Here is a 57,671-nt window from a genome sequence, read left to right as displayed (position 1 = left end):
GACGGCGCAAAGCCGTGAAGTGAGCCACTTTGCGCCGGGGTTCGAGACCGCACAGATCACCGAGGCTATTCTGGTGAATGTCCTGCCGGTGGCCGATGAGGCACAATTGAAAGTCAGCCGAATTAATTCACTGGAAGATCAGCCTATCGCTTTGGCCCCTTTGATCACGCTGACGGAGCTGGATGACACCGCGGATGATTTTGGGGTGGAAACCTTGTTCGTTCGTATTTCAGCCCTGCCCACAGGGGCGCAGCTGGAACAGAACGGCACAGTGTTGGTGCCCAATGCTGACGGGGTGGTTGAAATTTTGTATAGCGCGCTGGATCAGGTGCAGTTGATCCCGGTGCCAGAGAGCAATGTTGATTTTCAGATCACGGTCGTTGGTGTGGTTAAAGATGTGGTGACCATTACCGAAGCAGATGGAACGACTAAGCAAGTCGAAGACGTGTCGGTGACACCCGCACAGTTTATTGATATTGGATTGACCGGGGTGGCTGATGTACCGGGTTTTGATCTGGATGGCACCAACTGGACCGACATTGTTGGCGGTACCGTGCCGGGTATTGAAACCACTATTGATGAAGATACTTCTGCGGTGCTTGATTTTAATCTGGTGTCCGGTGAACGGGTGAATGCCCCGTTGGATGACTCGGAAACCTTGACCTTTGTTATTTCCAATATCCCTCAGGGGACGCGTATTTTTGATGCCCAAGGCAATGAGCAGACACTGGTGTTTGTGGGGTTTGACCCCACCACGGGATTGCCTCGCTATGAAGTCAAACTGACCGGGGAAGCCATCGGTGAGCCGGGCAAACCGGTGGAAATCAGCATCAAGCCCCCCGAGAATAGTACTCAGGACATTACATTAAACGCCAGTGTGGTGGTGACAGAGAATGATGGTGATCACCGCGTCTCTGAATTTGAGCTGGTCATTCATATTGTGCCCATTATCGACGGGGCTGATTACAGTCGGCAAAGCAATGGCCTTGAGGATGAATTTAATAGTCTCAATTGGCAGCCGGTACTGGCAGATACTAAAGAGGAGATTACCGGATTGGTGCTGGGAAATCTCCAGCCCGGGTATCAGTTGCAGATCAATAACGGTGGCACGATAACGCCACTGGTGATTGATGCCGCAGGTTCGGTCACCTTGGATACAGTACAGCTAGGGCAGTTGTTGGCGGGGGCACAGTTGCAGCTGCTCGCGCCTCCCAACTCTGATCTGAACTTAACGGGGGCAACGGCCATTAGCACCCAAGTGACCGTGACGGAAACCGATGTCGACTCGCCGGCAACGGATACCAAGGTGATTAACGGCACCCTGAACGTGGTGCTGCGTGCAGTGGTCGAGCCAAATGCTGAACTGGGTGTGCAGGTGACCAATGCACAAGGCCAGCCTGAATTTGTCGACAGTATTGTGTCTGGTGATGGTAGCTTGGATCTTTCTGGTGGCGCCGGATCGGATGGCCAAATTGTGTTTGAAGACCTTGACCCCAGCAGTGATGAAGTGATTCTGACTCTGGTGATCACCTTCCCTGATCCCAATATCCAGTTTGTGGTGGTCGGCGGGGTGAATAATGGCGATGGCAGCTGGACCATTCCCAGCAGTAGCTTGAATGCAGTTCAGATTTTAGCCCCGGAAGGATTTACCGGCACGGTGGCCGTGCAGCTGGCGGCGCAAGTGCAGGATCAAAGTGATGATGGCGATCCCAGCGCCATCGTCGAAGTGACCAGTACCCTGACCATTGATTTTCAGGGCAGTACCTTGAATCTCGAACTGGCGGCTGATATTGCGGTCGATCAGACCATTATCGTCACGGGTAATGAAGACAGTGCGGTGGATCTGGCCAGCTTTCTCAATCAAATCGTCACCATCGATACCTCGGCGGCTGATCAGCCCAATGATGAATTTTCGCTGGTGATCAGCGCGGCCAGTCTGCCCTCTGGCGCCTCTATTTCCGGCACTGAATTTAATTTTGTCACCAATGAATATGTCATTAAGTTGCCGGTTCCGGCAGACGGTAATCTGAATCTATCGGGCATCACCCTAAATTTGCCGCAAGACTTTGCCGGTGATTTCTTGCTTGATGTGAAATACGTCAATACTGATACCGCCAGCGGTAATGTGAAAGAAGTGACGGACAGTATTCCAGTGCGGATCAGCCCCATTGTTGATGTGCCAAGCCGAATGGGTGATAACTTGCGAGAGCCTGATATTGCGGTCTCGGTAGTCGAAACCCAAGGATTAGATGCTGATCGGCAGCCGATAGCCGCGGGCGATCCGGAGGTGATATATCCCGGTATCGCCTATGAAGATGGCACCATCGTGTTAGACATTACCGCGACAGTGGCGGATATCAGCACGACTACGCTGGAGGGATTGGAAACCATCCAGCAGGCGACGGTTACCACTGGGGCATTGGGCGGGTTTTTCCTTAATGCTGCCGGGGAACAAGTGACCAGCCTGACCATCACCGATGTCAGTCAGCTGAGCAGTGTGCGCTATATTCCGCCGAAAGATTTCAACGGTGAGATATCATTGACTGTCGATGTCACCATTGTCGATACCGCCAATTACGATCAAACGTCGGGTGCCGCCGTGCAGACAGATACTGCTGATTTCAGCGGCGCGATCACGTTTGAGGTGATTGCGGTCAACGATACCTTGGATTTCACGGGTACTGAAACCCCAGTGGTGGGCAACGAGGACAGTGGGCCGATCCGCTTTACTGGCATCGGTGGTGAAGTGGTGGATGTGGATGGTTCCGAGGCCATTTTATCGGTCAAGATTGTCAATGTGCCGGATGGTTTTATCATTGACGGTGCGGCTAATAATGGCGGCGGAGAATGGAGTATCTCTGTTCCTACCGGTAGTACGGCGTTTGATTTAGCGGCGATAGGGCTGACACCGCCGAAGAATTTCAGTGGCACGATTGAGCTGGGTATTGTGGTGTTCACCAAAGAGACCAGTCTGGAATTACCGGAAGAAAATACCGCCACGTTTATGGTCGATGTGAAACCCATTGCCGATAAGGTCGATACCGATATCACCACCACGGTGAGCGGCAGAGAAGATCAGGATGTCACTTTGACTCTGAACATTACAGTGCAAGATGACAGTGACAGTTTTACCGGAACCGCCTCGAATGTGACCGAAAATCCGCCGGAAACACTGCAAGTGCAAATCAGTAATGTGCCAGAGTCGAGCCAGATCGCTTTGCCCTCCGGTGTTACGGGGACAGCCAGCAATTTAGGTGGCGGGGTGTGGGTGGTGATAGTGCCTGCCACTGAGCTGGCGAGCCTGACATTCATTCCCGGCAATGCCAATAGTAATAATTGGAACGGTCAGTTGGATTTGGCGATTCGTGCGGTTGACCAAACCGATGTGGCGTTGGACAGTAATGCGACCTTTCAGACCATTACCCTTACCATCGAGGCGGTAGATGATGCGCCAGTGCTCCCCGACATTGCTAACCAAACGGTGGCAGAAGATACGGCGTTGGTGATCAATGACCTTAGCGTGACAGATGTTGATTTTAATGAAACCGGTACGACTGGCGTTATGACAGTGACCTTATCAGCGGCTAACGGCACGTTGACTGTTTCTGATCCTGGAGGGGGAACAGGGGCGGGTTCGGTAACGATTACGGGCAATGGTAGCGGAACAGTCACATTGGCGGGTGGCCTTGCTGACATTAATACCCTCTTTGCCGCAGGTGTCACCTATCAGGGAGACCCTAATTTCAGTGGTGAAGACACTATCACCGTGACCGCCGATGATAATGGCAATGTCGGTGCGGGCGGGCCGTTGCAAGCCACAACGACGATCAATATTACTGTGATACCCACAGCAGATTTGCCCACGCTTGAGCTGTCTATTCCGCAATTGACTAATACCCGCGCGGCACTGGGCGTTTTAGTACCCTTGATTGGGTTGGTGGCAGCGGTTGCCGATGCCAGTGAAACCTTGCTGGTGGAAGTGCGTAACTTAGGGCCGGGCCGGCTGGTGAATGCCGCGGGGACGGAAGTGGGCACGAATAATGGCGGCGGTAGCTGGCAAGTGCCTGTGGCACAGTTGGATGATCTGTTTATTGCCGATTTACCTCAGGGTTTAAATAACCTGACAATAGTGGCTATTTCGCAAGAAAGTGATGGCAGCCAAGCAGAGTCGACCGAGGTGTTGATCGGCATCCGGATGGATAACCTGACTGAAACGGGGAACCAGATTGGCGTTGGGGAGTCAGACGGTGAAAATTTTGTGCTCGGCAGCGCGGCGAATGAGCAACTCTTTGGGGGGCTGGCCGATGACATTTTAGTTGGCGGCGGTGGAGAAGATACCCTATTCGGTGGTGCGGGCAGTGATGAGCTATGGGGCGGGGAGCGCAACGGTACGGGTGATGGGGTACGTGATGTATTCACTTGGCAAACAGCCGATCTGGGTGCGGAAGGTACACCGTTTACCGATACGGTGAAAGACATGGAAATCGGGATTGATCAGCTTAATATTGCTGAAATTTTACCGGATGCGTTACCCGGTTCTTTACCAGATAACGGTGAGGATGAGTCAGATCTTGACCGCTTGCTAAATAATATTACCGCCACCGTTGAAGATAGCGACACCATTCAGTTGGATATCGCGGCCAGTGCAACGCAGCAGCAAAATATCGTATTGGATAATATCGATGTTGTCGGATTGGGACTGGATAGCGGATCATCGTCAGCAGAGATTATCAATCAGTTATTTACCAACAATACGTTTATTGTTGATTGAGTGTTGGGTCATGCGGCCTAGGTAGGAAGAAGTATTGAGAATGAGACTGTCTCATGAAATAGCCAGTTGTCATCATACGTGCAGATCTACACTAAGGTATGCGCGAATTAGTCCTTGCTTCTTTAATGTCTATCCCTCTGTATCTTGCGACAGTGAGAGTGCAGGGTTTACTCTCTCAGTTGTGCTTATTGATGGTATTGGTTGGCTTTCCTGCTGGTATTATTCGTGCCGCAGAAGGCGGGCGTGTACATCACCTTCCGCTTAGCGGCACAGCGGTATTAGCCCCGCAATTCTCACCGTCGCCAGGTGTGGATGTGACGCTCACCTATGCCCATACTGACGGGGTAATGCCTGAGTACCAGACTGTGTCTGTTGCTGGCCTATTAGTGGATGGATTGAAACTTGAAGAGAATCATTTTGCACTGAGTGTATTTTGGCAACCGGATTGGGAAACGGCACAGCAGTGGAGCTACACTATGGGACTCACTCTACCATTTGTCTCTGTCAATGCCGCTAGCACGGTTAACCATGATGGGCATACCGGACAGGAGCGTTATCACATGGATTCTGCCCGTGGGCTGGGTGATATAGTCCTGTTCCCGATGGTGCTGCAATATGCCTTGGATCGTCATTGGCATGGAGCGGTAAATCTTGCTGTATATGCCCCAACAGGGGATTTCCAGGTCGGGCGACTGGCCAACCCTGGCCTGAATTACTGGACATTCGAACCCGCTGTGTCTCTCTCTTATCTTGAGCCTGCACAAGGCCAAGCTTTTAGCATTAAAAGTGGTATTGGGATTAACACTGAAAACCCTGACACGGATTATCACAGTGGCGCACAATTCTACCTTGAATCATCGTTATCTCAATATGTCATGTTTTTCGGTGGATTTACCGGGCTGGGCGTGACGGGCTATTGGTCTGAACAGCTGACGGGTGACAGTGGGCGCGGGGCAGTATTGGGGGATTTTAATACCAGACGCCTCGCAGTGGGTCCGGTGCTGAGTTATAAAGCCGGCTGGGCCGATGTTGAGTTTTCGCTGAGCTGGCTACATGAGATTAATAGCCAGCATCAGCTTAAAGGGGACACTCTGTCGTTTCAAGTACAGGGGCGTTATTAGTTGTATTAGACGTGCGTGCTACAAATTATAACGAACGACGCTCTGACGTTGACGGGAATATCCGGCACCAGTCATTTTTCATATCAACAACTTGCCATTTATGTTGCTTGGCAGATTGCATCAATGCAGGGCTAAATTTACCTTCAAAGGAATCGGCACCATATTGCCACTCGCGGACACTATCCGTGTGATGAATTAGCATGCCTAAGCTCGGCCCTTGTTGTGATGTTGTCCAAGATAACATTGCCTCATCACCGTTAGAATTACCAATAGCTAAAATAGGGCGTTTACCGATAATAGTGGCAATATTAATTGCTTTTTGCGGGCCATCATTCACATATACGAGCTTACTATTCTTAATTAATGTGCCATCTTTATATGTATAACCAAATGCCGTGCCGATAACATTTTGGGCGGGTATATGATAAATAGCGTCACTCCAAGGTTTGACGAATGCACCACCCGCACCCGTTACAATAAACACATTAAAATTATGAGCATGTAAATAATCAATCAACTCGATCATTGGCTGATACACTAAATCAGTATACGGACGTTTAAAGCGTGGCGATTGTGCGGTTGATAACCAATTTAAGACATTTTCACTGTATTGCTCTGGCGTTAACCCTGCTTGTGCTGTTGCTAAAATAGGCAATAATGCAGACCAGCCTTTATCAAAAATAGCTTTAGTATTACCATTTAAAACCCACTTATACGGTGTTTCTGTCTGCCATTCAGGATGTTTATCGCTCTCTTTTTTGATCTGATTAAAAGCAAACAAAAACTGCGTATATGTCGGTTTTTCTGGCCACAAGGTGCCATCATTATCAATAACGGCAATGCGATCACTGGGTTTTACATAACCTGTATTGCCTTCAGTTGTCACGTTATCAACAAATTGAATAAGCGCACTTCTGCTCGCACTTTGATTCCACAATGGTAATGCTTTACCGCTATTAATACATGTTTCACTATAGGCAGGTGCCGATAGCACACTAATAAATATGCTAATAGCAATTAAAAATTGCTCTATTTTCTTTCTGTTCACAACCCGATCCTTAAGTAATTCATAAAAAACAGAGGTCCAAATGACCTGCTTTATTCATGACAATAATTCTAACAGTAATTAGTGTAAGGATTATCGCTATTTGGTATGGCATTGTTGTTATCACATCACCCATGTACCAGCATATTGGTTAGCCACGAACTCATAGGCTAAGTGCTTGTCATGTGAGTATGATGGATATTTCCGTTATATTTCAAGTTAGCTGGGGGATTGTAATTATGGCTGTCACGATAATGCTTTCATAAAAAATACCGGCAATCCTTGTCGTGGTTACCTGCTGTTCTATTAGCGTGTTGTAAAGCGCCAGATATCACCCGTAGTGACTTGATTATCTCGTACTACATCCACTCGCCAGAAGTACGGCGTGTTCGGTTGAAGATCCATCACGGTGTAGGCATCATTAGCCTCATTTACCATCTTTAATGCTGATGGAGAGGTGCCCAAGTATACATTGTAATGCCATTCACGGTTTTGCTTGAACATGAGGTCTAAGGTTAAGGCGACCTTAGTTGCGTTTTCAAATGGGACCGGATTCATGGTTTTTTGTCCATGGTGCCCCGGGATCCAAGGGACTGAATCCGTATTTTCATAGGCTCCAATATCTGGCGCACGGCCTAAATACTCAATGGCGCTCAGGCGACTATCTGCTGTTCCTGTATTAATGATACTCGCGTTGACTTTTGGCCTGAAGTCACCCCAATTTGCCCCTTGTAACTGGTTAAATATATCCCCATCACGATTGGTCATATTACCCATGGTACTCCCCGGAACCACAAGTTGGTCGGGTGTGCCTGATTTACGCCCTTGTAAACTGCCAACGAGGTTATTGAGCGTTTCAGAATTGATGTTTAGGCCACCCGCATCTTTCTTATTGAAAATAATCAGATCGGCCACCTCATTGTTAAACATAAGATTGTTGAAGGTCGCGTGGCGATCCCCTTTGATGATTGAGAAATTGCTATTCCACACGACATTATGATGCACAAGACCGTCATGCCCAATTTTCGATGCGCCTTCTACGCCATCAAACCTGATCCCTGCTTTTGGTGTATCGTGCACCCAGTTGTACGCAATTTCAGTTTGCGCCTGTTGTTCGATACCAACATTGATCGCCGCTCCATCGTGTTGCAGTAAGCTGGTGTTATAGACGTGATTACCTATTACTTTCGATGCGGCTCCCACACGAACACCTTCAGAATTACCAGCGGTATGGAAGGTGTTATTCGTGAAGCTGATATTACGGCTTTGTGATGCCATATTGAGCGAGCCTTCACCACCGGTACCCAGATTGGAATAATCGATATCATGAATAAGAGTGTTATCGATGGTATCTCCAACCTCTTTGACCATCTCAAAGGCGGGCCCATCCGTATATGCCAGATAACTGTCTTTAATTACATTATTTGTGGTTTTCAGTGCCTTGTTATTGTTGATGAACTTAATGGTTTGTGGGCGGGTTAAATCACCCAACATACGTTGCGAGTAAGCATAATAACGTGCATCAACATTCTCAAAGGTAATACCCTGTGAACTGATGACAGTAAATGCGGTGCCAAAAAAGTCGATATTTTTTAACACGATATCGTTCGCATTACGCACTGTTAACCCATAGGTTTGCGTCTTTGCTCGCACAGTGAGGTGATTGGGGTCTTCCCCCTTCGGAGCCCATAAATAGACAGTTTTCGTTTGTCTATCAAAGAACCACTCATTTTCACTGTCGAGTAATTCCAGCTTACCTTCAAGGTAATAATGCCCCTCTTCATATCGGGTGTTTTTGGTTTCCCAGAAATGCCCTTTGCCCAACATATTATCTGCGGCCGTTTTCATGGCTGTGCCAGAGCCCGAAAAATCCTTGCTATACGTAAAGGTGTTGGTGCCTGGTGTGTGCGATTCCACGATTTGTGCCCAGTTAAGCCATGAGCCAATATTCATGATAGCAATGGCTCCTGTGGCATCAATGCCTGAATCTGCTAACGATTGAGTATTTATTCCTTCTGGAAGCGGTTCATACTGATTGCCACTGTTGCTTACCATAATATTTTTATAAGGACGTTCATCAATCATGGTACCAAAGCGGCTTTCTGGTGCTTGGTGGCGCCATGTTTTTTTCATATTCCATAATGAACCATCATGCAGTTGAGCATTTGGCCAACGCGCAGACATCACCATTTCATTGTTGATGAACAGCTGCCATATCGGGCTACTCACCTTCGTTTTATAGATATTGCCACGGTGTACGGTCCATGGCGTATCGATCACAACGGTGCCATCAAAAATCGCATTATTACCTTGAATGACAATCGGATCATCGGCACTTCCGCTGGCTTTCTCTACTTCCTGTGCAGTACGATAACGCCCTGCACTTAATTCAACCACATCACCGGCTTTCGCCAGACTCAATGCTTTCTTTAGCGAAGCAAAGGGCGCAGCTTGTGTACCATTGTTGCTGTCTTTTCCGTCAGGGCTGATAAAAAAGCGCACCGAATTTGTACAAATATCTGATGAGGGGGCGGTTGAACCATCTGGACACATGACAGGTAGGACTGGGTATTCTTTCAGTGACGGCGCGGATGCCGCCAGCATCCCTGCACTCCATAATGATAAGGTAAGGACCATAATGGTTAGTTGTATTCTCATAAAATCCGTTCTCATGATCATCGTGTTGCAATTACATCTGCGGCTTTTTTCATTGCATCATGCTATTGCTGACCATTTTAGAAATGGCAGTAGCGATACTGGGCTTTTACGGTATTTCTTGTGCATCCTCAATAATATTTAACCTGAATTGTGGATGTTGATTCAAAAATTTCATGCACACATCGTGAATTGATGCCTTGGTTTTCGTCTTTTTCTCCTGCGGTTCGTCTTACTCACATTGAACTCAATAAATAAAAAGGCGATGGTGTATGCTCATCATCGTTTTTTATGCCCTATCATGCACTTGTGAGTAACACGCTTTATGGAATTTCTGTGGAAATTGCGCGGCTACATGAAAATGTTTGCCCGGCGATATCTTATTGCCTTTATCGGGCTTCAAACGGTTGCACTGTTAAATTTGGTCCCGCCTTGGTTAATTGGTCGGATTGTCGATGCCATCAGTGATGAGACATTGACCCGACACTTTTTAATCATGCAGTTAGTGGGGATCCTTGGTGCCGTTTTTGCCATGTATGGTCTGAGGTATGTATGGCATAGCCAGCTTTACGGAGCATCGGTTGCGCTGACTCGAGTGATCCGCAGTAAATTATTTGCTCATTTAAGTGATTTATCACCTGTGTTTTATGCGCAGCACAGCCCGGGTGATGTCATGGCGCATGCGACCAATGATCTCAATGCTGTTGAACAAGCGGCAGGCGGTGGCGTGATGACAATGGTTGATTCCTTCATTGCCGGATTTACCGTGATTTTTGGGATGATTTTCGTTGTCAGCGGCCATTTAACGGCGGTGGCATTATTGCCATTCCCGTTATTGGTCTTGGTGACGCGCATGTACGGTAAGAATATTCAGAAATACTTTGGTCGTGCCCAAGGGGCTTTCTCGAACCTAAATGAAGAGGCGCGTGATACCGTTACGGGAATTGTGACGGTACGCTCGCATGCGTTGGGTCAGCGGCAGAAACAACGCTTTTCTAAAACGCTGGATGAAACTTTAGATGCCAACCTTGCGGTGGCGAAAGTGGATGCGTTGTTCGGTCCGACGATTCAGCTGATTTATGGTTCATCATTTGTGATCACCTTGGTGTATGGCGCATGGTTGATCAGCAAAGGTGATATTACGGTTGGGTTGTTTACCAGCTTCACCCTTTATCTCGCCCAGTTACTGGGGCCTTTCATGCAATTTGGCTGGCAGTTCAGTATCTTTCAGCGCGGCAATACTTCATGGCAACGGTTAGAAACATTGTTTGCACAGAAGCCGCAGGTTGAAGAAGGTGATTTGGTACTTGCTGCCGGAAGCACGGTCGATGTATCGGTCAAGATCAAGCAGTTTGCTTACCCACAGGCCGCCTATAATGCGCTTGAGGACATTGATCTGCAGATTCCGGCTGGCGGGCTTATCGGGATTACTGGCCCGACAGGCAGTGGAAAAAGCACCTTGTTCAGTTTGCTGTTAAGGCAATATGGGCTATCCGATGAGGCATCAACGATAACCATGGCGGGTCTTTCTACCGATGCGCTGACTTTTTCATCGCTACGCAGCAAAATGGCTTGGATGCCTCAAAAACCAATTCTGTTCTCGGGGTCGATTGCCGACAATATTGCCATGGGTAAACCTGATGCAACGCGTGAGGAAATTCTGTTTGTTGCTGACATGGCGGGTATCAAAGAGGAGATCGAGGCCATGAGTGACGGGTTCGATACCCCATTGAGCGAAAATGGTGGGAACTTATCCGGTGGTCAAAAGCAGCGTATTACCCTTGCTAGGGCGCTGTTAGTGGATGCCGATATTTTGTTGTTGGATGACCCATTCAGCGCACTCGATATGAAAACAGAAGCGCGGGTACGGCATAACCTCACCACCCATTATGGCCATAAAACCATGCTGTTAATTACTCAGCGATTGCCGAATTTACGCTATGCCGATCACATCGTGGTATTGGAACAAGGCAAAATATCAGAGCAGGGTAGCCACCAAATGCTATTGGCCAATCAAGGGTGGTATGCCACGGTGTATCACCGACAAAATCAGTTAGGCGCAAATCGCCCCACGTTAGTAAGCACAGAGCATACAGCAACAGAGATGGCAGGAGAATGCCATGCATAATCATCAGCCGACACACCCACAACAGCGCTCACTGTTTTTGCGTTTGCTGACCTACTCGCTGCCGCATAAAGCGCGATTTAGTACTGCTTTCATTATGCTCGCCGTTGCTGTCGGGGCGGAAATGACAATTCCCTGGCTGGCGAAAGTGATCATTGATGAAGTCATTGTGCCACAGCATTTTGAATGGCGAACTTTAGGCTTACTCAGTGGCTCAGTGTTTGCGCTGTACGTTTTTTCTGCCGGATTTCAGTACCTTCAGGCCTTTGCGTTTCGACACGGGGCATTATTGGTGGTCAATGATGTCAGGCAACAGCTGTTTGATCATATTATTGCCTTACCAATCCGCAAATTTGATAACTTGCCGTCTGGTAAATTGGTGTCATACCTGACCAATGATACCGAAGCGTTGCGTGATATGTTTGTTTCGACGGTACCGACCATATTGCAAGGTAGTTTACGTTTAATTGGTATCTTTATTGCGATTGCGTTGCTGGACTGGCGCCTGATGATATTGAGTTTGGTGTTGATCCCGGTGTTGCTGCTCACCATGCATGGCTATCGTAAAGTTTCGATGCCGATATTTGATGGTATTCGCCAGCAGGTCAGCAATATCAACAACCAGATCAATGAGTCGCTACAAGGGATGGCATTGATCCAAGCATTTCGACAAGAAACAGCATTTAAAGACAAGTTTGAGCAAAGCAATCAGAGCTGGTTTATGTTTCGGACCCGTTCTATAGCCATTGATAGCTTGATGCTCGCACCGTTTACTCGATTGGTGGGTGGCCTTGCGACAATCGCTATTGTTGGCTGGTTTGGTCAGGCCTCGCTGACGGCGGTACTGGAGATCGGCACCTTGTATGCGTTTCTGAATTACATTGAACGTTTTTTCGAACCGTTCAGAATGCTTTCAATGGAGCTGCGTAAACTGCAAGTGGCGTCGGCATCTGCGAAACGTATATTTGAATTGTTGGATGAACACACTGAACAAAACACGCCGTCAACCGAGTTTGTTCCGCTGGCAAGTGATAAAGACATTGAGTTCCGTAACGTGAGTTTTGGTTACGAAGCAGGGCGGAATGCACTGTCGAATATCAGCTTTACTGCGCAAGGTGGAAAATTTACCGCGATTGTTGGTCACAGTGGCAGTGGGAAAAGTTCATTGATCAATGTGTTGATGCGCTTTTACCAACATCAAAGTGGCGAGATCCTGATCGGCGGTGAAAAAATAGAATCCTTGCCAGAAGCGCAGTTACGCCGCTTGATGGGTCTGGTTTCCCAAGACCCGTACCTGTTCAATGGATCGCTGTTGGATAATATTGATTTATCGCATCGTGAGCCGAATCTTGCGGTCGCGATGGAAGCGGCGAAGAAAGTGAAAGCCTCGACCTTTATTGAACGCTTACCAAATGGTTATACGCATCAACCTGGTTTCGGCGGAGCCTTGCTCTCGGTAGGTGAGCGCCAGTTGTTGGCGCTAGCCCGTGCGCTGGCGCATGATCCGCACATCTTCTTGTTGGATGAAGCGACTGCCAATATCGACAGCGAGTCTGAAGAAGCGGTTAAAGCGGCATTGGCGAATATCCAGCGTGGACGTACTGTGATTGCGGTTGCCCACCGTTTATCTACTATCAGAAATGCCGATCATATCTTGGTGATGAGCAAAGGACAGATAGTTCAGCAAGGCACACATGATGAGCTGGTGGGGGTACTGGGTGAATACCGCGAGTTATACCTGGCGCAGAAAGCCAAAGAAGAAACGGAGCATGAAAATAATCACCTTGGGTTGGTCACGGCCTCTGTCAGTGAGTAGATAACTAAATGCATGCCGCTAGTGATAGCGGCATTTTTTCTCTATTCAGAACCATATTATCGAGTTGTTAGGTCTATATACTACTACCCGTATTACACTCGAGATTTATTCTGTATTTATAACGCGAACATTTTAAAAATAATTATTTTTTGATTATAAAAAAGTCACCCGTTGGCATAATACTCTGGTGAATTTAAATATGAGTATTTTCGGAATGTTAATACTCATGCTGATATCAGCAGTTGAAATTATTTGAAAAAAATTAAAATCATAAGCAAGCCTTTAAAAACAACTACTTACATTGTTTGGTCGAGGTGAAGTTAGTTGTCGATCACTATTTTGTAATGTTGTCCTATTATGTAAATCGTTTTAAAAATATAATGATAATTATAAAAAAATAAAAGCATTTAGTTCTTATGTGTACACTCTCAATTAATTAAAAAATATTTAAAACTATATTGTCTCGACATTAAACCCAAAACAAATAGAGAGAATACATGAGTGAAATAAACAAGGCATTAGTTGATGAGTATCGTTCACGAGGATACAAAGACGATATGCTTCCAAAGTTAGCAGAAAAAAGAACATGGAGTGCTTTTAACTATTTTACCCTGTGGCAGGGCTCTGTTCATAACATTCCTAGCTATATCGCTGTCGGTGGCTTACTTACGCTAGGATTAAGTACGTTTAGTCTGATGACAGCTATTATCATTAGTAGCTTAGTGATTGCTGCAGCAATGGTATTCAATGGTCTTGCCGGGTCAAAATATGGGATCCCTTTTGCAATGTTATTGCGTGGTTCATATGGGGTGAAAGGTGCTTTATTACCGGGAACCCTGCGTGGTGGTGTGGCTTCCATTATGTGGTTCGGTATTATGAATACGGCTGGCACTGGGGCGATGCTAATTGTAATCGCGAAGTTCTGGCCAGGTTTCCTTGAAATTGGTGGCGATGCTAATATTCTTGGACTGAGTGTACCCTCTATGTTGGCTTTCTTGTTTTTTTGGGCCATAAACATGGTTATCGCCTTCTACGGTGGCGATGTGCTAAATAAGTTTACCGCTATACTCAATCCATTGATTTGGGTTGTATTTGGTGGCTTAGCTATTTGGGCTGTTTACCATGCAGGTTTAAGTAATATTTTCAGTTACGTGCCAGAGCAGGTTCAAAAAGAGGGCAGTGGCTTCTTTAAATTCTTCATTATTATTAATTCATTGGTTGCGGTATGGGCCTGCCCCGCGGTAGGGAACTGTGACTTTACTCAATACGCGAAAAGTACCGATGCACAAGCAAAAGGACAGACTCTGGGATTTTTTGTTGCCTATACACTGTTTGCGATTACCAGCGTCATGATTCTAGCTGGTGCGAGTATCCATTACGGTGTTGATACCTGGAATGTGCTTGATATCGTCAGCAAATTTGACGGTTGGTTTGTACCTGTTTTTGCTGGGATTGTGATATTGATGACCACAATTTCAACCAATGCGACAGCTAATATCATTCCTGCGGGCTATCAGGTGGTCGCACTGTTCCCTAAATTGACCTACCGTCAGGGGGTTATGATTGCGGGTGTGATCAGTGTGATTATTTGTCCATGGAAACTGATGGAAAGCCAAGACAGTCTATTTATGTTCCTGAACATTATTGGTGCAATGCTTGGGCCAGTATTGGGTGTGATGTTAGCCCATTATTTTGTGATCATGAAAGGCAATATTGATCTTGAAACATTGTATACCAAACCCGGGCAATATAATTACTTTAAAAATGGTTATAACTCATTAGCTTTTGCCGTCACACTTATTGCGGGTATTGCGGCTATCATTGGTGAATTTATTCCTGCTCTAAAGCCGTTGTCTCAAGTATCTTGGTTTACTGGTGTGCTGACCGCTTTCTTCCTGTACGCATTTTTAACTAAACGTCAGTTAGCGAAGCAGCATAACGATCTTGAAACAGCTGCAGCAGATTAATTTAGCTTGAATTATTTATATAAGAATAAGATACAAGGATATGATCATGAGACATATAGAACATCATTCATGGTTTGAAGATAAAAGTGCCATTGATGGCAACATAATTGACACTTTGACGACAGCGGTTGCCATCCATAATGGCCAGTTTAAGCAACGTTATCCTGCAGAGTATGAATATGGTAAAGCGATATGTACCAAGATTGGTGGGATCATCAATACGGCGGTAGTGACTGATAATTCAGCCAATAAACTTAATAACTGTTCGTTAAATGCGGTCGGGCTCGTAACCCGCCAGCCGACTCATTTAGTTGAAGCTGATGCGAGTGCAATATTGAGGAACCGCGACTATTTTTTTTGGAGTCGTTATGTTCAGCCTGTGGCTGATCAGATTACCTATATATCGCATTATCTTGATTTGAAATTAGAAGAGAGTGAATATTGTCTTGATTCATTAGAGGGCAGCTCTTGGTACCCGGTGGATCAAGGTAATATCTGCCAGAGTGAGGCATACAGTCAGATGAATGAGTATGCGGATGGAACTCGCTTTGTTGTCGGAGTCGGGTTGATGGAAGATTTGATCCGCGATAACAGTCATTATTTATATGCGGAAAAAATTAATGGTAATCTGATTTTTATCGATGGGCAGACAAATATGTTCAGTGATTTAGAGCCTACATTTTACTCTGATTCTTTTGATTTCAGCCATATAAACATTCCGCTCGTGACGGGGATGATGTTTTTGGCCGTGATCCTGCAGTAATAGATAAAGTCTATATTATAGTTCGCTTCTTATTAAATGTATTATCGTATTGTACGATGATATGCGTACTATTAACGTCACTTTGTTATCATACAAAGTGACGTTTTATTTTTGATTTTAATCATAGAAGCTAAGAATGCTTAGATTGTATAAATCATTTTAAAAATATAATTACAACTATCAAAATAATAATCGAATTTATTCTTGTGTGTATGTTCTCAACTATTTTAATAATGTTTGGTTTTATAGTGATTAAACATTAACACCAACATTATTATAGAGGGAACTAAATGAGTAAAATAACTAAGGCGTTAATAGACGAGTATCGTGGGCGGGGGTATAACGATGATTTATTGCCTAAGCCAGAAGAAAGCCGTACCTGGAATGCACTGAATTATTTTACGCTTTGGCAGGGTTCAGTACACAATGTTCCAAATTATGTCGCTGTCGGTGGTTTTTTTATGCTTGGACTCAGTCCATTTGGCATTATGAGTGCGATATTGTTTAGTGGCTTGGTAATTGCTTTTATTATGATTTTTAATGGCGCAGCCGGATCGAAATATGGTGTTCCATTTTCGATGTTGCTTCGTGCGTCATATGGCGTAAAAGGCGCATTATTCCCCGGAATATTGAGGGGAGGAATTGCAGCCATAATGTGGTTTGGCCTACAAAATTATGCAGGCTCTATTGCCCTGCTAATCATTATCGCAAAAATTTGGCCTGAATTTATGTCCATTGGTGGTGATTGGTCGATGCTGGGAATTAATGCCCCCGGCCTCATTGCTTTCCTTTTGTTTTGGGCGCTAAATATGTTGATTGGACTCGGTGGAGGAAGTATTCTCAACCGGTTCACCGCAATTCTAAATCCATGTATTTACATTGTTTTTGGCGGTATGGCGATTTGGTCTGTCTATCTGGTTGGCATGGATAGCATTATGGCGTATGTCCCCGCTCAGTTGCAGAATACAGAGGCTGGATTTTTTGAATTTATCATTGTGATTAATGCCATTGTTGCTGTCTGGGCCGCTCCAGCGGTAAGTGCATCAGACTTTACTCAGAATGCGCGTAGTTTCCGTGCGCAGGCTACTGGTCAGTTAGCTGGGTTGGTGATCGCTTACTTACTGTTTGCTGTATCGAGTGTCTGTGTGCTGGCTGGTGCGAGTATCCATTTTGGTACCGATACATGGAATGTCCTTGATATTATCGCCAAGTGGGACAGCCTGTTTTTAATCTTATTTGCGGGTATTGTTGTATTAATGACGACAATATCAACCAATGCCACGGGTAATATCATCCCTGCGGGTTATCAGATCGTATCAGTTTTCCCTAAGCTTAATTATCGTCAGGGGGTTATGATTGCAGGTGTTATTAGTGTGATTATTTGCCCTTGGAAGTTAATGGAAAACCAAGATAGTATCTTTCTATTTTTGAACACGATAGGTGGTATTTTAGGTCCTGTTATTGGTGTTATGCTTGGACATTATTTCTTTGTGATCAATCAAAACATTAAACTTGACTCATTATATGTGTCTCGTGATAGTTTTAATTTTTATAAGAATGGCATTAATTCAATTGCATTTTATGCCACGGTTATTGCTTGTATATTATCCCTTGGTGGACAGTATATCCCTGCACTCGAATTGCTAAACAAAATATCATGGTTTACAGGGGTTATCGCGGCTTTCTCAATTTATGTCACAATGATGAAAATTGATGAAAAACGTCATCCCGATCTATACCTATCATTCCGCTAAAACGGATTTAATTAATAATATAAAAATATTAATAACGTGGAGTAATAAAAATGACCTACAACTGCATAATCCAAAATGGTACTGTCATTCTTGATAACGGCACACTACAAGCTGATGTGGCAATTAAAGACGGTGTGATCGCTGCAATCGGTCAAGGTCTGACCGGGGCTGATGAGTATATTGATGCAACGGGGTTAATTGTTTCCCCTGGTATGGTTGATGGGCATGTCCATATTACTGAGCCAGGCGGCCATCGCAGCGAGTGGGAAGGGTATGAAACCGCAACAAAAGCTGCGGCGAAAGGTGGGGTAACAACGTGCGTTGAAATGCCACTTAATCAAATTCCAGCCACGATTGACCGTGATTCACTGCATATCAAATATGAAGCCGGTAAAGGAAAACTAAGCGTTGATGTAGCAACACTCGGTGGGCTTGTGCCTCATAATATTGACCGACTTCATGAGCTAGCAGAAGAAGGTGTTGTGGGTTATAAATGCTTCCTGTCTACCTGTGGTACACCTGATCCAGAATCCGGTGATTTCTGCAATGTTGATGACTATGACCTTTATATGGGTATGAAGGAGTTGGCACGTCTGGGTAAAGTGCTAACGATGCATGCTGAAAATGCGTTGATCTGTGATCGCTTAGGTAAGCAAGCTGTTGCGGAAGGCAATTTGACCGCCAAAGACTATGTTGCTTCACGTCCTGTGTTTGCAGAAGTTGAAGCCGTGCGCCGTGCATTGTTCTTAGCAAAAGAGACTGGCTGTCAGTTGCATTTCTGTCACCTGAGTAGCCCGGAAGCGGTAGAGGAAGTGACTAAAGCGCGTAAGCAGGGACAGAATGTTACCTGTGAATCTTGTGGGCACTATTTTGCGCTTGACGAAGATCAATTTGAAGAAATTGGCACGCGTGCGAAATGTTCTCCTCCTATTCGTAATAAAGACAATCAAGATCGCTTATGGGCTAAATTATTGGCGGGTGAAATTGACTTTATTACTTCCGACCATTCACCTTGCACGCCAGATTTAAAAGAAGGCGGCATTTTTGATGCTTGGGGTGGGATTTCATCGCTACAGAATAGTGTTGATATTATGTTCGATGAAGGGGTTCAGAAGCGCGGTATGCCATTGACGATGTTTGCCAAGTTGATTGCAAGTAATCCTGCAGATTTGTTCGGTCTAACGAACAAAGGACGCATCGCTGTGGGTAAAGACGCGGACATTATTTTGATACAACCTAATTCAGCATACACACTTCAGGCATCGGATCTTGAGTATCGTAACAAGTTTAGTGCGTATGAAGGCCGTACAATTGGGGCTCAAATTGCGAAGACGATCCTAAGAGGGGAAGTGGTGTACGATTTGAATGGCGGCGTTATCAAGCCATTCCAAGGTTCCTTTGTGACTGTATAATTGAATACCTAGTTCATTTCCAGATTAGTCATTAGTTCTGTTAACGCCACTTCGTTATCATGCGAAGTGGCGTTTTTTATTTTCAACATTCAAAACACACAAAGAATAACAAATAAAATTAATTAGTCTTATTGCGATTGTTTGAAAAAAATCACTAGAAGATTAAGTGTGCGCATTGTCATGTTATTGATTCCTGAAATTTGGTTTTATTAGCACATAAAATAAGGCGTTAATAATAAGACTTTTAATTTTTATTTTAGTAATCCAAGCATATTAACCTTTAAAAAATTTCATCTTCATTCAATTAAGGAATCTAATTATGTCAGTATTGACGATTGAGCCGTTAACGAAAGAAGCATTTGAACCTTTTGGTGATGTGCTTGAAATTGAGAATTCAGAGTATTTTTTTATTAATAATAAATCAGGGCAACGCTACCATGGATTAGCCGCGGTAGAGGTTGATGATGAAGCAAAGCCATTGATTAGCATAGTCAGATCGGCAGGGTTTACCTCGTCTCTAACCTTTGATTTACTTGAGAAACATCCGATTGGAAGCCAAGCATTTTTCCCGCTAAAAGGCGAGAAATTTATTGTTATTGTGGCCGAAGGTGAGGATGAGATTGATGAGTCAACGTTAAGAGTCTTTGTGACTGATGGTAATCAAGGCGTCAATTACCGAAAAAATATTTGGCACTATTTATTATTTGCATGGAATAAAGAAACAGATTTTCTCACTATTGATCGTGCCGGTGATGATAACTGTATTGTTAAAACATTATCGAAAGAATACACCATCAATTTATAAATAAATTAAAGAATGATAAGCAGCTTGGTATTCGTACCAGAGTAGGCTTGTCTGTATAAAGACTAGGAGCAATAACATGGCAAAAATGCGAGCAATTGAAGCCGCGGTATTAATTCTGCGCAAAGAAGGTGTTGATACGGCTTTTGGTGTGCCGGGTGCAGCAATTAACCCATTATATGCTGCGATGAAAAAGTTGGGTGGTATTGATCATATTCTTGCCCGTCATGTTGAAGGTGCTTCACACATGGCAGAAGGTTATACCCGTACACTGCCTGGTAATATCGGCGTGTGTCTTGGTACGTCAGGCCCTGCGGGGACGGATATGATCACAGGATTGTATTCGGCATCTGCGGACTCAACCCCGATTTTGTGCATTACTGGTCAGGCCCCTGTTGCCAAGCTGCATAAAGAAGATTTCCAAGCGGTTGATATTGAATCAATCGCTAAGCCTGTGACTAAGATGGCAGTGACTATCCGTGAGGCTGGCCAGCTTCCGGGTACGTTCCAAAAAGCCTTCTATGAGATGCGTTCTGGCCGTCCTGGCCCGGTTTTGCTTGATCTGCCCTTTGATGTGCAGATGGCTGAAATTGAATTTGATATTGATATGTATGAGCCAATGGCTCCGTCTATGCCATCAGCAACCCGCGCGCAGGCAGAGCGTGCATTGGCCATGTTGAATGAAGCGGATAAGCCTCTGTTGGTTGCGGGTGGCGGCATCATCAATGCCGATGCGGCGGCACTGTTTAAAGAGTTTGCTGAGCTGGTGAATGTCCCGGTTATTCAGACGTTGCGAGGTTGGGGCGTATTGTCCGATGAGCATCCACTGATGAGCGGCCGTATGGGATGTCAGGCAAATCACCGTTGTGGTAACGCGACCTATCTTGAGTCTGATTTTGTCTTTGGTATTGGTAACCGTTGGGCAAACCGTCATACCGGTGCGCTTGAAACCTATACCAAGGGCCGTAAGTTTATCCATGTGGATATAGAACCAACCCAAATCGGTCGTGTATTTGCGCCTGATCTCGGTATTGCATCTGATGCAGGTAAAGCACTGGCATTGTTTGTCGAGGTGGCGAAAGAGATGAAGGCGAAGGGGGATCTTAAAGATCGCCGTGAGTGGGTAGATGCATGTGCTGAGCGTAAGCGTACGATGTTGCGCCGTGAAGATTTCGATTGTACCCCGATTAAACCTCAGCGTATTTATCACGAAATGAATAAGGCTTTTGGCCCTGAAACCCGTTATGTCTCTACCATTGGTTTGGCTCAGATTGCAGCAAACCAATTCCTCCATGTTCACCAGCCGCGCCATTGGATCAACGCCTGCCAAGCGGGTCCATTGGGCTGGACAATGCCAGCAGCGCTGGGGGTTGTTAAAGCCGACCCAAGTAAGCCGGTTGTTGCTATTTCAGGTGATTATGATTTTCAGTTCATGGTTGAAGAGCTGGCGGTTGGTGCCCAATTTAATTTGCCGTATGTCCATGTGCTGATTAACAACGCTTACCTTGGCTTGATCCGTCAGTCGCAGCGAGCCTTTGATATTGATTATTGCGTGCAGCTGTCTTTCGAAAACCAAAATGCGCCTGAAGTTCAGGAATACGGTGTGGATCATAAGCGCGTGGTTGAAGGGCTGGGCTGTAAAGCTATTCGCGTGTTTGAGCCAGAGGAAATCGCTCCAGCATTGGCGCAGGCAAAAGAGTGGGTACAGCAGTACAAGGTACCCGTCGTTGTCGAAGTCATGACAGAGCGTGTGACGAATATTGCGATGGGGCCAGATATCGACAAAGTGACCGAATTCGAAGACATCATGGATCTTTAAGTTGGCGCTATAGATTGGAACTTTAAATTGGTGCTTTAAGTTGGAATTCTACGTTATGTCTTTAGCACCTTGAACTTTTCAGAATTAGCCGTGGTCTCGGCCACGGCATTAAGGAGTATGTATGCCAAAACTCGCAGCAAACTTATCGATGTTGTTTACCGAATTGGATTTTATGTCACGGTTTAACGCGGCGTCACAAGCCGGATTTCGTGGTGTTGAGTATCTGTTTCCTTATGATTTTCCAGCCGCTGATATCGCACATGCACTGCAAACGAACGGGCTGACTCAGGTGCTGTTTAATTTGCCTGCCGGAGACTGGGCGGCGGGGGAGCGAGGAATTGCTTGTTTGCCTGATCGCGTTGAAGAATTTCGTGCTGGTGTCGCGAAAGCCATTGACTATGCCAAGGTACTCGGCTGCACGCAAGTTAACTGTCTGGCGGGGATCAAGCCGGATCATATCAGTACTGGTGATGCATTCCGTGTGCTCGTCGATAACCTGAAATTTGCTGCCGCTGAGCTTGAGCAAGCGGGTATCAGTTTGGTTGTTGAAGCGATCAATACCCGCGATATTCCAGGCTTCTTTGTGTCGAATACAACCATGGCTCGGGAACTCATTGAGTGTGTTAGCTCCGATAATTTGCGCTATCAGTATGACATTTACCATATGCAGATTATGGAAGGCGATATCGCAAATACACTGGCGACACATCAAGCCAGTATTGGTCATGTGCAATTGGCTGATAACCCTGGCCGACATGAGCCAGGCACGGGTGAGCTGAACTACCCATTTTTACTGTCGCATCTAGATAGCATCGGATATACCGGTTGGGTCGGGTGTGAATATGTACCAGCAAACGGTACGCAAGCTGGTCTTGGCTGGCTAAAAGACATGAATTTAATTTAGGTTAGGGAGAACAATATATGAAAAATATCGGATTTATCGGCACTGGGATCATGGGTAAGCCGATGGCAAAAAATCTTCAGGATGCAGGTTATACCTTATATTTCTCGGAGCATTTTGAACCTGTACCCGCTGATTTACTGGGTGATAATGGCTTTGCATACCCAACCCCAGCAGCCGTTGCAGAAGCCGCTGACGTGATCATCACCATGGTGCCGGATACCCCGCATGTGGAAGAGGTATTGTTCTCTGATATTGGTGTCGCAAAAGGATTGGCTGCAGGTAAAATTGTGGTTGATATGAGTTCTATCTCGCCAATGGCGACCAAAGATTTCGCTGCTAACGTTGAAGCGCTAGGCGCATGGTATATTGATGCACCAGTCTCTGGTGGTGAAGTGGGGGCAAAAGCTGGGACCCTCTCCATCATGGCGGGTGGCCGTGATGATATTTTTGATCAAGTGAAGCCATTACTTGAAGTGATGGGACAAAATATCACTCTGGTTGGTGGCAATGGTGACGGCCAGACCTGTAAGGTTGCCAATCAGATCATAGTGGCGCTGAATATTGAAGCTGTTGGTGAAGCTCTGTTGTTTGCATCAAAGGCAGGGGCTAATCCGGCTAAGATCCGTGAAGCATTGATGGGGGGCTTTGCATCATCAAAAATCCTTGAAGTTCACGGTGAGCGGATGGTGAAAGGGACGTTTGAGCCCGGATTCCGTATTCAACTGCATCAGAAGGATCTGAATTTGGCTCTAACGGGTGCCCGTGAACTTAAGCTGAATTTGCCTAATACTGCCACAGCTCAAGAGCTGTTTAATACTTGTGCGGCACTTGATGGCAGCGGCTGGGATCATTCGGCCATGATCAAAGCCCTTGAGCACATGAGTAACCACTGTATTCGTGACTGATTACGTGCTCCATAAATGAAAATGGCCCGCTTAGCGGGCCATTTTTATAGGTATTTAATGTATCGGTGTTCAACGTAAAAAAGAGTATCAGTAATACTGCATTGCTGCAGCCACGGCTTCGCCGGTATGGATCTTCGCTTTATAGCGCAATAGTACTGCCTCCAGTGCCGCAAGCGTATGTAACACCGCTTCTTGACGGGCGTTATAACCCATTGTACCGATGCGCCATATTTTGCCTTGTAATGGACCAAACGAGGTGCCGATCTCAATACCAAAGCGGGTTAATAATTCACGGCGTACCGATTCACCATCGACATTGTTAGGAATATAGACACCGACGACATTATTCATCTTGTAATCTTGATCACCGAACAGTGACAGCCCCATCGCTTGAAGGCCCGCCGCCATGGCGTTACCCGCTTGCTGATGACGCGCAATGACATGATCGGGGCCTTCTTCGAGAAATAGTCGGGCACATTCACGGGCGGCATAAAGCATTGATGTCGCTTCGGTATGGTGATTAAGCCGTTCCTCTCCCCAATAATCCAGAATCATCGGTAAGTCGAAATAGTTGGACTGGATCATCACTTCATCGCCGTCAGTATGATGCAGCGCTCGGATCCCTTTTTCGACATGCTTGCGACGATTGATTTGTTCGACAAACTGCGGGCTTAAGGTGAGTGGCGCGCTACCTGATGGGCCGCCGAGGCATTTTTGTAGTCCGACAGAAACGGCATCGAGGTGCCACTCATCAACGAGGAGTGTATTTCCCGCGACTGATGCGGTGGCATCACAGTAGAACAGTACGCCATGACGGCGGCAAATCTCACCAATTTCTGCCAGTGGCTGGTTCATCGTGGTTGATGTATCCCCTTGCACGGTGGCGAGTACTTTGGGTTTGACTTGGCGGATAGCATCTTCGATCCGTTGCGGGTCACACACTGTTCCCCATTCAACGTCGATGGTGGTGATATCAGCCCCCGTCCGCTGAGCGATTTCACAGAGCAGATGACCAAAACGACCAATGACGGGAATTAATATTTTGTCACCGGGCTGCAATATTGAGACCAGTACCGCTTCAATGCCTGCGCGGGCAGTTCCGTCAATGAGTAATGTAGCGGGGTTAGCGGTGTGGAAGACTTGTTGGTATAAGCGCTGAGTTTGGCGCATATACTCGGTCATAACCGGATCATACTGACCGATCAATTGGCTGGAAATCGCCTGATGTACACGGGGATAGGCATTGATGGGCCCCGGTCCCATTAATAAACGCTGTGGCGGATTTAAGGTTTCAAACAGGTCATAGTGTTGCATTGGGTGCTTGCTCCTTGGGAAGATACCATGTCCATGAAATGTGGCCTGTTACAGTCGGTGATTACGTGGAGATCTGGTGTGTTGAGTTTTGTTTATTGGATATCAGGCTTATCGGGTGATGAGTCAAATCACTGGATCACCAAGATACGTTGACTATAACGGTGTATTAGCCAAAATCATTGATACAGACAGGGAATTACGCTTTATTTAAAAGAATTTGATAGTAAGCGGTATATTGTAAAGCGAGTATGATGCGAAAGTTTGGGGAACTAGAGATCAAGGTATAAAGCTCGATAGACAAACGCCCGGTCAGCCAGGCGCCTGTCTATGATTGACTTAAATCTCAACGTCGCGATTACAGTCTTTGGAATAGATATAACTAAATGCTTCATTGCGTCCTGCGGCATAACATGCTTGAGGCGAATATGCAGCCATAAAGAGGTAATCTCCTTTTTTGACGGGTACCCAGTTATTATCAAAGTTGTAAACACCTTCACCGGTTAAGATCAGGGCACCGTGCTCCTGTACATGCGTTTCAATGTAGCCATGGCAAGCGCCGGGTTTAAAGGTCAGCACGTGGAAGTTCATATCAAAGCCCAAATCTGTTGGCAGTAGATCTTCAACGATCACATCTGTCATGCCTTCGTAGTGGATTTTTTCGAGCTTGTCGCGGTGGTTGATCACTAATCGTGGGGAATGCCCATCAATTGCTTTGTATCTGCGTTTATACAGAAAAGCCTGACTGGCTTCACCTTGGTTGGTATTTTCCAAGAACAGTTTGACGCCTGGTGGGCAATAAATATAGCCTCCCGCCGTTAAGGTTGAGCGAGTACTGTCAGCTTCAACAATTACTTGTCCACTGACCACATAGAAAAAGGTTTCAACGCCTTCATCACCAAAGCCACAACGGTTATTGCCACCGTCATGCAGGGTGATGAGGTAATCAACAAAGCTGGCACCCAGCTTAGGTGAAGACAAAATGGTAATGTCACACTGTTCAAATCCAGGCAAGGTATTTTTTACCAAACCGTCAGGGGGTAATACGGCAAAATTGTCTTTTTTAATAATAGCGCGGGACTCCAGTAGCCCTGAAACATAACCCGTATTATTGTTTAAATAACCCATGTTCAACCTCTAAATAGATGACAACTTGACAGTAATATTGAATCAAGTTCATTTGAAATAAACTGAAAGTAATTGCAAGTACAATAAGATGTATTTTAGAACTGAAATATAATCAAATTGTGATCTGGTTATCTAAATGTTTACTGTTTTGATTAATTATAAGCTAACAGATTCATTGGATAAAAATGTTTCATAAAAGCATAAATCACACATTGCCGATAGACATAAAATGTCACTGTTAATACTGTAAATATTATTATTTTTTGTATTGGCTGAATTTATGAAGGTATTCCGTTTAGCCATTTATTATGACTAAGGACAAAAATAAGATGAATAAGAAACGTATTGTAATTGCACTTGGTGGTAACGCGATGCTTAAGCGTGGTGAAGTGCTGTCGGTGGATAACCAACTGAAGAATATTAACCAAGCCGCAGCGTTGATCAATCAATTGCAAGACGAATACAGTATTACGCTGGTACATGGCAATGGTCCACAAGTTGGATTGCTAGCGTTACAAAACCTGAACTACACAGACGTGCCAGCGTACCCTTTGGATGTGCTGGTGGCAGAAACACAGGGTATGCTCGGTTACTTACTCACGCAATCGCTTCAACAGCATGGGCTAGAGAAAGTGAGCTGTTTGCTGACTCGAGTAGAGGTTGAAGCGACGGATCCAGCGTTTAGCCAACCTAGCAAGTTTATCGGACCAGTTTATTCACCAGAGCAGCGGGCCGATCTAGAAAGTCAGTATGGGTGGCAATTGAAGGCTGATGGTGGCTATATTCGTCGTGTTGTGCCATCACCCCGTCCAGTACAGGTTGTTGAGGCACAAGAGATTTCAACGTTGCTCGCCTTGGGTAATACCGTAATCTGTTGCGGTGGAGGTGGTATGCCGGTGGTGCAACAACCACAAGGGTATCAGGGGGTTGAGGCGGTTATTGATAAAGATTTGGTGGCAGCGATGCTGGCAGAGCAGCTCAAGGCGGATTATCTGTTGATCCTCACCGATGCTGATGCGGTGTATACCGATTGGGGTACGCCTGATCAGCGTGCTTTGCGTGATGTTACGGTTGAGCAGTTACGTCCCTTTGCGGTGCCTGATGGCGCGATGGGACCCAAGGCAGAAGCGGTGATTCAGTTTGTGGAGCGCACAGGCAATATCGCCTTTATTGGATCATTGCAGGATGTGGAGCACATTCTGACAGGGGAAAAAGGCACCTGTATCAGGCCTGTGCCAGCTTTTTCCCCTGAGGCATTACAGCTAGTTTAATACCGCATTTGATACGGCATTTGGCTGAGTGTGCGGTTGGTCAATATTTTTCAGAAAACCTTGGATTATTGGGTCGTTCGTATTGAATAGCTCGATGATCCATTGGGTTACTTTCCCAGAGGAGTCGATACGCCAGCCCAGAGATAATGGGGATGGGGTTCGGCTCCATTGTACTTTTCGCTCAACCAACTTGCCTTCCTTAATTAGAGGTTGAGCAAGATTATGTGGGAGGAAACCAATACCTGCTCCATTTATATGGCAGGCTGTTTTGGTTGATAGGTCTGGCACCTTGATTTCCTTTTGGTCTCGCAATAACCAGGCCGTCCGTTTATTAATATGTTGAGAAGTATCTTCGATATTAATCGCGGGATGGTGACGCAGTTGTGATTCTTTCAATGGTCCATCAAGTACGGCAAGCGGGTGATCCGGTGACAGTATGAAGTTCCAGCTCAGCTTACCTAAAGGAGTGGTCTTGATGGTGTGATCAATCGTATCAAGTCCTGGAACGCCAATCGCAAGGTGGTAATCATTATTTAGCAGGTCATCCCATACCCCCATGTAAACGGCATTAGAAATATTGATTTGGGTAAAGGGGAATGCCTGATGCAACGCAAGGATTAATCCTGAAACCGCTTCTTCATTGAATAGTAGGTTATTGATTACAATATTAACTTTGCGCTCAATGCCATCGGCAATTTGTTGTAGCTCGTCAGGGATGGCATTCATCCAGTCCAGCCATTTATAACAGTGGCTGAGTAGGTGCTCGCCCGCTTCTGTTAGCTGTACACTTCGTGTTGTACGGCTGAACAGTTGGGTGTTCATATCCTCTTCTAGTACTTTTATCCGGTAGCTGATGGCGGCTGGTGTTTTATGCAGAGCTTCTGCGGCTTTAGAAAAATTGGAGTACTCTGCAACTTTCATGAATGAGCGGATAGTTTCCTTATCGAGCATTACCTTTCCTTAATAACAACCTAATCAATATCTAAATGGTGTTATATAACAGGTTAAGGCGAAATACATTGATCGTGATTATGAATAGGTATACTTCATTGGTATTAGTGTGAAAACTTATTTTATAATCCGGATGTTATTATTAATATTGATTTAATAATCATTGTCTTGTTTGTTTTTTGAATTGCTGCTTGTTAATGCTAATTAAACGATGCTGTCTTGATTTTTGAAAAAAATATAACAATAAAACCACTGTGATATTGCTCAACTTTCATTACTTACAGTTGTAATAATCTTATTTCAAAGTGAACAGGTGATCATTTTTATCCGCTCTATATCAAACAAATATAAATCGGTGAGTTAAATACATTTAAGGATTAACAAGGTGGTAATCCATGATCCAAGCATTTATTAAAAAGGGAAGCTTTCAAGACTCAGTTAGCTTAATGCTAATTTCTAGACAGTTAAGCCAGTGTGAGAGTGTCGATGAAGTCTCTGTCATGATGGGCACCCCTGCGAACAAAGCATTGTTGGACTCGACCGGGTTATGGCACCCGATGTTTGATGAGGCAACGCCAAATGATATTTGTGTGGCCATTCGACCTTTATCAGCAGCCAATGATTTGACTGATGAGATAGCGGAACAATTGGAAGAAGCATTAAACAATATTGCGCAGTCAGGCTCTGATGGGCAGCGTTTAGTGACGGTTAGACGTTGGCAAACCGCATTGGCTAAGCAGCCAGACGCCAATCTCGCTTTGATTTCGGTGGCGGGTGAATATGCCGCCGACGTCGCGGATGAGGCGATAGATAATCAGCTTAATGTCATGCTTTTTTCTGACAATGTCAGCGTTGAAGATGAAGTCAGATTGAAAATGAAAGCCCGGGATAAAGGTTTGCTGGTTATGGGGCCTGATTGCGGTACTGCCATGGTGGCTGGTGCGCCTTTGGCGTTTGCCAATGTATTGCCTAAAGGTGTGATCAGTATTGTTGGCGCATCGGGAACCGGGATCCAAGAGCTGGCTTCTCAGATTTGCCTTGCCGGGCAGGGAATCAATCATGCAATTGGTCTCGGTGGGCGAGATTTGTCAGCTGCCGTAGGGGGGATCAGCGCGCTAGCCGCATTAGAGATGCTAGATCATGATGATGAAAGTGAAGTGATTGTATTTGTTTCTAAACCGCCATCACCACAAGTTGAGGAAGTCGTGATAGCAGCGATGAAAGCAATGGCGAAACCCGTTGTTGCCCTGTTCCTTGGAACACGTCGAACGTATCAGCGTGATGGCAATGTTTATTTTGCTAATAGTCTGGCTGAGGCCGGGCGACTAGCCGCTATGCTGGCTAATGTGCGTCATTATTGTCGAGATCGTCAGCCAATGGCCGATCGCTCAGTATTGGGTCTGTATACCGGTGGGACACTGGCGGCTGAAGCGGCCATGCTGTTGGCGGAACAACTGGGATTACACGTGGATGAGACTCATGAGCAGGGGATCATGTTGCATGAAGCAGGTCACCTGATTATCGATCTGGGTGATGATCATTATACCGTGGGTCGTCCACACCCCATGATTGACCCAACCACCCGAACGGTAGAAATCACCAAACGTGCGATTGACCTTACGGTAGGGGTGCTATTACTGGATGTTGTGATTGGCTTTGGCGCCACTGGCGATCCTGCCGCTGCGGTAGTCGATGCCGTTGAGACGGTACGTCGCTGTCGGGCAGAGCCTCTGCATGTTGTTGCGACGGTCACAGGGACAGATCAGGACCCACAACAGCGTTCGCTGCAAATTTCTGCTCTGGAACAAGCTGACATCATGGTGGTGAACACATTGGAAGAAGCCGTATTGCTGGCGGAAGCGATGATCACCGCGGTGCGTGCAAAAGCCGATGTACCATCAGCGCCTTTACTTCAGGGAGTGCAAGTGATTAACGCTGGGCTGAGAAGCTTTGCCGATGATCTGCAAACCGCGCAAATCCCCGTGGTGCATTATCAATGGGCACCCATTGCCGGCGGTAATCAGCTACTCGCCAGCTTATTAAAACACATGCAATAGGGAATGAGAGATATGTATTCATCAATCAACGATGCAAACAATGCAGTACTGGAAAAAATCAAAGATGCTCGCCCATTTTGGGTTGATGTTACCTTAGCCGGTGACGTGATCCCTTGGTTAAAAGAAGGGATGCACCTATTGCATGCGGGGCCTCAAATACAGTGGCCGGATATGACCGGGCCGATGAAGGGGGCGTGTATTAGTGCATGCCTGTATGAAGGCTGGGCCAAAACAGATGTTGAAGCGCAGGCATTATTGGAAGGCGGAAAGGTTACTTTCAGCCCTTGTCATCACCATCACGCCGTTGGACCGATGGGCGGAATAACCTCTGCGAACTTCCCGGTTATTGTGGTAAAGAACCAGACAGATGGTAATTACGCCTACTGCAATATGAATGAAGGTATCGGTAAGGTGATGCGCTTTGGGGCTTATGGTGAAGAAGTGCAACAGCGCCTGCATTGGATGCGCGAAGAGTTGATGCCCGTACTGAAACAGGCATTGGCTCAGACTGAAATGGGTATCGATTTGGGTGCTATTATGGCCCAAGGCGTAACCATGGGTGATGAATTCCACCAGCGTAATATTGCTACCACATCACTGTTATTACGTACATTGGCACCTAAAATCGCGCCGCTTAATGTGGATAAACATGTACTGACACGGGTATTCGAATTCCTCAGTATCACGGACCAATTCTTCCTGAATTTAGCGATGGCGTTCTGTAAATGTGCGATGGACGCAGGCGCCAGTGTACGTGCGGGCTCGATAGTGACAGCCATGACTCGTAATGGTAAAGAGTTTGGTATTCGTGTCAGCGGATTAGGCGATCAGTGGTTTACTGCACCAGTTAATACCCCTGAAGGACTGTATTTTACCGGTTATTCACAAGAACAGGCGAATACGGACATAGGTGACAGTGCCATTACTGAAACCTATGGTATCGGTGGTGCGGCTATGGTGGCAGCGCCGGGTGTAACGCGCTTTGTGGGTGTCGGTGGCGTTGATATCGCAATGGATATTTCAGAAGAGATGGCTGAGATCTATATGTCACAAAACTCGTTGCTGCAAATCCCATCATGGAATTTCCAGGGGGCGTGTCTAGGTCTGGATATTCGCAGTGTTGTCGAGACGGGTATTACTCCAATTATTAATACCGGTATCGCACATAAAGAAGCAGGGATTGGTCAGATAGGTGCCGGTACGGTCAGAGCGCCTCTGGCATGTTTTGAGAAAGCTCTGATGCAATTGGCCCAAGAGATGGGTATTGACGCTGCCGCATAAGTGAAAGGCGCGGCTCGAATGGGCTGCGCAAATTTTATAAAGGTGATCATGATGATCTATGGCGTGGAGGCGTACAGCCTGTCTGCCCCGATGACACCGGGTACACTTCGCTATGTAGGAAGTGGCTCCACGGCGATAAATTTTCTGACGGCAGATAACAACGTGCTGACAATCCATCGAAACGGAACGGGGATCAGTCCTTCGGGGTGGGTGGTTGATTCGACGGTGTTTGTTCGGTTATCTCATAGTGTGGATGAGTCGACTTCGATGGTGTTGGATGAGCAAGGCATGATCTTAGGGCGATTCCGACTTAATCGTGGTGATAACGGGGTGGATCTCAAGCTCCATCAGGGGCAACTGCCTACATTATTGGGATTAACGGCGGTACTGGCGGCACAAAACAGGGATACGGGGTTATACGGCTCGCTGCAACACATTGTGCAAGGTAACGATCTTACGCCATTTGCGTATTTTATGGCGCAGTTAGAGACGTGGTATACCGGTGGTATGCCACAATGGGATGGAATTATTGGTGGCGGCCCCGGATTGACACCAAGCCATGATGATATGCTGATCGGTATGTTATTTTGTGCCCATCGTCTGGCGTCGATACCCTTTGGCGCGAAATGCCTGCTACCGGCGACATTGCCGCTGGCAAAACTCACAACGTCAGTCAGTATGGGGTATTTGCAACAAGCTCGGGATGGTTATTTCTCAGCCCCGTTATTGAGTTTGCTGCTAACACCAACATCAGAGTTAACCACGTCAGTGGCACAATTTATCGGTCATGGTCACTTCTCCGGTGCGGATACCTTATTAGGCATCTGGTTGTTTATGGTATTCATGGATCAGAAAAAAACTATTTAAAGCGTTTAAAAAATAAAACAACGATAACTTGAAAAAATCATCAAATATTAGTGGGTTTCTGTTTGTCACAAAATAATATCGTACATTCGATAAGATGACGTTATTGGAATGCCCCCTGTCTGTGTTTGCCAGTGAAATAGTGCTTTATCATGGAGTAAATAAAATATGAACCTGTCCAAAGAACAGCTTCACCAGTTAATTAAAGCGAAAGTTATGCTAGCCGGATTATCAAATAGCCATGCTGATATCCTTGCGGATGTACTTGTTTTTGCCGATGCCCGAGGGGTTCATTCACACGGTGCTGTCAGGGTTGAGTACTATGCTGAACGGATTGCCAAAGGTGGAATAAATTGTCAGCCGCATTTTCAGTATGAAGAAACAGGGCCATGCAGTGCGGTGTTTGATGGCGATAATGCTGCTGGGCATGTGGTCGCGAAAAAAGCGATGGAGAAAGCCATTACCATGGCGACTGAGAAGGGCGTTGCGATTATTGGGGTGAAGCGGATGAGCCACAGTGGCGCATTAGGTTATTTCACCAAGCTAGCGGCAGATCAGGGGTTAGTGGCTATTTCAATGTGTCAGTCCGATCCGATGGTTGTCCCATTTGGCGGTAGTGAAGTGTATTATGGTACCAATCCTATCGCTTTTTCGGCACCCGGGCCGGATGGTAATATCGTCAACATTGATATGGCGACGACCATTCAGGCATGGGGTAAAATCCTGGATGCTCGTTCAAGAAATCAATCTATTCCAGACACTTGGGCTGTTGATGGTGACGGAAACCCAACCTCGGATCCCCATGCTGTACGTAGTTTATTGCCGATAGCCGGGCCGAAAGGATATGGCTTGATGATGATGGTGGATATTCTGTCGGGAATTTTGCTGGGTCTGCCTTTTGGCAAGCATGTTAGCTCAATGTATGACGATCTTTCTGTTGGGCGCGAGCTTGGTCAGCTCCATATTGTCATTAACCCGGCGTTCTTTACTTCATCCAGTCATTTTATTGATGCTATTGGTCAAACCATGTCTGAGTTAAATAGCATTAAACCTGCGTCTGGTTTTGAAAAGGTACTTTATCCTGGCCAGAATAGTGCGATGGCACAAGCTAACTCAGATGTAAACGGAATTGAAATTGTTGATGATGTTTATCACTATTTATGTTCAGACCATGTGTATATTAATTCTTATGATAATAAATCTGCATTTAATGAGTAGCGATAATTGAAGGCACGAAACAATGCATTGGCTAGTAAATGTAATATAAGATACACCGATAACGTTACCTATAAGAAATACAGTTCAAAAATATAATCAAATTTAACAATATAGGAACAGAAAGATGGAACAACTAAAATCAAGAGTGTCTGAAACGTCACAAAAAATAACAGCGTGTGGTTATGAAGCTGGCAATGGGATGACTCGCTTGCTTTATACCGAGGAGTGGCTGACGGCCCAAAATCTATTGCTTTCAATGTTTGAACAAAGTGGATTTCAGGCGTATTCCGACGATGTCGGGAATGTTTACGGTCGCCTTGAGGGCACTGAATTCCCCCACCAGGTCATCATGTCAGGTTCGCACATTGATACCGTTGTTAATGGTGGCAACCTTGATGGTCAGTTTGGGATTGAAGCGGCTTTTATCGCCATGCAATACCTGAAAGATAAGCATGGTTCCCCATTACGTACCCTAGAAGTTGTTTCACTCGCAGAAGAGGAAGGCAGTCGTTTCCCGTATGTGTTCTGGGGCAGTAAAAACATTGTCGGTATCGCCAACAATGATGATGTCGTTAACCTGACAGACAACAATGGCGTGGGCTTTGTTGATGCCATGCAGCAGTGTGGTTTCAACTTCGCAACAGAACGCACCGTTCGAAAAGATATCAAGGCATTTATCGAGCTTCATATTGAACAAGGCAAAGTGCTGGAAACCGAAGGCAAGCACCTAGGGGTTGTGACCAGTATTGCAGGCCAGCGTCGCTATAACATAACGCTCAAAGGTGAAGCCAACCATGCTGGTACGACACCGATGGGTTACCGTAAAGACACGGTATATGCTTTTAGCAAAATTTGCTGTCAGTCTATCGATAAGGCAAAGGCAGAAGGCGATCCGCTGGTACTGACGTTTGGTAAGGTGGTGCCTAAACCCAATACGGTCAATGTTGTACCGGGCGAGATCTTATTTACCATGGATTGCCGTCACACCGACAAGAACACACTTGTCAATATCAGTAATGGCATTGTCGCAGACATTCAGCGTATTTGCGCCGAGATGGAAATTGAGTGTGAGGTGGATTTGTGGATGGATGAAGATCCTATCCCGATGGATCCTAAACTGGTCGATTTGATTGATACGACGCTGGCCAGTAAAGGGGTGAATTATATGCGAATGCACAGTGGTGCCGGTCACGATGCGCAGGTGTTTGCCCCTCGTGTTCCTACGGGCATGCTCTTTATTCCGAGTATTGCTGGGATCAGCCATAATCCGGCAGAACGTACCGAGTTGGATGATCTTGCCGCAGGGGTTGAGGCATTGATTGATGTGCTCTATGCGCTAGCGTACAAATAAGGAAAGAGGGTGAGTATGGATACGCAGCAAAAGACCGGTATTGAATACTGGAAAAAGATAGTTATCGTCATGTGCTTCGGTTGGGTTGCAATCTGGATTTACCGGACCGTGCTCACCCCGATTTACCCAGAGATTCAAGCATCACTAGGCGGTGTTAGTGATGCTGAAATTGGTGCGATTGCCAGCTTTTACTTTCTGGCTTACTGCAGCATGCAGATCCCCTGTGGGATCTTGGTTGATAAGCTGGGTCAGAAAATCATGTTGGCGTGTGGATTCAGTTTATTCACAGTGGGCACATTGTGCCTTGCCCAAGCCAGCGGATTAACCATGATTTATGCGGGGTCGATGATGGCTGGCGCAGGGTGTGCCTCGTTTTTTTGCTCGGCTTACTCGTTGTCGTCAGAAAATGTGCCACCAGTACGTCGTGCATTGGCTAATGCCATCATCAATAGTGGTTCAGCGTTAGGGATGGGGATTGGTCTGATCGGGTCGAGTATCTTAGTGAAGAACATGAATATGGAGTGGCAAACCGTATTGATGATCATTGCAGGTATTTTAGTGGTGATGATTGGGGTGTTTTTACTGACGATTCGCTCTAAAGCTCAAAAAGAGCAAGTACAGGATGCTGATGCCCGAGCTGCGAACAAGGTTAATATTGATGAGAAACCATCACCGTTATTTAGCCCATTATTGTGTTCGTCATACTTCTTATATTTCTGTACCTGTTATGGTTATTATTTGATTGTGACTTGGTTGCCCTCCTACTTACAGGCCGAGCGTGGTTTTGAAGGTATTGCGATTGGTTTTGCTGCCGCATTGGTCGCGTTAGCAGGGATCCCAGGGGCGCTGATCTTCAGTAATATGTCAGATCAGTTTCATGAATCAAAGAGTCGGGTCAAGCTGCTTTTGGTTTTGGGATTGCTGTCCGCATTGATGTTATTGCTTACCGTAATGGCACCTAATTCGACAGTGTTGATGATTAGCCTGATCCTTTATGGCTTGCTTGGAAAACTGGCGGTTGACCCTATTTTGATTTCCTATGTGTCTGAGCAAGCGTCAAGTCAGTCACTGGGGCGAACGTTTAGTCTGTTGAACTTCTTCGGTATGAGCTCAGCAATCATCGCGCCGACATTAACCGGCTTTATTTCAGATGTAACAGGATCGAAAGAGATCAGTTTTGTGATGTCAGCCATTTTAATGGTGATAGGAACAATCATATTCGCGCTTGTTACTGCTCGCAGCAAGTCACCAGATACCGCCATGGCTTAATGTGAGATGTTTTGAGAGGCCAACGATATCGCTCGTTGGCCTTTTTTTATGCCCGAAACCCCCATACGGCATCAATCAGCTTAATCATCAGTTCTTTTGATACACCATCAGGGTCGAGTTCCGGCAGGTATTCAACAAAGTCGACACCGATAAATTTCGGGCTGGCTGCCAAGCGATGAACCAAAAAGAGCGCCTCTCTTGCAGAAAGCCCACCAACATTGGGGGTGCCACATGCTCTGAAGATAGAGCCGTCTAATGCGTCGTAGTCAAATGAAAGGTAGATCCGGTCATACTCCCGCTCCAGCTTGGCAATTAACTCATTAAGTACCGCTCGGAAACCGTGAGCATCAATGGTATCCATGCCATAGTTTGTGATGCCAAGTTTATTGATGAGCTGGTATTCATTGAGCATTAAGTCGCGAACGGCGATATAGTAGATATCATCAGGCGATAAGGTCAGTTCCGGCTCAACCAGCCAGCCGTTGTGAGGGTATTGGTTCATCAGTAAGGCCACCGGTTTGCCATGGAGGTTGCTTTCCGGACTGCTATTGCAATCAGCATGGGCATCGACCCATATTACTGCGACTTTTTCATTACGTTGTTTCTGATAAAAATCCAATGCTGCCTGCACGGTTCCCACCGCAATAGAATGATCCCCGCCTAACGTAATCGGGATCCGGCCTTGTGCAAAACTCGCCATGACTTTGGTTTTCAGTTCTGCGCAATACTCAGTCAGCGCGGTTTCTTTGCGCCCCATCTCGATCAGGGTTTGGACGTGAAGCGAGGGGGTGATATCACCTTTATCTTTCGCATCGATACCCCAACGGGTATTTCTAACGTGCATCCAGTCAGATAGGCCAATCCAGATTTGCTCATCCATGCATCGCAGACCATCGACAGGATTATTATTTGTGGGGTGACAACCGAGTAAATTAAATGGCGCACCAATAATGTCGAACTGTTTGGTCATAATACATCCTTACTGATACCAATGATGGAAACGGCAGGGCGAGTTGCGCATGAGCCTGTTTCTTATTAGATGTAATATCATACAAATTGTTTTTTAATCAATGAGATAATGAAACTAAGTGTGTTTGTGGTAATGAGTCAGGAAGGAGTGTACTACAGAGGAATTTGTTGGGGTGCGTTTATACTTAAAACGTAATTATTGTTGAGGTGTTGGTCGGTGATTATAAAACCAAACCAGCGACTTAGGCCGCTGGTTTGATAGATTAAAAGAGTTATACAGTTGTTTTCAAATTACTGTAATGAATCATGGAAGGTGAAATCCAGACCACGAAACTCTACTTCGGAGCCTTTTATATTCTGTATTCGTAATATCAAACTGTAGCCTGGGCTGTCAGTGTTTCTGACCAAAGTAAAGCCACAGTAGTCGTGATAGAAATCTATAAGAGCATTTTGCTCTGTGTAGCTCTCTAGTAATTTAAATTGTTCATCATAAACATAAGCTTGGTGAAAGTTTATGTGCACTGAAGGTAATATCATAATGTGGCGTTTTGTTATCTTATCTGGCGAAATAATCGCAAATTGATAGAAGACGCCAGAAGTATCATTCTTTGGTGAATCAAAAGAAATCACACCATAATAATTGAGTTGAGATAAAGCTTCTGTTCCGGAAAAAGATTTCAGCGGGATGGTAATATCATTGTGACTGACATCAAAAAGCATACGATTAAATGTGCCAGATTCATACGCTATAAATTGGCAATTTTTTACTTCATGTCCAGTAAAGTTGTCACAGTTGATATTATTTAATGAATCTAATTTCACCTTATTTTGTACGTCAAAAAACTGTAAACCGTCGAGTTCTTGATTCAACAATTCTAGTGAGAAAAGTGCCGCTTTACTATCTAGATAAAGATTGATATCCATCACTTCAGCAAAGCAAGAGGCTTGTGTGCTGTAAGGATTTTGGTAGCTATGGATCGCTTTTTGGTATTGTTCCGTATGAGAACCTAATGTAATAGTATTGTGGCAAATTTGCTTGCTATTATGTTGAGTATCAATTTCTTTATAATAGGTGGTTGTTTCCGCTGGCAAGGGAGAGAAAGGGGTATTGACGATATATTCCCAGTGCTGACGTGTTTGTGCATTAGGAGACAGCGAGGGAATAAGGCAGGCTTTTTTATTCTTATTATACGCTTTAAATGAATAATGCACGCCGTTTGCCAAGCGGCAATCATATTCACTGTTGTTGGCTGGCGATGATAACGTGTATCGTTGCTCGGGCAGGATGGGTGCGATGGGCCCCATTCCTTCTACTGGTGGAGCATGGAATACTATGTCCCCTTCAACGGTCGTTGACTGCGTTACGGCTTGGTGACGATTGCGTTGTTCGTCCATATAAATAGGCACCACATAAAAGCCGTCGGTGGTGGCAACTTGCATCTCGGTTTCTGCCGAGGCGTAGCCATACCAGTAGTGCTCGCCATCAATCGGGGTGGTGGATTTGTTCATGTCACTGTAACCCAGTTGCGGAGGGGCAATGAGATCACCCTTATCGTAGTAGATGGGTGAATCAGGTACGGTGACATAGTTCCATTGGGTGTTGGCCAAATATATTGAAGTAGGGGTGTGGCTGGCTGTGATGGGAACAGCGTATTGACTATGGCAGTGCTTATTGTCATCAGCGGTACACTGTTGTTTTTCAACAGAAGTAACGCTATAGGTATCATCAGCATCGTGGATGTACGGATGGCTGACTGTCACGGTGGCCTTGCCAGTCACTGACAGCATGATGGTATTGTCACTGTCATAGTCAAAAGATTGGTTTCTTAAAACGTAACTTTCACCGCCATCATCCCCTTCATCAACGGCGATCTCGTAGCCATCGGTGATCAGCAGGTGTTGATAGGCTTTGGTATCAACCTGACGCGCTACGCGATCGCCCGTATCGGCTTGTGATTGCATGTTTTCGATGGATTGAACAACCAGTTTTATTTGGGTTGTACTTGGTTCTGAACTTGAATCGGAACCACCACAGCCAGCAAGTAACAGGCTGATTGCTGATAGTGCCAGCGCAGGTTTATAACATGTCATAACGACCTCATCCAAATGGTCTTTAAATTGGGTAACACAACCGGTATTTTGCCGATTGTGTTATGTTCGGTTAGTGTGTCGTGCTACATCGCATCGTGAAAACTGAAATCGAGGGCATAGAATGTAGCGCTACCTCCTTTTAGTCCTTTGATAGCGAGAGCCATACTATAGGCCGGGTTTTCGTTATTTCTGACTAAGGTGAAATCACGGTATTTTTGTGTAAAGTCACGTATTGAACCCGAAGTGGTATAGCGTTCAATTAACTCCGACTGGTCGTTATAGATATACACGTTTTGATCACGATACAAGAAGGCGGTATCTACCTGAACGTGTAGGGAGGTTGTGGTGTCTGGTGAGAGAATTGAAAATTCATAGAAGATCCCCGCATCTTGATGTTTATTATTGGATGAAGTATCTGTCCATCCAAAATAATTGAGAGTACTGAGTGTTTCTGTGCCAGAGAAAATCTGCAGTGGGAGGCGGATATCATTATTTATCACATCAAATTGTATTTTTTGGCCAATATATCGTTCACTGTTTTGGCAATGACTGACCTGTGACGCGTTGAAGTTGTTACAACTCATACCGCCTAAGTTATCAACTGGGTCGGTTGGGTTGAGGTCGAAAAACTGTATGTCGCCGAGCTCTTGTGTTAATAGCTCTAACGAAAAGAAAGCAACCTCTTCGCTATAAAGGCTGTCATCCATTACTTCTATAAAACAAGGTTTTGGATGCTCATATAGCGAGCCATTATAGGAGAAAGCAGCACGCTGATAGGTTTCTGGGTATGCCGCCATCTCTTTTATAATGTCATTATGGCAATCTTGTTTGCTAAAACTCCATTTAAAATCTGCTGTATATTTATTTCCGCTAGAATATTTTTTGGTTGGTTTTTCAGGCAGCGGGCGATATGCATAGCCCGTGTCAAAGAGTATTTCTCTTAACGATAAAGCGTGTCTCTCTGTCGATGGAATTAAGCAGGAAAGTTTCCATTCAGTAAACGCTGTGAATGAATAATGGGTACCGCCTAATTCTCGGCATGAGTACTCATCATTGACAGCGTCCGGGCTTTTGACAAAGCGCTGAATGGGTTCAATGGGTTTGATGGAGCCAGCACCGTCGAGAGCGGGTGGATTGAATACCGTTACCCCTTCGTCATTTTTTGTGATTGTTACTGCTTTATGTAGGTTACGGCGATCATCTTCAGCAATCGGGATGGAATAGAACCCTTCGTTGGTTGCGACATGAACCTCGGTATGATTAGAGGCATAACCGAACCAGTAATGCTCACCATCCACCATTGTGGTGGATTTTGTCATGTTTTTACCATTGATGGTCGGTGCATCAATGAGTTCGCTGTTTATACCACCCTGATAATAAATGGGATCATCAGGCAGGGTGACATAGTTCCATTGGGTATTGGCAAGGTATACAGGGGTGGGCGTGTCGCTGACGGCGACAGGAACGGCATAGGTGGTGTGGCAACGATTATCACCCTCAGCACATTGTGACTGTTTGACCGATGCTACCGTGTAATAAGCCTGACCAGACACCGCATAAGGGTTGCTTACCGTGACGGTTGCTTTCCCGACAATGGCTAAGGGAATAATGGTTTCGGCATCGTCTTCAAATGACTGATGCGAAATGGTGTAACTTTCCCCGCCGTCATCCCCCTCATCGACATAAATATCATAGCCATCAGTGGCGAGTAGGTGTTGATATCCGCCATTATCCGTCTGAGAAGCGACGGCGTTTCTATAATCACTCTGCGGTTGGATCAGATCTGTCGATTGGTTAATTAATTTGATCTGGATGACGTGTTTATCGGTGTTGGTCTTGTCGTCACTGGATGACCCGGAGCCGCACCCGGCGAGCAGGACACTCACCGCAGACGCGGTAAGGAGTGATTTAATAACTGTCATAGTGACCTCATGTTATGGCTTGAAGATAAGCCGAATGTGATATGCGCTTGGATTGATATGCGGCTAATATTTAATCTATCACGACGTGTCAGATTGTTAAATTTCTTTAATTTTCAAATGGATATGCTTATTCGCGATAGTTGGGGGAGGGGGCGGTATCAGGCGTGCCAGAGTGGTGTGTTATGCTTATATTTTGCTCAAATACAGGATGTTGGTGGTATTTTCTATTATAGATTGGATTTTTATGCTTTTAATAAAGGATTTTAATTGTTGTTATTTCTAGATTTGATTAAGTGTTTTGTGAGGCAGTTAATAAAAGCACGCCCATGAAGATATGGGCGCTAATTACTCAGAATATAATGTGATGGAATGGCGGATTAACCGTTACACTTCGTTCGAATGAAGACATTCATCCTTATGCATGCCATGTGTTTGATAGTAAGCAATACCCAATTAATGTACCACTGATAGCAAAGGCAGTAGACGTGTCTGTTGGTATTTCTTGCTTGATAGGCGTGAAGAAAAACAGCTCGGCGGGTTCGCCAATAGCCAGTGACGGCATTGGAATATCAGGAAATACTAGATTTGCGCCGTGTTGAATACGTTGAACCATCTCGTGAAATGCGGCTTCACCCTGGCACCATGCCTGATACAAAACTTGCGTGAAGGTCGAATGGTTTCGTGGATGGACTTGATCAAGACCGAAGCTGTCAGAAGCGATTAATACGTCAGGTTGCGCCAGTAGCCAGTTGAGATCGGCAGTCTCACAAAATTGCCGCTGGTAGGTGCCTGCACCATTAAGGCGTTGGCAAATAGTCAGCAAGGTTTTCGCTAAACTTTCGTTCAAGGTTTTGCTGATTGCCGATAACGTACGTTGATTAAAAAGTGGATCATCACAAATAATAACCACGTCAGCCAGTTTATGGGGAGGGTTATCTGCTATCCATTGGCAAAACTCGACTTCTGAATGTTCTTGCCAAAAATCGGTGGTGGGGAAAAATGAAGTGATTGTGCTGGAGGCAAATGCGAAGGGGTAAGTATCCCAGCTGAGTGCGAAATCAGCCTGATCTCGCCATGCCAATAGCTGCTGATAGCACGCATCAAATCGGCCGAGATGACTTGCGCCACCAAACTTCAAATGGCAGATATGATACCGGGCCTGCGTTCCGTGATGCCAGACCATGACTTCTTCGATACTGTCAAAAATGCCTTCTTTTTGATCGCGTACATGGTAGTGACAACAAACGGGAAATTGAGATAAGAGTTGGTGCATAAACCGTTGCAGTAGCGGCGTGTCCATCGTTTTGACCGGATGGTAGTTAAGGCTTAGGCTCAATCCTGAAAAGGCGTAAGCTTGGTATTGTTTAACGCACAATGCGACATGCGCATCAATTTTCTCGATATCATCAAGCGGATAAGAATATAAAAGCTGTTTAAGCCAAAGAGTTGATATTTCTTTACCGGCCCAGTGTCATGCAAGGTGGCAAAGTGTTGATCCCACGATGGGGGCAGCATCTCTTCTCGGCCCAGAAACCCAGTGAAGCGGACATAATCGTCGCGTTCAATGTGCGGAGCGAAAACCGGATGATAGCCGCACAGGCCTGCAACTTGCCGGGTGACGCCTTGCCCTAATGCAAACGCTTTAGCGCGATCATCAATGGCAGTGAAATCAGCATGGGTATGGATGTCGGTAATGCCGGGAATGATGTAGCCATCATCAAGATCAATGACGTTGGCGTTATCGAGTACAAGTGGGTTGTGATTAGTGATATGACCCTGACTGGCATGGAAACTGTCTTGCCACTCGAAATGGGTACCACGCCAGACGTGGGCATTTTCAATACCAACTCATCTATATTCATTTACTTTCCTTAGTATGAAACGATTTGCCCCAGTTTCGATTAGGCAGACAGAACTGTCTCTCTGGGGCAAATTTTATAGTGGTATTACTTATTGAGAATAAATTGCTCAATTACTTTTGCGACACCATCATTGTCGTTGGTGTCGGTGACGAAGTTTGCAATGGCTTTAATGTCATCAGTCGCATTACCCATGGCAACACCCAGACCGGCGTAGTCGATCATATGGTGATCGTTACCGGCATCACCCATGCAAATAACCTGACTGGCATCCAATCCAAGGTGATCCGCTAGCATGGCGACACCTGTGCCTTTGTTGCTGTTTGGGTTCATCAGTTCTAAAAAGAAAGGCGCGCTCTGTACCACTGTGTATTGCTCATAAAGGTCGGCGGGCAACTGTGGAATAGCAGCATTTAATACTTCTGGATCAGCAATCATCATCACTTTGATGATCTCTTCGTCATCGCTGAGTTCGGCAAAATCAAATTCAGTAAAGCTCACCCCATTAATGTCGCACTCATGCTGAGTGTAAGGGTTGGCTTGTTGGGTGATCAGGCCACGAACCGGGCTGAATGCATGGACGAAGGTACCCAAATCGTGGGCTAGGCTGGCGATGTTCTTGGCATCTTTACCTGTCATGATCTGTTTGCGGATCACGGTTTTACTTGCCACGCGTTGTACCAGTGAGGCGTTATAACTCAGAACATAATCATCTTCACTGTGCATGTTGAGCTCATCGAGGTAATTCGTCATCCCTTCTAGTGGTCGGCCAGAAGCCAGTACCACGTGTACACCTTGTTCGCGGGCCGCTTGAATAGCCTGTTTTGTGCGTGGGGAAATGGTTTTCTGCGAGTTGAGCAGAGTACCGTCCATATCAAGTGCAACCAATCTGTACATATGAAAACCCAATGATGAATAAATAGTCGGGGGTATATACCCATGTCATCTCGGTATATTAATCAATTTTTGCGATCAACTCGACATCGAACGGTGGTGTTGGTGTGACAATGGTCAACTTATTGCCTTGTTAAGGTTTATTTTGGCCAGTGCCTGAGTCGTGAGTTCTCACGAGTTGAATATGCCAAATTGAAAATAAATCATAGTGTTATGTAACAGATTATTACAAAAAACATAATTGACAGGATATGCGAAAATCACGATATTTTATGCTTCATTTTTTTGCTGTAGATGAATAATTATAATGAGCATTGCAACATCGGACGTTGTCCATAATAAAACCTGGAAAATGCCAGATACCTTGGTGTTGATTTTCTTTATTGGCATTATGGCTACCGCCCTGACTTACGTTATTCCGGCTGGTATGTTCCAAACCCAAGACATTAGCTATATGGCCGATGGCGTAGAGAAAACCCGTACCGTACTTGACCCTGAGTCGTTTGCATATGCGACCGATGCAGAAGGGGAACTGGTTTATAACACCGTAGGACTGTTTGCCAGCGGGGGTGGCATTGGCTTGATGAACTTTATGTTCGAGGGCTTGGTGTCTGGTTCTAAATGGGGATCCGCAATTGGCGTGATCATGTTCATGCTGGTTATTGGTGGTGCGTTTGGCGTGGTGATGCGCACAGGTACGATTGATAACGGTATTCTGCGATTAATCGACCGTACTAAGGGTAGCGAGTCCTTGTTCATTCCGGTATTGTTCACCCTTTTTTCCCTAGGGGGTGCCGTTTTTGGTATGGGTGAAGAAGCGGTCGCATTTGCCATCATTATCGTGCCATTGATGGTACGAATTGGTTATGACGGTATAACCACTGTGATGGTGACGTATGTCGCGACGCAGATCGGTTTTGCCGCCTCATGGATGAATCCGTTTTCTGTTGCCGTTGCTCAGGGAATTGCAGGTGTGCCAGTCTTGTCTGGTGCGACAGTACGTGTTGGCCTTTGGTGTATGTTTACCCTGATTGGCATCGTTTTTACTATGTGGTACGCCAATGGTGTAAAGAAAGATCCAACCAAGTCTTTCAGCCAGCAAGGTGATGCCTTCTTTAAAAAGCAAGATATTGCCTTGGCGGATTCACGTTGGAACGTGGGTGATACCTTAGTCTTGCTTACCGTTATTGCGACCATGATCTGGGTGATTTGGGGCGTGGTAGCACACGCTTGGTACATTCCAGAAATTGCGTCTCAGTTTTTCACCATGGGTTTTGTTGCTGGCATTATCGGGGTGATATTCCGCCTGAACGGGATGACTGTGAATGATGTTGCAGCTGCGTTTAAAGAAGGTGCAAGTATTATGCTGGCACCTGCACTGCTTGTGGGCAGTGCGAAAGGGATCCTGTTGATCTTAGGTGGCAGCAGTGATGCCTCTGAAGCCAGTGTACTTAATTCTATTCTGAGCAGTGCGGGTGGGGTGATCGGTAGCTTACCGGAATTTATGGCGGCATGGCTGATGTATGTCTTCCAATCAGTATTCAATTTCTTTGTCACTTCAGGTTCAGGTCAGGCGGCACTAACAATGCCACTGATGGCACCGTTAGCGGATTTGGCGGGTGTGACCCGTCAGGTTGCAGTATTGGCGTTCCAGTTGGGTGATGGTTTTACCAATATTATTGTACCGACCTCAGCACCGTTGATGGCGACCCTTGGCGTTTGCCGTATAGATTGGGGTGACTGGGCAAGATTCTGCTGGCGTTTCATGTGCTTACTGTTTGCCATAGCCAGTATTGCAGTGGTTGCTGCTCACTTGTTGGGTTATGCCTAACGGTTAGTCGCGATACCTGAAAACGTACCACACACCAAATACAATGGGCAGGGAACTGCCCATTTTTTGTTTATATTAAAGGAGTTAACGGTGAAATCGACCGTATATACCCAAGATGTGCTTCAAGGCCGTCAAGTCATCTCACAGTTGAATGTAGCGACTCTAGCGGCGGGCTGTCATCATTTCTGGTTTCAAGTGCCGCAAAACGGTATTGGACAGCATACTCACTTACCTGTCGTGGTTTATCACGGTGAAGAGACCGGCCCGAAGGTAATGATCACCGCGGGTGTTCATGGTGATGAATTGAATGGGGTGATCACCGCGCAGAAGGTGATTCAGCGGCTGGCAGAGCAGTGCGTGCAAGGCACAGTGGTGATTGTTCCGGGCATTAACGTATCTGGAATGTTGCAGCATACCCGTGATTTTATGCCGTCTGATCCTGACGCATCACCGACGAACCTTAATCGTATCTTCCCGGGTAATTCGGCAGGTGATAGTGCAAATCGCTTTGTTGCCTCTGTCTGGTCGGATCTACTGGAAGGCAACGCTGATTTTGCGATTGATCTGCATACACAAACTCGCGGTGCTGCTTATCCGTTATATGTTTTTGCTGACTACCGTCTGGAACAGGCTGTCAAAATGGCTCGCCTGATGCAGCCTGATGTTATTTTTGATGATCCTGGTGATGATGGCGTCTTAGAAACGCAGTGGAACCAAACTGGGGTGCCGTCTATTACCGTTGAAGTAGGAGCGGGTAAATTACTTCAGCCTGATTTGATTAACCGCTCCGTTGAGGGAATCTTTAATATTCTTAAAGCAGAAGGGCTGATTGCTGGTGTGATTTGTGAATCGAATGTTGACTGTTATGAAGGTAAAGAAGTCATTTCCATTCGTGCCGTTGTTGGTGGGTTTGGTTTACCGCAGGTTGTCATTGGTGACAAGGTTGAGCAAGGGCAGCTTGTTGCCGTGCAATATGACAGTTTTGGCGGGGAAATTCAGCGTTACCATGCGCCAATAAACGGTTATGTGTTAAGCGTGAATCAAGATCCGATGCGTGAGTCTGGCACTTTGCTGGTACGGCTGATTCAGTAATAGAACCTAAGCTATCTCAAGATGATCTCAATACAATTAGTCACAGGAAAAGAGTCTTGAGATAACGCGGGGAGTCGGAGATGTAGGGGAAGTAACGCCCGACAGGTTTAAATGCCAGCTTGTTAACTCATTGTGCCGCGCTTGTTTGATTTGCTTTATTTTAAGGTGAGGTGATACTGTGTGGAACAAATTTGGTGTATTTGTTTATTTTATTGTGTCTTTTTTGTCACCATTTCGATAGCAGCTTATTGCTACCAAGAGTATTCTTATTTATCATCCCGTCATTATAATATCGAATATTAGTCACGTTATTGTCGCTTTTTCATGCGAAGGATGAGTCATGGACAAGGATGGAAAGCAGATCCTCAATAGCTATTTGCTTAAGCAATTAAGGCGCCAACATGGGTTGAGCCAAGAAGCATTGGCTGATGCTTGTGAACGGAAGAGCCTGCGGGTATCGATAGCAACCATTAAACGGGCCGAAACCGCGAAAGCGGTAACCTATCGGACCTTGAGAAATTTGGCTGAATTTTACGCGGTACCTGCCAATGATCTGATTATGGAAGGGGCCGGTGGGAATATCTTAGCGAGAGAGCAGGATCGTTTTTGTTTGCTAGTGGTGATTAAAACGCCTGACCTATTACAGCGACAGTATATCCAAGCGAATATCGAACGATATCAGCCTTTATTTAAAGAATATCATGGCAATAATTTAGTCGCGGCGTTTAATCGTTTTACGACATCAAATCAAGCTAATGATGGTAAACCCAGTCATACATTATATTCCTTGAATCAGTTATATTCAGAGTTAAAGCAGCAGTCATCTATCCTTTCTCCCTTCTTTTTTATGGTGACGCTTGCACCAGTAGTTTGTCAAAATGGCCAATATCAGCTTGAGAGCAATCAGTTGGCAATGCTGCTCCAACCCTTGCAGCTTATCCCGCAAAATCAGTTTGTGTTGTGTGATGCAATGCGTGCGCTGTATGAACATAAGTTTCATTTTAGTGAGCTGGACTTGCCTGATATGGGGCGGTGGTGGTGCCTAGAGGGCTGGGTGGGTTACTCAACCCAAAGATCACCACTCTGTGGCCGGGAACGTGAACTTGAACAAGTGATGACTCAGATCCGAAAAAGTCGTCAGTCGATGGTCTCGAGTTCAGTGTGGATACAAGGTGATTCAGGCTTAGGTAAAACACATTTACTGGATGAACTGAGTCGCCGAACTGCAGCGCAATCGTGGCGTGTTTATCGCACAGACATTGAGCAGGCAGAGATGTATTGGCTGGATGAGATCTTTACCTGTGAGGCTGATGTTATTGTTATTGATAACCTGCACTTGGCAGTACAAAGTGAGATAGCGCAGCTACGGCAATGGCAGCAATCTACCGATCAGCTATTAACGATCATCGTTACCGCTGAACCTCCGCGTAGCGAAATGTTCATTGAGGCATTTTCCCCAGACTTACAGCTTGATTTATTACCCCTTTCTTATGAGGCCTGTCGAGAGATAGCACAAGCTTATCCTCAGCACTCATCACAACACCAAGAGCTGTTAATTACCCGCAGTGGTGGTAATCCGCTGTATTTGATGTTGTTATTGAATCACAATGATAGCGGGGGAACCTTACCTCATTCTTTGCGACTGGTGCTTCAGGATCACATTGATAACCTTGGCCGGATCGAGCAGGCAGCATTACGGTTATTGGCGGTGTCTGGGCAGCCTTGTTCACTCGAAAATCTGCAAGCGCTATTGGGGTCACTGCCTGATCTGCCATTATTATACCAGTTACAAGTGCTGGTGGTCGTTGGTGTGGATCAGGTCGTGATAGCACATGAGATGATCCGTGAGGTGGTTTTACAAAGCCTGCCTGATGAGTTGGTTTCGGCTATCCACCTTCAGCTTGGACAATATTTTGAAAAGATAAATGTTATATCCGATTTGCAACAGTCAGAATGGCTTTATCAGCAGTTCCTAGCGGCTGGGAACCCCTTTAAGGCGACTTTCCATCTTTGTCATAAAGCCAATTTAATGTTGAATAATGGTGATTATACGGGAGCAGAAAATAGCCTTGAACAAGCAAAGGCATTATTGGTAGAGGCAAAGCAGCAAGTCGCTGATAAAACTGATTATACCTTGACACAATGTGTGGATCTTGAATTGGATTTGATGTTCTATCTGGCCAATGTCTACAAGATCCGTTACGGCTGGTATTCCCCCAGTTTGGCCATGCATTATAACAAGATCATTGAAAAATGTGATCTGACAAACAGTAATCACCGCAAGGTGAATGGATTATTTGGGTTGTGGACCATCGCATTGACCCAGCTTGATATCACTAAGGCGAAATTCTTTGCTGAGAAAGCGTTGGAAGTCTCAGAATCATTGGATGATGATACAGGACGCATGTTAGCCCTGACAGCGTTAGGTAATACCTGCTTCTGGGCTGGGGAGCCGACTCAGACGTACAGTTATACCCAACGTGCGTTGGATTGCTATTCTGATGAATTGCTCGAAAGCGACTTGATGTTGGCTGGGCAGGATCCGCGAATGCTAGCATGGTGTTTCTTGTTGCTGTCGGCATCGCAATTGGAGAAGCCTGATACTGACGTGATCCTTGAGCAGATGATGGCGGTCAGTCGCGAGGTGGGCCACCCATTCAGCTTAGCTATCGCTTTACAGGCTGGTGCTTGGTATCACTGGCAGGCGCGTAATCCCGCACAATCTCTCTACTATGCCAATGAATTGGCCGACATATCTCAGGTGCACGGTTTTCCATTTTATACCGGGGTTGCCGCATTATTTTCAGGCTGGGCCGAATACCAATTATCGCCGTCAGCGGCACATATAGACACGGTAGCCAATGGTTATCAGCGTTGGCTATCAAGTGCAGGTTTTAAATTAACCCACTCACTGTACGCGGTATTGCTTGCTCAGGTATTGGTTGCAGATGGTCAGTATGAATTAGCACGTAAATTGGTTGAGGATGCAATAAGGGAAGCCCTAGAGAGTGGTGCGGAGTGTTATTTACCTGATCTCTATAGTGCAATGGCGCAGCTAGAAGACGCTTTGGCTGGGAATAGTCAGTATTGGTATGAGAAGGCATTAACTCATCGAGCGTGCTCACCGCAGCAAGAAGCATTGATTCGAACGATGCAACGAATCAGGCAGTCGCCTGCGCCCATAAACAGCAGATGATACTGGTTTGATACTATATTTCGCTTAAGGGTGCGATATTCTTTTCGGATCGTAATCGCAAGGAATGACGAGATGAAGCAGTTTGAAGTTGAAGATCTGAGGGATATATTGGTTGGTTCGCACTTTTATGCCAGTGGTGGGGGAGGCGCATTAGAAAACGGGACAAAACTGCTTGAAGTCACGCTGGAGGCACTGCAACGGCTGGGTAAATCGACGATCGCTTATTTGGATGTGGGTGATGAGACTCTGTCTGCGGCAAGTTTTTATGCTCCCTTTGTTGGCGCAGTTGGCTCACCGGATAAATACCTTGAAGCTGGATTTATCTATTCGCCGGAGTGGGCTTATGATTTGCATCAGCAGACGATGCGGATGAGTCCACAACTTCAATCTGATCATTTCAGCTATCAGCATCAATCTGAACGTATTGATTTTCAATCTGTGATCCCGATAGAAACGGGTACAATCACTTATGGTATGGCGATGCTGATTGCTGCGCAGAAGAACATACCTATCATGAACATGGATGGGTGTGGGCGGGCTGTGCCAGTATTGGGCATGGTGGGGCCAGCTCAGCCTGTTAGCGGGGCGCCTAGATTGGCACCTGTGGCATTGGTATCTGAAACACCAGTATCCGATGGTGGGGCGCAGCTGATTATTAATACCGCGGATCTCGATAACCTTAATGATATGATGCATGGCATTATCAGTGAAGATAAGGGATTTGATGCCCGCTCGGCCATGAGTTGTTTTGCATTGTCTGGACAGAACATCAATGCGCAGCAGCCAGGTTATTTTGTACCGGGCTCGCTGGAACGAGCAAGGCGTTTAGGTGCAGCACTACGCAATCCACCGCGTGGTAGAAGCAAGGTGGACGTGGTGTTAGAACACACTGGTGGCATAGAGATGGTGACTGGTATTGTGATTGATGTGCATACCGAGAACCAGAATGGTTTTGATTTTCTGAAGGTCACGATGGTTGATGCTAATAATAGAACCTATGTAACCCATGCGGAGAATGAAACCTTATTGCTATCGGTTGTTGAGCCTAATGGCACGGAAAGACCTTTGGTGATGGGGCCAGATCTTATTTGCTTCCTCACGAGCGAGGGCGACACGATCAGCAATGCGGAACTATCACAGCAGAAGAAATCTCACGAATCTGCTGGCAAGCCATTAATTATTCATGTTTTTGCTTTACCTGCCGCCAATGGGATGAATTCGCCGCACCTGCAATCTTTGTATTTACAAGAATTGAAAAAATTTGGCTTTGAAGGCCATTATATTTCGCCTTTTGAAGAGACTTGCATTGAGAGAGCGCTATGAAATTACTTGTGATTGCTCCTGTTAATACCGACCATTTCAACGCAGAGATCTTGTCGCACATTAGAGAGGCTGTATCTGCCGATACACATGTCGATATTGTGAATCTGTCTGGTGGCTCATCGTGTATCCAGTCACGTGTTGATCTCGCGACGAATGCGCCTTATGTCATTCAAACCGTTGCAGCTCATGCGAATGATTATGATGGTATTTTTGTAACTGATATGGATATGTGCGGAGTCGAAGCATCTCGTCAGGTCGCCGATATTCCGGTGATCGGTGGTTTTAGGGCGAGTGCGTATACGGCGATGTTACTCAGCCAGAAATATGCCATATTGACCATCAGAGATGTCGTGGATTTACAGAATGAGCATGTTCGCGCCTTTGGTATTCAGGATAATTTGGCCTGCATCGAATCATTACCATTAGGTGTTTATGATCTTAGCAATAAGCAGTTGGTGATGGACATGCTGGTTAAGTACAGTATTGATGCGGTGAAAAATCACGATGCAGAAGCCATCATGTTTGGTTGTACCGGGTTTGTCGGTTATGCCGATGCGTTGAGCCAGCGTCTGCAAGCGGATCTGGGGATGTATATTCCGGTGATGGATCCAAATCAGTGTGCGATTAAGTACCTGGAGTTACTGGTGGCCAACAAACTTCGCCAGAGTGATAAGAGCTATCCCCGGGTGAAAGCGCTGTCTTAAGGTCTCTCGCCATTTGGAAATATAACGTTCAGAAAGGGAAGCGACTTGCTCTCCTTTTCTGAACCTTAATTCAATTGACTGATCATGATGCGCTGTTTAGCTGCACAGGCTCCGAGGTAGTTACCGCAATAATAGCCAATGGTAATTTGCGCTCCGGCATTTAAGCTATCGAGGTACACGGTTTGAATACCTTCCGCGTGATCATGGTTAATTTCTTGAAACCCGATGCGCGCCGCTTTTCCTGTTACATCATAGATGATGATGTAATCCCCGTTTTGTACCGGTTTTATCCCTGCGAGGACATCAAATCGGATATTAATTTCAAAGCCAAGTTGCGTCTCTATAATGCTTTCAAGGTATAGATTGCTGTTGAAAGAGCCAATAACGTCACCATGATTGAGTTGAATATAACTGCATAAAGTACGTGGTATGTTTTCACCCACAGAGAGCGCGATGGTGTAGTTTCCTGAGAGTAAATCCATTGATGTCGTCAGTGTGCAGTTGTTGTTTTCATTAGAGGCTGTAATATCATGAAATTCCATCACTGGTGTCTTGCCAATAGGACTATCCAACCCATTATAAATTGAGAGTGAGTAATTAGAGATAGGCAGGCCTGTGTGTGTCGTTTGGTCACAGGTGATGTATCCCACCACCACCTTGAACGGGTTGTTTTGCTCAACCTTGGCGCTAATAATTTTACTCACATAGTGCCCGATATTTCGGAATTCTGTCATCGGAAGTTCCTTTAAATACATTCTATTAACCTAGCTAAATATGACATTGTATTTATATGTGGATATCTGTGAGTTAAGAGTAGCGTTCAGTGCTTAAAAAAACAGTATCAAGTTGGTATTACAAGCTATATATGCGACTTAATTCAGTATTTATTACGAGATTCTAAATATGCAATGAAGGTATAAAAAAGACCTCATTGAGAGGCCTTTCTTATTCGTTAATAATGATGGACGTTGGGGTCTTAAGTAGTTGATCTGGAATGACGGATAACCAATTGTTACATCGGGCATATTCAATTAACGTGGCTCGATTATTGACGCCAAATTCAGAAAATCGGGCAGTTAAGTTGGCTATCTGTTTTTCAACGGCTTTCGGTGTTCGGTGAATCAATTGAGCGATTTGCTTCGTTTGTCTCCCCCTTAATAACCAAAAAAGAACAATTTCCTGCGAGGCCGTGAGCTGGATCCCATCCGTTCTGATTGTACTCAGAGACTTAGTGGATTTGTCTAATGATAACACTTCGACAAAAGAGTTTAAGTTGGCCTGTTCTTTGAGATTAAAAGCATTAAATTGAATCCCCCATGGTTCGCCATTAATTACAATGGGGCGTTTATGGAACGAAAAAGCATCAAAGCCATGGGCATAATTATGAATATCAATCGTCGACAGTGCCTTGTTTTGCATTATTGCTTGCCTGTCTTGCTGGGCAAAGATGGATGCAAATTGGGCGGTATCACACGGTAGTTCACTGTCAGTCAACCCTGCAATATCTTTTGGAGCATTGACTAACTTGCAATATGCTTCGTTGGCATAAGCGAAGTGACCGTCTTTAGATTTTAATCCAGCAGGGTTGGTGGAGTGTTCCAGCATGTGAATAAGGACAGATAAATATGTAGTTTTGTCTATGTTCACCCCATGATTCTACCAATTTATCCTTATAAGGAAAGTAGGGAAAGTCCCCCCTTTCCAGCTGCTTTAACGAGAAAAAGCCCAGTTCCATAACGAACTGAGCTTTACTCTATGAAGATACAGGAATTATTGTCGCATCATGACGTGATAAGCAGGGCGTTATAGTGCCGTTTCCAGAATTGCTCGGCTATCGGCTAATGTAATCGTGCCATGCTCACCTAAGGCATGCATACCGTGCTTGTCTAAGCTGGCGACGATAACCTCAACGGCCTCTTCATTCAGATCAACATCGGCAAGGCAGGTAGGAACGCCCATCTGTTTGAAAAATGCGATGGTCTGTGCGATAGCTGCATCAATGCGTTCATCGTCAGTACCTTCGGTTATACCAAAAACGCGTTCAGCATATTGCAGAAGTTTGGCGGCTTTGTCAGCACGACGTTTTTTCATTACTGCCGGAAGGATAATGCTCAAGGTGCGGGCATGATCAATCCCGTAATTACCGGTTAATTCATGGCCAATCATGTGGGTGGTCCAGTCTTGTGGCACACCAACACCAATTAAGCCATTGAGTGCCTGAGTTGCAGTCCACATGATATTGGCGCGAACGGCAATATCATCCGGTGTCGCTAAGGCTTTAGGGCCTTCTTCGATCAGGTTTAGCAATAAGCCTTCTGCAAAACGATCTTGAACTTTTGCATTAACAGGGAAAGTTAAGTACTGCTCCATTACGTGTACATACGCATCGACAACACCATTGGCGACCTGACGTGGTGACAGGCTTAGCGTGGTTGTTGGGTCAAGAACCGCGAACAGTGGTTGTACTTTCGGTGACATAAATGCCAGCTTGGTCTTACCACGTGATACCACTGCGCCCATGTTACTTTCTGAACCGGTTGCCGGTAAGGTTAGTACACAGGCAAGAGGCACTGCAGATTCAACAGCATGGTGTTGCGCCAGAATATCCCAAGGATCGTTGCCTTGATAAGCCGCGGCTGCGGCGATAAATTTTGTACCATCAACCACAGAACCACCACCCACAGCTAGCAGATAATCAAAGCCTTCGGCTTTAATTTTTTCGACAGCTTGCATCAGAGTGTCATACTGTGGGTTGGGCTCAATACCCGAGAACTCATCCCAGTTGTGATCAGCTAACGCCTTTGTGACTTGCTCATAGACGCCATTGCTTTTGATTGAACCGCCACCGTAGGTCACCAATACTTTTTTATCTTTTGGAATATCGTTGGTAATCGCGGCAATTTGCCCTTCACCAAAATGAATGCGAGTCGGGTTGTGGTAGGTAAACTTGTTCATGAAACATCTCCAGTGAATGTTGTGTACCGTCAATCGCCATAATGGCGTTGAGCTGTTTATCATTATCTTGATGAGCAGTCTATGCCATCCCTGAGCCGGATGTAATGCACAATTCTGTTTTTTACTTGCCTATTTCTGCTCAAGGGGTGGTTTTTTGATAGGGCGCTATTAGTTCTATCTATTATGCCTTGAACTGTTCTAATATTGGCGGCGAAAGCTAATGCTAAAGCCAGATGTTGAATCTTATCTACGGTGTATAGCTCGGTGTGGCGGGCAGGAGAACAGAATGCAATCATGCGCAGAGAAAGGAGCGTCCCTTTGCCTTCATTATGGGTTAGGGGATAAAACCGGTATTGTTGATACGGAATTACCGGGTGTGCGGTTATTTCGTATTACCCAATATCACCGCATGACACCACAAATGTACCAGCAAGGTGTGGTGGTGATATTGCAGGGCAATAAAGTGGGCCATCTGAATGAATACCGGTTTGAATACGACACAAAAAATTGCCTAATCGTGGCTACGCCATATCCCATTGCTTGTGAGACATTTGCCTCAGAAGACGCGCCATTAATCGGTATTGATATCGAATTTGATTTAACCATTATTCAGGAGCTCGTGGATATGGTTGAACAGTTTGCTAAAGGCGGTATGGCATGGTCAACCGAACCCAATCGGGGCGTGGCTGTTACTAAGATCACACCTGATCTTCAAGACAGTATTTGCCGGTTGTTAAGCTGTTTAAATCAGCCTCTGGATGCAAAAGTACTGGGTCGGCAGTTATTGCGAGAACTGTATTTCCAACTGCTGAAAACAGAGCAAGGCTACCTATTGTCACAGTATTGTAAGCAAGACAGTTCGCTGGCACGAGTGGCAAAAGTCATTAATCATGTGCAGGCTAACTTTGATCAAAAACTGTCGATCAATGAACTGGCAGAGATGGCAGGCATGAGCGTGTCTGTTTTTCATCGCACATTTAAACAAGTCGTGACCGATCCTCCTTTGCAGTACATAAAAAAAATTCGTTTAAATAAAGCGAAAACAATGATGTCGCAAGATGGTATGGCAGCCAATGTTGCAGCCATACAAGTTGGTTATGAAAGCCCAACTCAGTTTAGCCGTGAGTTTAAGCGCTATTTTGGTTTGCCGCCCAGTAAGGCCTCTCAGATCGGTATTTCGTGATGAGGTTGCTTGAGTATATTTGGTTACAGAATAATCTGTAATCTCAGAGGGTATATTCAGCCTGCATTCAGATAAAAAACATTGTTTTATATCTTAAGTTTCTGTTCAGCTAAACACGGTAAGGTAAATGCCGAACCACACAGAATCTTATTTACTGTCAGGTTTGTTAGTGCAGATTGTACTGACAACGCTGAAGAAAAAGGAATAAAAACAATGAAAAAGATCACAGTAATTTCAACATTGGCGCTATCTGTTCTGGCTGCAGCTCCTGCGTTTGCTGCTGATACACAATGGTTTGCGGGTGGTGGCGTCGGCTATCAAGAAGATAACCTGAAAGGTGAACATGCCCAGAATGGGGAAGATGCGACATATCAACTACGTGGTGGTGCCATTATTAATGACCATCACCGTGTGATGGGCACATATAGCTATATGGACAAGTCATCACAAAACATGTTTTTAGCATCTTATGATTATTTAGTTCCGGTTCATCAAAATGTAAATCTTTTTGCGGGTGTCTCTGCCGGTGTGGCCGATAGCAAAATAAGTGGTAACAGTGCGTCTGATTTTGTGTGGGGTGGCCAAGTAGGTGCAATGTATGAAATCAATGACAGCTGGACGACCGATTTAACCTATCGTTACCTTGATCAAGATTACAGTAAAGACAACACGAAAATGGATTATTCACAGCAGGTTGTCTGGTCAGTGGATTACCGTTTCTAAAATGAAATTGTATATTTAATTTAGAACAGATCTATTCCGTGTTATTTAAAGGGAAAGCGCAGGCTTTCCCTTTTTGTTTGCCCAGCGAAGCTGGCAAACCCGTCAGGTTGCAAGAAACCTGAATCACCCCGACTGAGGGGAAGATAATCCGAATCGCAAGGGCGTTGCTGGCCAACGGCAGGGTCTGAAGGAAGCGATAGGAAGTTAACAGTACACAACGAAAGTGAACCTGATTCGGCAGTCTAGGTGGGTAAGCGTGCAAAATAGCGCAAAGCCCCATACTCAGTCAGACCTATGCTGTGCTTGAGGGTGGAATTGTTAACAGGGAGCCAGTGCAGTAACTGGGGAAGCCTGGCACCACATCCGGGC

At 45.6% G+C, this 57,671-nt stretch carries 40 protein-coding genes (1 of these 40 running past the window's edge); 27 read left to right on the top strand and 13 right to left on the bottom strand.

From position 1 onward, the window contains the following. Both L4D12_RS19755 and L4D12_RS19750 read left to right on the top strand, forming a co-directional pair. Window positions 1-4,771: the 3' portion of a retention module-containing protein gene (locus tag L4D12_RS19755; protein ID WP_428449558.1), read on the top strand. Its footprint begins 4,505 nt before the window's first position; only the last 4,771 of its 9,276 coding nucleotides appear in the window; its start codon lies beyond the left edge, outside the window; it ends in the stop codon at window positions 4,769-4,771. 98 nt (window positions 4,772-4,869) lie between these two features. Then, window positions 4,870-5,892 (top strand): SphA family protein, encoded by a 1,023-nt coding sequence (locus L4D12_RS19750; RefSeq protein ID WP_428449557.1) that lies wholly within the window; start codon window positions 4,870-4,872, stop codon window positions 5,890-5,892. A gap of 25 nt (window positions 5,893-5,917) precedes the next feature. Here the strand turns inward: L4D12_RS19750 and L4D12_RS19745 are convergent, their stop codons facing one another. Both L4D12_RS19745 and L4D12_RS19740 read right to left on the bottom strand, forming a co-directional pair. Beyond that, a complete protein-coding gene (locus tag L4D12_RS19745) occupies window positions 5,918-6,940 on the bottom strand; it encodes an HAD family hydrolase (RefSeq protein ID WP_428449556.1) in 1,023 nt (340 codons plus the stop codon). Window positions 6,941-7,243: 303 nt separating this feature from the next. After that, window positions 7,244-9,595 carry a DUF1565 domain-containing protein gene (locus L4D12_RS19740; protein WP_428449555.1) on the bottom strand — a complete coding sequence of 784 codons (2,352 nt, stop codon included), beginning with the start codon at window positions 9,593-9,595 and terminating at the stop codon, window positions 7,244-7,246. A gap of 322 nt (window positions 9,596-9,917) precedes the next feature. Here L4D12_RS19740 and L4D12_RS19735 point away from each other — a divergent pair, with 322 nt between their 5' ends. The 10 genes from L4D12_RS19735 to L4D12_RS19690 all read left to right on the top strand — a co-directional run bounded on the left by L4D12_RS19735 (window position 9,918) and on the right by L4D12_RS19690 (window position 23,859). Next, the gene (locus tag L4D12_RS19735) at window positions 9,918-11,720 is read left to right on the top strand and encodes an ABC transporter ATP-binding protein (RefSeq protein WP_428449554.1); all 1,803 of its coding nucleotides are present in this window, start codon (window positions 9,918-9,920) and stop codon (window positions 11,718-11,720) included. Next, the gene (locus tag L4D12_RS19730) at window positions 11,713-13,533 is read left to right on the top strand and encodes an ABC transporter ATP-binding protein (RefSeq protein WP_428449553.1); all 1,821 of its coding nucleotides are present in this window, start codon (window positions 11,713-11,715) and stop codon (window positions 13,531-13,533) included. The genes L4D12_RS19735 and L4D12_RS19730 overlap by 8 nt, the downstream gene beginning before the upstream one ends. Before the next feature lie 497 nt (window positions 13,534-14,030). Further along, on the top strand, window positions 14,031-15,500 hold the full coding sequence (locus L4D12_RS19725) for an allantoin transporter (RefSeq protein WP_428449552.1): 1,470 nt from the start codon (window positions 14,031-14,033) through the stop codon (window positions 15,498-15,500). Between the two features lie 46 nt (window positions 15,501-15,546). Further along, window positions 15,547-16,263: a hypothetical protein gene (locus tag L4D12_RS19720; protein ID WP_428449551.1), complete on the top strand. Its 717-nt coding sequence runs from the start codon at window positions 15,547-15,549 to the stop codon at window positions 16,261-16,263. Window positions 16,264-16,553: 290 nt separating this feature from the next. Beyond that, on the top strand, window positions 16,554-18,017 hold the full coding sequence (locus L4D12_RS19715) for an allantoin transporter (RefSeq protein ID WP_428449550.1): 1,464 nt from the start codon (window positions 16,554-16,556) through the stop codon (window positions 18,015-18,017). Between the two features lie 50 nt (window positions 18,018-18,067). After that, the gene (gene allB / locus L4D12_RS19710) at window positions 18,068-19,429 is read left to right on the top strand and encodes an allantoinase AllB (RefSeq protein ID WP_428449549.1); all 1,362 of its coding nucleotides are present in this window, start codon (window positions 18,068-18,070) and stop codon (window positions 19,427-19,429) included. Between the two features lie 319 nt (window positions 19,430-19,748). Next, window positions 19,749-20,234: an ureidoglycolate lyase gene (locus tag L4D12_RS19705; RefSeq protein WP_428449548.1), complete on the top strand. Its 486-nt coding sequence runs from the start codon at window positions 19,749-19,751 to the stop codon at window positions 20,232-20,234. A 76-nt stretch (window positions 20,235-20,310) separates the two neighbouring features. Further along, window positions 20,311-22,050 (top strand): glyoxylate carboligase, encoded by a 1,740-nt coding sequence (gcl, locus tag L4D12_RS19700; protein WP_428449547.1) that lies wholly within the window; start codon window positions 20,311-20,313, stop codon window positions 22,048-22,050. 121 nt (window positions 22,051-22,171) lie between these two features. After that, window positions 22,172-22,954 (top strand): hydroxypyruvate isomerase, encoded by a 783-nt coding sequence (gene hyi / locus L4D12_RS19695; RefSeq protein WP_428449546.1) that lies wholly within the window; start codon window positions 22,172-22,174, stop codon window positions 22,952-22,954. A 17-nt stretch (window positions 22,955-22,971) separates the two neighbouring features. Beyond that, on the top strand, window positions 22,972-23,859 hold the full coding sequence (locus tag L4D12_RS19690; RefSeq protein ID WP_428449545.1) for a 2-hydroxy-3-oxopropionate reductase: 888 nt from the start codon (window positions 22,972-22,974) through the stop codon (window positions 23,857-23,859). An 87-nt stretch (window positions 23,860-23,946) separates the two neighbouring features. Here the strand turns inward: L4D12_RS19690 and L4D12_RS19685 are convergent, their stop codons facing one another. Both L4D12_RS19685 and allE read right to left on the bottom strand, forming a co-directional pair. Beyond that, window positions 23,947-25,173: a pyridoxal-phosphate-dependent aminotransferase family protein gene (locus L4D12_RS19685; RefSeq protein WP_428449544.1), complete on the bottom strand. Its 1,227-nt coding sequence runs from the start codon at window positions 25,171-25,173 to the stop codon at window positions 23,947-23,949. A 336-nt stretch (window positions 25,174-25,509) separates the two neighbouring features. Then, a complete protein-coding gene (allE, locus tag L4D12_RS19680) occupies window positions 25,510-26,298 on the bottom strand; it encodes a (S)-ureidoglycine aminohydrolase (RefSeq protein ID WP_428449543.1) in 789 nt (262 codons plus the stop codon). Window positions 26,299-26,627: 329 nt separating this feature from the next. Between allE and L4D12_RS19675 the strand changes: the two genes are divergently transcribed. Then, window positions 26,628-27,569 carry a carbamate kinase gene (locus tag L4D12_RS19675; RefSeq protein WP_428449542.1) on the top strand — a complete coding sequence of 314 codons (942 nt, stop codon included), beginning with the start codon at window positions 26,628-26,630 and terminating at the stop codon, window positions 27,567-27,569. Here L4D12_RS19675 and allS read toward each other — a convergent pair. Continuing rightward, entirely contained in the window at window positions 27,561-28,520 is a 960-nt protein-coding gene (gene allS / locus L4D12_RS19670; protein WP_428449541.1) for an HTH-type transcriptional activator AllS, read from the bottom strand. The two genes, L4D12_RS19675 and allS, sit on opposite strands and share 9 nt — an antisense overlap. Window positions 28,521-28,915: 395 nt before the next feature. Here allS and fdrA point away from each other — a divergent pair, with 395 nt between their 5' ends. The 6 genes from fdrA (at window position 28,916) to L4D12_RS19640 (ending at window position 36,560) form a co-directional block, all read left to right on the top strand. Next, window positions 28,916-30,577: an acyl-CoA synthetase FdrA gene (gene fdrA, locus L4D12_RS19665; protein ID WP_428449540.1), complete on the top strand. Its 1,662-nt coding sequence runs from the start codon at window positions 28,916-28,918 to the stop codon at window positions 30,575-30,577. A 12-nt stretch (window positions 30,578-30,589) separates the two neighbouring features. Further along, window positions 30,590-31,858, top strand: a complete 1,269-nt coding sequence (locus L4D12_RS19660; RefSeq protein WP_428449539.1) for a YlbE family protein — start codon at window positions 30,590-30,592, stop codon at window positions 31,856-31,858. Between the two features lie 48 nt (window positions 31,859-31,906). Continuing rightward, window positions 31,907-32,725 (top strand): oxamate carbamoyltransferase subunit AllH family protein, encoded by an 819-nt coding sequence (locus L4D12_RS19655; protein WP_428449538.1) that lies wholly within the window; start codon window positions 31,907-31,909, stop codon window positions 32,723-32,725. Window positions 32,726-32,890: 165 nt separating this feature from the next. Then, window positions 32,891-33,940, top strand: a complete 1,050-nt coding sequence (gene allD / locus L4D12_RS19650; RefSeq protein WP_428449537.1) for an ureidoglycolate dehydrogenase — start codon at window positions 32,891-32,893, stop codon at window positions 33,938-33,940. 124 nt (window positions 33,941-34,064) lie between these two features. Beyond that, window positions 34,065-35,291: an allantoate deiminase gene (gene allC, locus L4D12_RS19645; RefSeq protein WP_428449536.1), complete on the top strand. Its 1,227-nt coding sequence runs from the start codon at window positions 34,065-34,067 to the stop codon at window positions 35,289-35,291. Between the two features lie 15 nt (window positions 35,292-35,306). Then, window positions 35,307-36,560 (top strand): MFS transporter, encoded by a 1,254-nt coding sequence (locus tag L4D12_RS19640; RefSeq protein ID WP_428449535.1) that lies wholly within the window; start codon window positions 35,307-35,309, stop codon window positions 36,558-36,560. Window positions 36,561-36,606: 46 nt separating this feature from the next. Here L4D12_RS19640 and L4D12_RS19635 read toward each other — a convergent pair whose 3' ends face one another. The 4 genes from L4D12_RS19635 to L4D12_RS19620 form a co-directional block, all read right to left on the bottom strand. Beyond that, window positions 36,607-37,530 (bottom strand): arginase family protein, encoded by a 924-nt coding sequence (locus L4D12_RS19635; protein ID WP_428449534.1) that lies wholly within the window; start codon window positions 37,528-37,530, stop codon window positions 36,607-36,609. A 290-nt stretch (window positions 37,531-37,820) separates the two neighbouring features. Beyond that, on the bottom strand, window positions 37,821-39,620 hold the full coding sequence (locus tag L4D12_RS19630) for a hypothetical protein (RefSeq protein WP_428449533.1): 1,800 nt from the start codon (window positions 39,618-39,620) through the stop codon (window positions 37,821-37,823). Window positions 39,621-39,703: 83 nt separating this feature from the next. Further along, window positions 39,704-41,542 carry a hypothetical protein gene (locus L4D12_RS19625; RefSeq protein WP_428449532.1) on the bottom strand — a complete coding sequence of 613 codons (1,839 nt, stop codon included), beginning with the start codon at window positions 41,540-41,542 and terminating at the stop codon, window positions 39,704-39,706. Window positions 41,543-41,957: 415 nt separating this feature from the next. After that, on the bottom strand, window positions 41,958-42,842 hold the full coding sequence (locus L4D12_RS19620) for a hypothetical protein (protein WP_428449531.1): 885 nt from the start codon (window positions 42,840-42,842) through the stop codon (window positions 41,958-41,960). 374 nt (window positions 42,843-43,216) lie between these two features. Here L4D12_RS19620 and L4D12_RS19615 point away from each other — a divergent pair, with 374 nt between their 5' ends. Beyond that, window positions 43,217-43,417, top strand: coding sequence for a hypothetical protein (locus tag L4D12_RS19615; RefSeq protein ID WP_428449530.1), 201 nt, complete (start codon window positions 43,217-43,219; stop codon window positions 43,415-43,417). Between the two features lie 71 nt (window positions 43,418-43,488). On the opposite strand, the gene yidA is transcribed toward L4D12_RS19615, so the two are convergent. After that, window positions 43,489-44,298: a sugar-phosphatase gene (gene yidA / locus L4D12_RS19610; RefSeq protein ID WP_428449529.1), complete on the bottom strand. Its 810-nt coding sequence runs from the start codon at window positions 44,296-44,298 to the stop codon at window positions 43,489-43,491. A gap of 349 nt (window positions 44,299-44,647) precedes the next feature. On the opposite strand from yidA, the gene yfcC reads away from it, so the two are divergent. From yfcC to L4D12_RS19585, 5 genes are all read left to right on the top strand, one after another. Beyond that, a complete protein-coding gene (gene yfcC / locus L4D12_RS19605; protein ID WP_428449564.1) occupies window positions 44,648-46,126 on the top strand; it encodes a putative basic amino acid antiporter YfcC in 1,479 nt (492 codons plus the stop codon). Between the two features lie 90 nt (window positions 46,127-46,216). After that, window positions 46,217-47,218, top strand: coding sequence for a succinylglutamate desuccinylase/aspartoacylase family protein (locus L4D12_RS19600; protein WP_428449528.1), 1,002 nt, complete (start codon window positions 46,217-46,219; stop codon window positions 47,216-47,218). A 340-nt stretch (window positions 47,219-47,558) separates the two neighbouring features. Then, window positions 47,559-50,414 carry a helix-turn-helix domain-containing protein gene (locus L4D12_RS19595; protein WP_428449527.1) on the top strand — a complete coding sequence of 952 codons (2,856 nt, stop codon included), beginning with the start codon at window positions 47,559-47,561 and terminating at the stop codon, window positions 50,412-50,414. Between the two features lie 72 nt (window positions 50,415-50,486). Continuing rightward, window positions 50,487-51,737, top strand: coding sequence for an S-methyl thiohydantoin desulfurase domain-containing protein (locus L4D12_RS19590; protein WP_428449526.1), 1,251 nt, complete (start codon window positions 50,487-50,489; stop codon window positions 51,735-51,737). Then, entirely contained in the window at window positions 51,734-52,441 is a 708-nt protein-coding gene (locus tag L4D12_RS19585) for an aspartate/glutamate racemase family protein (RefSeq protein WP_428449525.1), read from the top strand. The genes L4D12_RS19590 and L4D12_RS19585 overlap by 4 nt, the downstream gene beginning before the upstream one ends. A 65-nt stretch (window positions 52,442-52,506) precedes the next feature. On the opposite strand, the gene L4D12_RS19580 is transcribed toward L4D12_RS19585, so the two are convergent. The 3 genes from L4D12_RS19580 to L4D12_RS19570 all read right to left on the bottom strand — a co-directional run bounded on the left by L4D12_RS19580 (window position 52,507) and on the right by L4D12_RS19570 (window position 55,396). After that, the gene (locus tag L4D12_RS19580; RefSeq protein ID WP_428449524.1) at window positions 52,507-53,175 is read right to left on the bottom strand and encodes a hypothetical protein; all 669 of its coding nucleotides are present in this window, start codon (window positions 53,173-53,175) and stop codon (window positions 52,507-52,509) included. Window positions 53,176-53,386: 211 nt separating this feature from the next. Then, on the bottom strand, window positions 53,387-54,088 hold the full coding sequence (locus L4D12_RS19575; protein ID WP_428449523.1) for a PAS domain-containing protein: 702 nt from the start codon (window positions 54,086-54,088) through the stop codon (window positions 53,387-53,389). A 156-nt stretch (window positions 54,089-54,244) separates the two neighbouring features. Further along, the gene (locus L4D12_RS19570) at window positions 54,245-55,396 is read right to left on the bottom strand and encodes an iron-containing alcohol dehydrogenase (RefSeq protein ID WP_428449522.1); all 1,152 of its coding nucleotides are present in this window, start codon (window positions 55,394-55,396) and stop codon (window positions 54,245-54,247) included. Between the two features lie 286 nt (window positions 55,397-55,682). Between L4D12_RS19570 and L4D12_RS19565 the strand changes: the two genes are divergently transcribed. After that, window positions 55,683-56,579 (top strand): AraC family transcriptional regulator, encoded by an 897-nt coding sequence (locus tag L4D12_RS19565; protein WP_428449521.1) that lies wholly within the window; start codon window positions 55,683-55,685, stop codon window positions 56,577-56,579. 213 nt (window positions 56,580-56,792) lie between these two features. Further along, on the top strand, window positions 56,793-57,302 hold the full coding sequence (locus tag L4D12_RS19560) for an outer membrane beta-barrel protein (RefSeq protein WP_428449520.1): 510 nt from the start codon (window positions 56,793-56,795) through the stop codon (window positions 57,300-57,302). The last annotated feature ends 369 nt before the right edge of the window (window positions 57,303-57,671 follow it).

Origin of the sequence: Photobacterium nomapromontoriensis, from assembly GCF_050336815.1 — a bacterium.
Taxonomy (GTDB): domain Bacteria; phylum Pseudomonadota; class Gammaproteobacteria; order Enterobacterales; family Vibrionaceae; genus Photobacterium; species Photobacterium nomapromontoriensis.
This window is presented reverse-complemented; position numbering and strand designations above follow the sequence as displayed.

What these genes read in the sequence shown, in the direction of transcription:
- L4D12_RS19750 (WP_428449557.1), top strand. Translation starts at nt 4,870, where the DNA reads ATGCGCGAATTAGTCCTTGCTTCTTTAATGTCTATCCCTCTGTATCTT.
- L4D12_RS19740 (WP_428449555.1), bottom strand. Translation starts at nt 9,595, where the DNA reads ATGAGAATACAACTAACCATTATGGTCCTTACCTTATCATTATGGAGT.
- L4D12_RS19735 (WP_428449554.1), top strand. Translation starts at nt 9,918, where the DNA reads ATGGAATTTCTGTGGAAATTGCGCGGCTACATGAAAATGTTTGCCCGG.
- L4D12_RS19730 (WP_428449553.1), top strand. Translation starts at nt 11,713, where the DNA reads ATGCATAATCATCAGCCGACACACCCACAACAGCGCTCACTGTTTTTG.
- L4D12_RS19725 (WP_428449552.1), top strand. Translation starts at nt 14,031, where the DNA reads ATGAGTGAAATAAACAAGGCATTAGTTGATGAGTATCGTTCACGAGGA.
- L4D12_RS19720 (WP_428449551.1), top strand. Translation starts at nt 15,547, where the DNA reads ATGAGACATATAGAACATCATTCATGGTTTGAAGATAAAAGTGCCATT.
- L4D12_RS19715 (WP_428449550.1), top strand. Translation starts at nt 16,554, where the DNA reads ATGAGTAAAATAACTAAGGCGTTAATAGACGAGTATCGTGGGCGGGGG.
- allB (WP_428449549.1), top strand. Translation starts at nt 18,068, where the DNA reads ATGACCTACAACTGCATAATCCAAAATGGTACTGTCATTCTTGATAAC.
- L4D12_RS19705 (WP_428449548.1), top strand. Translation starts at nt 19,749, where the DNA reads ATGTCAGTATTGACGATTGAGCCGTTAACGAAAGAAGCATTTGAACCT.
- gcl (WP_428449547.1), top strand. Translation starts at nt 20,311, where the DNA reads ATGGCAAAAATGCGAGCAATTGAAGCCGCGGTATTAATTCTGCGCAAA.
- hyi (WP_428449546.1), top strand. Translation starts at nt 22,172, where the DNA reads ATGCCAAAACTCGCAGCAAACTTATCGATGTTGTTTACCGAATTGGAT.
- L4D12_RS19690 (WP_428449545.1), top strand. Translation starts at nt 22,972, where the DNA reads ATGAAAAATATCGGATTTATCGGCACTGGGATCATGGGTAAGCCGATG.
- L4D12_RS19685 (WP_428449544.1), bottom strand. Translation starts at nt 25,173, where the DNA reads ATGCAACACTATGACCTGTTTGAAACCTTAAATCCGCCACAGCGTTTA.
- allE (WP_428449543.1), bottom strand. Translation starts at nt 26,298, where the DNA reads ATGGGTTATTTAAACAATAATACGGGTTATGTTTCAGGGCTACTGGAG.
- L4D12_RS19675 (WP_428449542.1), top strand. Translation starts at nt 26,628, where the DNA reads ATGAATAAGAAACGTATTGTAATTGCACTTGGTGGTAACGCGATGCTT.
- allS (WP_428449541.1), bottom strand. Translation starts at nt 28,520, where the DNA reads ATGCTCGATAAGGAAACTATCCGCTCATTCATGAAAGTTGCAGAGTAC.
- fdrA (WP_428449540.1), top strand. Translation starts at nt 28,916, where the DNA reads ATGATCCAAGCATTTATTAAAAAGGGAAGCTTTCAAGACTCAGTTAGC.
- L4D12_RS19660 (WP_428449539.1), top strand. Translation starts at nt 30,590, where the DNA reads ATGTATTCATCAATCAACGATGCAAACAATGCAGTACTGGAAAAAATC.
- L4D12_RS19655 (WP_428449538.1), top strand. Translation starts at nt 31,907, where the DNA reads ATGATGATCTATGGCGTGGAGGCGTACAGCCTGTCTGCCCCGATGACA.
- allD (WP_428449537.1), top strand. Translation starts at nt 32,891, where the DNA reads ATGAACCTGTCCAAAGAACAGCTTCACCAGTTAATTAAAGCGAAAGTT.
- allC (WP_428449536.1), top strand. Translation starts at nt 34,065, where the DNA reads ATGGAACAACTAAAATCAAGAGTGTCTGAAACGTCACAAAAAATAACA.
- L4D12_RS19640 (WP_428449535.1), top strand. Translation starts at nt 35,307, where the DNA reads ATGGATACGCAGCAAAAGACCGGTATTGAATACTGGAAAAAGATAGTT.
- L4D12_RS19635 (WP_428449534.1), bottom strand. Translation starts at nt 37,530, where the DNA reads ATGACCAAACAGTTCGACATTATTGGTGCGCCATTTAATTTACTCGGT.
- L4D12_RS19630 (WP_428449533.1), bottom strand. Translation starts at nt 39,620, where the DNA reads ATGACATGTTATAAACCTGCGCTGGCACTATCAGCAATCAGCCTGTTA.
- L4D12_RS19625 (WP_428449532.1), bottom strand. Translation starts at nt 41,542, where the DNA reads ATGACAGTTATTAAATCACTCCTTACCGCGTCTGCGGTGAGTGTCCTG.
- L4D12_RS19620 (WP_428449531.1), bottom strand. Translation starts at nt 42,842, where the DNA reads ATGGACACGCCGCTACTGCAACGGTTTATGCACCAACTCTTATCTCAA.
- L4D12_RS19615 (WP_428449530.1), top strand. Translation starts at nt 43,217, where the DNA reads ATGGGTATGGATGTCGGTAATGCCGGGAATGATGTAGCCATCATCAAG.
- yidA (WP_428449529.1), bottom strand. Translation starts at nt 44,298, where the DNA reads ATGTACAGATTGGTTGCACTTGATATGGACGGTACTCTGCTCAACTCG.
- yfcC (WP_428449564.1), top strand. Translation starts at nt 44,648, where the DNA reads ATGCCAGATACCTTGGTGTTGATTTTCTTTATTGGCATTATGGCTACC.
- L4D12_RS19595 (WP_428449527.1), top strand. Translation starts at nt 47,559, where the DNA reads ATGGACAAGGATGGAAAGCAGATCCTCAATAGCTATTTGCTTAAGCAA.
- L4D12_RS19590 (WP_428449526.1), top strand. Translation starts at nt 50,487, where the DNA reads ATGAAGCAGTTTGAAGTTGAAGATCTGAGGGATATATTGGTTGGTTCG.
- L4D12_RS19585 (WP_428449525.1), top strand. Translation starts at nt 51,734, where the DNA reads ATGAAATTACTTGTGATTGCTCCTGTTAATACCGACCATTTCAACGCA.
- L4D12_RS19580 (WP_428449524.1), bottom strand. Translation starts at nt 53,175, where the DNA reads ATGACAGAATTCCGAAATATCGGGCACTATGTGAGTAAAATTATTAGC.
- L4D12_RS19570 (WP_428449522.1), bottom strand. Translation starts at nt 55,396, where the DNA reads ATGAACAAGTTTACCTACCACAACCCGACTCGCATTCATTTTGGTGAA.
- L4D12_RS19565 (WP_428449521.1), top strand. Translation starts at nt 55,683, where the DNA reads ATGCAATCATGCGCAGAGAAAGGAGCGTCCCTTTGCCTTCATTATGGG.
- L4D12_RS19560 (WP_428449520.1), top strand. Translation starts at nt 56,793, where the DNA reads ATGAAAAAGATCACAGTAATTTCAACATTGGCGCTATCTGTTCTGGCT.